This window comes from Nodosilinea sp. P-1105 (genome assembly GCF_012911975.1).
Lineage (GTDB): Bacteria > Cyanobacteriota > Cyanobacteriia > Phormidesmidales > Phormidesmidaceae > Nodosilinea.
Genome location: NZ_SMDQ01000013.1, coordinates 1 through 57671 on the forward strand (window position 1 = coordinate 1; position 57671 = coordinate 57671).

A 57671-nucleotide genomic window follows, 5' to 3' on the forward strand; every position below is an offset into this window, starting at 1 on the left:
CAGCAGGGGAATATCGTCAACCCGTTCTGTGATAACGGTTAGAGGAGTTTCCATAGCCCAAATCTAACCTAATTGGCCGACCTCACTCAAAAATGAGCGAACCGGGAGCTAGTACTCTGCGGTAGAAGTCAGCCAACTATTCCTGAAACCTGACACCTAGCACCTGACACCCCCCCGCAAGGGTTGCTCTATTTATGCTAGCCAGTACTAGTGCATGAGCATGAAAGCGTCTACAGCAGCTTCTCAACCACCGTTGCCGCCAGGGGCTTGCCGAAGTATTCCACCCAGACCTGGGTGCCGGGCTGGGCATAGCTCAGGGGCAGGTAGGCGTAGGCCACACAGCGCCCTAGACTGTGGCCGTAGCCAGCGCTGGTGACGTAGCCCAACACCTTGCCCTCGGCCATCACGGGTTCCTTACCCATCACCACCGCCGCCGGGTCGTCTAGGGTAAGAAAGCAGAGTTTGCGGTTGGCATACTCCTGTCGTTGCAGTAGCGCCTGCTTACCGATGAAATCCCCTTTCTGGGGTTTGACCGCAAACCCCAGGCCCGCCTCGTAGGGGTCGTATTCCGTATGAATATCCGTACCCCACAGCAGAAACCCTTTCTCCAGCCGCAATGATTCAAACGCTCCCAATCCAGCGGCAATCATGCCGTGGGGCTGCCCCGCCGCCCACAGCGTATCCCAGAGCTTCAGGCCCGATTCTGTAGGGGCATAAATTTCCCAACCCGCTTCACCGACATAAGACACCCGCACCGCCAGCACGGGGATGTTGCCGATGTAGAGACGCTGATTGGTGAAGAACTTGAACCTGGGCTTAGACACATCGGCTTGGGTGACCGCCTGCAAGATCTCCGGCGCTTTTGGCCCCCACAGCCCCACGCAGCAGTAGCTCGACGACACATCTGTGAGCCGCACCGAGCCATCGGTGGGCAAATGGGCCGTCATCCAGGCTAAATCATGACCGTGGACAGACCCGCCTGTGACCACCCAATAGATCTCTTTGCCTAAACGGCTCACCGTCAGGTCGCAGATGATGCCGCCATGGTCATCCAGCATGGCGGTGTAGATCACTCGGCCCACAGGCTTGTCGATGTCGTTGGCGCAGAGGTGCTGGAGGTAATCCACCACGCCGGGACCAGTCACTTCAAACTTGGCAAAGGGGGTAAGGTCGTAGAGAGCCGCCTTTTCCCGAGTAGCCAGGTGCTCTGCGGCTTGAATCGGTGACCAGTGTTTGGCTTCCCAGCCCTGGCGCAGGGGAATGACGTATTCATCCAGCAAGGTGACGTTAGCCTTAAACCACTGGGGCCGTTCCCAGCCAGCGCTAAACACACATTGCGCCCCCAGAGCTTGCAGGCGGGGATAAAAGGGGCTGACCCGCAATTCTCGAGAGTGGGTCTGCTGGTCCAGGGGGTGAATAATGTCGTACACCTCGTCGTATTGCTGTGCCCCGGCCTTGAGAATGTAGTCGGTACTTTTGCATACGGCCGGAAACCGGTGAATATCCATTTCGTGAATGTCGAGGCTGGGCACCCCGGTGGTCATCAGTTCTGAGACAATTTTGCCGACGCCGCCCCCGTGGGTGACCCACACCGCCTCTGCCACCCAAAAGCCCTTGGCCTTGGCCGATTCGCCAATTACCGAGCCGCTGTCAGGGGTAAAGGAAAACATGCCGTTGATTTTATAGGTCAACTCAGCCCCTTCGAGGGCGGGGAACAGTTCTTTGGTCGACTCCCAGGCGGGGCCAAAGTGCTCTTCGGTAAAGGGCTTCACCGAAGGCATCACCGGCGCTTCGGCGTAGGGCAGAATGTTGTCAGGGTCCACCAGCAGCGGCTCGTGCTGGTACGAGCCAATTCCCCAACAGTCGCCATGCTGACGAAAGTACATGGCGTGATCCTGGTGGCGTACCATCGGGTAGGTGACCTCTTCGGTAGCGCCTGCCAGCTCTGGAATCGGCCCGGTTTTTACATACTGGTGCTGCACTGGCGTCAGGGGAATCACTTCCCCCACCATGCGGCCAATGCGTGGTCCCCAAATGCCCGCACAAACCAGCACGTTACTGGTCTCAATTCGCCCCTGGTCGGTGACGACCGCCTGCACCTGGCCATCTACCACCTCAATGTCTGTCACGGTGGTGTGGCCATAGAACTGGGCAGCCCCCGCCTCCTGGGCATAGGTGGCCATGGCCTCGGCGGCCCGTAGGGCTTTGGCGATGCCGTCGGTGGGCACGTAGTAGCCCCCCAAAATTTTGCTGTCATCCACTAGGGGCAGCTTGGCCTTGACCTCGGCAGGGGAGAGTAAACAGGCTCCCTCAACCCCCCAGGCCTTGGCCCAGCCCAGCTTGCGCTTGAGCTCTGCCATCCGGGCCTCGGTGTAGGCCACCTCAATGCCGCCGACGGGGTAAAAAGCGGGGCCTTCTGCGGTGCTGAGCTGGCTGTACAGCTCTACGGTGTACTGGGCCAGCTTGGTCATGGTCTTCGACGAGTTGGTCTGAAACACCAGCCCCGGCGCGTGGGAGGTGGAGCCTCCCGTGGCAAATAGCGGGCCTTGCTCGACCACAACAATATCTTTCCAGCCCAGTTTGGCCAGGTGGTAGGTGGTGCTACAGCCGACAATGCCAGCACCGATGACAACGAGGGAGGCGGTGGGGTTCATGGGGAGTGGTGGGGTGGGTGGTGGATGGGGGGATGGGTGGGAGAGTGGATGGGTGGATGGGTGGATGGGTGGATGGGTGGATGGGTGGATGGGTGGATGGGTGGATGGGTGGGAGAGTGGATGAGTGGATGAGTGGATGGGTTAAAGAGGCAGGGATATGAATGGGGATGAGGTTCTAGATGCCAGGGCACCCGCCCACCCGCCTACCCGCCTACCCATCCACTCGCCTACCCTTACCCCTCCACTGCTCTGGCGATCATCTGCTGGAACCGATACACGGTTTGCTCTAGTTCGGGGGAAAAGCAGCCGCCGTCGAAACGGGGGGAGTTGCGACCGATTTGCATGCGCTCGATCATGGCGATGTCTTCGTCGTTGGTGTCTTGCCACAGGTCCATGGGCAGGTGGCGTAGGGGCTGATTTTCGGGGGTCATGGCGGCGTCCCCAACGAAGTAAAAGGTCATGCGTTCATGGGTGCGTTTGGGGCTGAGGGGGTTGGCGACAAACACCAGAAAGTAATCGGGATGAACCCCTAACATTAGGTTTGGGAAAACGGTGACATATTCGGCGACGGTCTGTTTTTGGTGGGCTGCTAGGTTAGGAAAGGTAGGTAGCGATCGCCCCTCAATTTCTCCACTTTTATACAGCAAGCTACCCTGGCCTACGTGGATATTACCGACATCAAAGCCGAAGTGGTCTTCCATGCGGGAACAGGCATTTAGGGCGGGGTGTACCCAGCTGAGGTGGTAGCTTTCGGAAAAGTTTTCCACCGCCAGTTTCCAGTTGGCATTGCACTGCAAGGTGACCTGTCGAGGCTCTCGGCGCAACTGGCTCAGGTCGTAGCTGGCCCAGCGATCGACCACTGGTTTCAGGTAGTCTTGCAGAGGGGGGGCATCGCCAGAAAGATTGACAAACACCAGATCTAACCACTGGTCACAACGAATCGGACTCAGCCCTTTACTGTTCTGATCAAAGCCGTCGTAGCTATGGTTGTAGTAACCGCCAAAATGGGGGGTGCTTTTGAGCTGGCCATCCAGCCTGTAGGCCCAGGCGTGGTAGGGACAGCGCAGGTTTCCCTGCACGTTGCAGGGCTGGGACACCAATTGCAGCCCCCGATGGCTACAGATATTGTGAAAGGCTCGCAGCGTACCAGCGCGATCGCGCACCAGCACAATCGGCATACCCGCCACCTCGGTGGGGTACACATCCCCTGACTGGGGAATATCAGAGGCTAATCCCACACACACCCAGTACTGACTAAAAACGGTTGCCCTCTCCTGCTTTAGGTAGCGGGCACTGGTGTAAGCCTCAGCGGGCAAGCCGGGGTGACGGTAGTCATCCAAACAAATGACAGAAGACTCTCGGTTCATTTCCCGCCGCTGAACAGTCCCAGGGGGGTCCACCAGGGTCAAGTCCGGGGGGGCACTTGTAACATATTCCTGGGTCATACTTGGCCTCAGCACCGACGACATTAAAGGGACAAGGGCAACACGGGAAGAACAATTTTCAGGGCCACCATTCGACCAATAATTGGCCTGAACTTCGAAAACCCCAAAACCTTGCCATATCCCGCCAATCAGACTTTTATTAGATTCACAAAGATAGATTCACAAAGAACTTATAAAAGCATGCTTTTTAGACATGTAATTACAAGTCTAAAGCGAAGCCTACTGCCTTTAAAATCAAAATATTGTTTCCTGGATAACATTCTGTGATTTTCCTATTCAGGAAATCGTAACGTTTTCCTGAATATCTCTCTGGGGAAAAGGTAAATTTTTACTGAGGGACCAGGTTTCTAGCAAAAACTTTTGGAATCCCAAGATTGAAGTTTTAAGACTTGTAGTAACAACTGTATCGCATGGGACAGTTTTATAATTCAGTCCCGCTTACTGTCAGCATCGATAGAGTTTGCTTTGGTGTGGTCGGAATTCATTTGCGAATAGCGTTTATTGGGGGTCAATACCCTTCTTTGAACGCCCTTCAACAGCCCCAGGGTAGTACTGCTTCAGCTGGGCTGAAACCCAATGGCAGACTGTTACAGGCTGTTCCGAACCCTTGACAAGCTTTCTGCCTGTAGTGAAAGGTGAGCTATAGACAAGATGGGATTACTATGACTACACCAGATTCGGGGCGCCCCGGACATGAGGAGCTTCATAATGAGATGCCAGCTCATGCGCCGACGCGCCATATTCGTCGTCGTCCAGGCGATCGCAACATCACGGCCAAAGGCTTTGACTTTCACCCAGAGGTCTTTTTAGTCTCGGGGGGGTTAGTTGTGCTGTTTGTTCTGCTGACCTTGTTGTTTCAGGAACCGGCGGAATCTGCCTTTGGGGCGGTGCAATCTTTGATTACTGGGGCTTTAGGTTGGTTTTTAATTCTCTCAGTCAGTCTATTTCTGATTTTTGGTGTTTACATTGCGTTTAGCAAGCTAGGCAATGTGCGTTTGGGAGGAGCTAACGCTAAGCCAGAGTTTCCTACCTTTGCCTGGGTGGCGATGCTGATTAGTGCGGGCATGGGAACTGGGCTGATGTTTTGGAGCATTGCCGAACCCATCTTCCACCTGCAAGACCCGCCAGTCATGTTAGGCACCATCGAGCCTAATACGGCTAGTGCTGCCCAGCAGGCGATGACCATCACCTTCTTCCACTGGGGGTTACATGCCTGGGGAGTCTATGCTCTGGTGGGGCTTTCCCTGGCCTTCTTTGCGTTCAACTGGGGGTTACCGCTGACCATTCGCTCCGTGTTTTATCCGTTGCTGGGAGAACGCATCTACGGCTGGCCGGGCAATGTGATTGATATTCTGGCGGTCGCCTCTACCCTGTTTGGGTTAGCCACCTCCCTGGGGTTTGGGGTCCAGCAAGCGAACGCTGGACTCAATTTCTTGGTTGGACTGGAGATCAGTACCCCGGTGCAGGTGGGGTTGATTGCCATCATCACGGGCTTTGCCACCGCTTCTGTGGTGTCGGGGTTAGGCAATGGTGTCCGCCGCCTCAGCGAACTGAACATGATTTTGGCGGCGATGCTAATGGTGTTTGTGCTATTGGTGGGACCGACCCTATTTATCATGGGTTCGTTCGTGGAAAGCCTGGGCTACTACGTCGCCTCGCTGCCGGTCATGAGTTTTTGGACAGAATCCTTTTCAGGCACTGAATGGCAAGCTGGCTGGACGGTGTTCTACTGGGGTTGGTGGGTCTCCTGGTCGCCGTTTGTGGGCATCTTTATTGCCCGGGTCTCCCGAGGGCGCACCGTACGAGAATTTATTCTAGGTGTGCTGCTGCTGCCGTCGATGCTGACCTTTTTGTGGATGTCGGTATTTGGGGGCACTGCCTTGAGCATGGAACTCGGAAACCTGAGTGGGGTGATCAGCGGGGCCGTGTCCGACGATGTGGCCACAGCTTTGTTTGTCATGCTGCAACAATTGCCACTGACTGCGATTACCTCCTTCGTCGCGATTGTGCTGGTGGTGGTGTTTTTTGTCACCTCGTCAGATTCCGGTTCGCTGGTGGTGGCCAGTCTGACCTCTGGGGGCAAACTGGAGTCTCCTGCCCCTCAGCGCATCTTTTGGGCGGTACTGGAAGGGGTGGTGGCCGCAGCGTTACTACTAGGCGGTGGCCTATCGGCGTTGCAAACCGCCGCAATCACCACAGGGTTACCTTTTGCAGTGATTCTGTTGATCATGTGCTACAGCGTCTACAAGGGCTTGCAGTATGAACATGGGGTGGTGCATGAAGGTAAAAAGCTGAAAGAGGCCGAAGAAAAGGCGATCGCCAACTAGTAGGCAACTCTTTGGCCCTGGCTCACCTAACTCTGGCAACCCAACATCAGACATCAGGTGTTAGGGTTGCGATCGCCCCGCCCCCCTAGCAAGCTCTATCTCTACTTTTTCGCTAGGAGCGTGTTGTGATGGCCCAGCCATTTGATGTGATTGTGATTGGCGCTGGCGGCGTGGGTAGTGCAGCCGCCTACTATTTATCGAAGGCCGGTAAGCGGGTACTGCTGCTAGAGCAGTTTGAGCTAGATCACCAAAAGGGCAGTTCCTACGGGTATTCCCGGGTGATTCGCTACACCTACGATAATCCCATCTACGTGGACTTGATGCGGGCGGCCTATCCCCTGTGGTTTGCCCTACAAGATGAAGCCGAAGAATCGTTATATGTGAAAACCGGTGGGCTTGACTTTGGCTTCCCCACTACAGATACCTTTCGCCAGATGCAGGCTAGCCTCGATGCCGCCGGGTTGGACTATGAGCACCTGGACAAAGTTGCCATAGCCCAACGGTATCCCCAGTTTGCCCTAGATGACGGCATGGAGGGCTTGTTCCATGCCGATACCGGGTTGCTGCGGGCCTCTCGCTGTGTACTGGCCCATGTGCGGTTGGCCCAAGCCCATGGGGCCACGGTGCTCGACCAAACCCCGGTGCTTAAGGTGCGGCCCTTAGCGAACGGAGTGGAGGTGCACACGGGCCAGGAGGTGTTTTATGGCGATCGCGTGGTGTTGACCGTCGGCAGTTGGGCCAAACACCTGCTGGCGGACCAGGGCATTGACCTACCGCTCACCATCATGCCTTGTCAGTTGGGGTTTTACCAGCCCTCATCCCCGGCAGAGTTTGAGCCAGGTAGGTTTCCCGTCTTCTTTGCCCACATGAATGGGGACTACGGCGAAATGCCCTACGGCATTCCCCATGAAGATCCAGCCATTGGCCTCAAACTGACCACCTTCTACGGTTGGGACACAGTGGAGACTCCCGGCCAGGTCGACTACACCCCCAGTCAAGCCTGGACCGAGCGCATCCGTGGCTTTGCCCAGCAGTACATTCCCGCTGCCGCCGGACCATTGCTCTCCACCCGCCGCTGCCTCTATACCCTGACCCCAGATAAACACTTCGTGGTTGACCAGCATCCCCACTATCCCCAGGTGGTGATTGGCGCCGGGTTTTCTGGCCACGGCTTCAAATTCACTACCCTGATGGGCAAGATGCTAGCCGATCTGGCCGTCGATGGCCGCACCCCCCACGACACCAGCCTGTTTAAGCTATCTCGGTTTCAACCGGTAGCAGCGGCATAAATCAGCGGTTCTGCCGTTCACCTTGCACCGTAGACCCTGTTGACCCGCCACTTCTGGCTTGACAGACCACTAGGGTGGGGTTTAGATTCCCAAAATTGAACGGGCCACATTCAAATAAATCAATACCCCCAGCACATCTACTGCCGTAGTAATGAACGGGGCTGACATTAAGGCTGGGTCAAACTTCAAAAATTTGAACAAAAACGGCAAGGCGGCCCCCGCCACCGAAGCCAGCAGGGAAATCGCCACCAGGCTAACGCCGACGGAAATTGCCACCGGCCAATTGCCCTGCAAGACATAGGCCCATACCGCCACCACAGCCCCTAACATTAACCCCAGCAACAGCCCAGCCAACCCTTCACGCCAGACGATAGTACCCATTTGGGCCGATCGCACCTCGTCGGTATTTAAGCCGCGAATCACCACGGTGGATGACTGGGCTCCGACATTGCCGCCAGCATCAATTAACAGTGGAATAAACGCAGCCAAAACCACCACCTGCTCCAGTAGGGCTTCTTCGCTTTGGATTACGGCGCTGGTGCCAGTGTTGGTCAGCAGCAAAATCAACAGCCATACCACCCGTTTGCGTGCCACAGCAAATAGGTTGGCCTGGAAATAACTGTCACCTCCGCTTTGTACCCCCCCAGCGGTGTAAATGTCTTCAGTCACCTCGGCTTCGATCACATCCATCAGGTCGTCGATGGTGACAATACCCACCAGTCGCTGTTCCCGATCGACAACGGGGAGCGCCAAAAAGTCGTAGCGTTGAATTAATCGGGCCGCCTCTTCCCGGTCAGTGTCTGTGTGTACATAGATCGGGTCACGGGTCATGATGTCTTGTAGGGTGCGCTCCGGCTGAGCCACGACTAGATCCCGCAACGACAGGGTACCAATTAGATGCCTGGAGTTGTCTAGCACATAGAGGGTATAGATCGTCTCTGAGGTATCGGCCAGGTGGCGAATCCGCTCTAGGGCCTGCTCAACGGTGACGGCTTCCCGCAGGGCCACAAACTCGGAGGTCATGATCCGGCCGGTGCTGTCAGCCGGATAGCCCAGCAATTGGGCTGTAGCCTGCCGCTCGGTGGGGCTCAGGCTTTGGTACAGGCGACGCACCACTTTGGCGGGCAGCTCGTCAAACAGTCTGGCCCGGTCGTCGGGGGACATACGATCGACGATATCAAGGACCTCTGGATTTTTCAGATCTGCTAGTAGGGACTGCTGTACCCGGGCAGGCAGATACTCGTAAACTTCGATCGCCTGATCTTTGGGCAATAGTCGAAAGGTAACGGCCTGAAGGGTTTCGGGTAATTGATCAATTAAATCAGCCACATCCGCTGACTGCATGGGCAGGAGCTCGGCTCGCACCGCATCAAAGCGACCAGCTTGTAGCATGGACTGTAACTGTTGCTGGTTAGATGCCAATACCATATAGGTCCTTCATTTGTGGCCCGGTAGCTAGAATAGCCCAGATTTAGCCAGGGGCTTCATTGGCTAAGACTTGACCAAGCCGATTTTGATAGCCGTTAACGGTCCAGGGGCTACGGTATACGGTTCAAGGCAAGCCCTAGACCTCACACCTTTTACCTTGCCCCCCCACTAACCTGTCATCTTTGGCTTGGCAGACGACTAGGGTATGTCTTTTGTTGCTATTCCTTTAGTTAGATAAAACTCTTGGTACTTATGGGCTAGGGTGATCTCTTAGGCATATTATCCTTGGGCGTTGTCCTACGACCCACTCTGTCCTACAACCCACTCTATGGAGGACTATTTCTGTGACTCAGCAGCTGTCGGATGCTCAATCCCAAAGCCAGAGGTCATTAGTCTGGCACCAGGCGGCGGTGGATAAGATCTTGCACGAGTTTGGGGTTGACCCCGATGCCGGGCTACCAGCCCAAGAGGTGCAGAGCCGTCTAGAGCATTACGGTCCCAACCAGCTAAAGGCTAAAAAGGGCAAGCACCCGATCATTCTGTTTCTGTTGCAGTTCAATCAGCCCTTGCTCTACATCCTGCTGGTGGCGGGTTTGATTAAGGCACTGTTGGGTCAGTGGGTAAATGCTGGGGTGATCTGGGGCGTTACCGTGATTAACGCCATCATCGGCTTTGTGCAGGAGTCTAAGGCGGAAAACGCGATCGCCGCTTTAGCTTCATCCGTGGAAACCGAAACCATGGTGCGTCGGGATGGCCAACAGGTGCAAGTATCCTCCAAAGACTTGGTGCCGGGGGATATTGTGCTGTTGGCCTCTGGCGACAAGGTACCCGCTGACCTGCGGTTGCTGCGGGGGCGCACCCTACAAGTCAACGAATCGGCCTTGACTGGGGAATCGGTAGCTACCGAAAAGCAGCCGGACCTCGCTTCGTTACCAGCAGACACCCCCCTGGGCGATCGCCATAACATGGCCTACGCCGGTAGCTTTATCACCTTTGGCCAAGGGGAAGGGGTGGTGGTAGAAACTGGCACCAATACCGAAACCGGGCGCATCTCCAAGCTGATGGAGGAAAGCACCAACCTGGTTACGCCCCTAACTCGCAAGTTCGATCGCTTCAGCAAAACGCTGCTCTATGTGATTTTGGCCGTGGCCGCCCTCACCTTTGCGGCGGGGCTGGGCTGGGGCAACTCGCCAATCGAAATGTTTGAAGCCGCCGTGGCCTTGGCGGTGAGCGCCATCCCCGAGGGGTTGCCAGCGGTGGTCACCATTACCCTGGCCATTGGGGTGTCGCGCATGGCCAGCCGTAACGCCATTGTCCGCAAACTACCGGCGGTGGAAACCCTGGGTAGCGCTACGGTGATCTGTTCCGACAAAACCGGCACCCTGACCGAGAACCAGATGACGGTGCAAATTGTCTATGCCGGGGAGCACCACTATGACTTGACGGGGGTAGGCTATACCCCCCACGGCGAACTGCGCGACGGGGAAGATAACCCCGTGCCGATCGAGGCCATGTCGCCTCCCCTGCGCCAGTGCTTGAAGGCGGGGATGCTGTGCAACGATTCAGAACTGGAACACAAGGATAACCGGTGGGGCGTGGTGGGGGACCCCACCGAGGGGGCGTTGCTGGTGGCCGCCCGCAAAGCCGGGTTCGACCGTGCCGAGCTGAACCAGAGCTACCCGCGCATCGATAGCATTCCGTTTGAGTCAGAATTTCAGTACATGGCTACCCTGCACCAGCAGGATACCGCTGGCCAGTGGTTGCTAATGAAGGGGTCGGTGGAGGCGATTGTGGCCCGCTGCGATCGCGTTCTGACCGTTACAGGGGACACCGACCCGATCGACCGCGACCATATTTTCCTCCAGGCCGAGCGCATGGCCTCCCGGGGGCTGCGGGTGCTGGCCTTTGCCGCCCTGGATTTCCATGGCCATCACATTGACCACGAGGATCTGAAATCGGGTCTGGTGTTCCTGGGCTTGCAGGGGATGATCGACCCGCCCCGCTCTGAGGCCATTAAGGCGGTGCAGGCCTGTAAAACAGCTGGCATCGAGGTGAAGATGATCACCGGGGACCACAAGGTGACCGCTGCCGCGATCGCCGAGCGCATGAACCTCAGCTCCACCGACCAGGTGATCGCCTTTACCGGTCAAGAACTGGCCCAAATGGATCAAACTGAGCTGACCAACGAAGTGCAAAACGGCTCGGTGTTTGCCCGGGTGGCCCCCGAGCAAAAGCTGCGCCTGGTGGAAGCCCTGAAGTCGAAGGGGCACATTGTGGCCATGACTGGCGACGGCGTCAACGATGCCCCCGCCCTGAAACAGGCCGACATTGGCATCGCCATGGGCAAGGCCGGTACCGAAGTGGCCAAAGAAGCCGCCGACATGGTGCTCACGGACGATAACTTTGCTTCCATCGAGGCGGCGGTGGAAGAGGGGCGCAACGTCTTTCGCAACCTGATGAAGGCGATCGCCTTTATTCTGCCGGTGAACGGCGGTGAATCCATGACCATCTTGCTGAGTGTGCTGATTGGTCGTGGCGATGTGCTGCCGATTCTGTCGTTGCAAGTGCTGTGGCTGAACATGGTCAACTCCATTGCCATGACTGTGCCGGTGGCGTTTGAGCCCAAGTCCCACAACTTAATGAATCGGCCCCCCCGACTGCCCCACGAGCCGCTGCTCTCCAAGAACCTGCTGAAGCGCATCGGCCTGATTTCTATCTTCAACTGGATTTTGATTTTTGGCATGTTCGAGTGGGTGCGCCAGTCCGCCGGGGATCTGGGATGGATACCCGGCGACCTGGGGGATGAAGACGCCACCGAACACACCCTGGCCCTGGCCCGCACCATGGCAATCCAGGCGCTGGTGGCCGGGCGGATTATCTACCTGCTCAGTATCAGCCAGTTTTGGGCTTCGGTGTCGGCCAAAATTCGCGGCCTGAATGTGCCCCTGGGGGATGCCTCTGCCATTGGCTACGGGATCTTGGTGGCGATCGTCTTCCAGGTGCTGTTTAGCCAGCTGGGGGTGATGAACTTCCTGTTTTCCACCGCTCCCCTGTCGATTACCCAGTGGTTGATTTGCCTGGGGGTATCGCTACCGATGTTTCTGGTGGCCCTACTGGCCAACCGGATCAATCCCCAGAATTAGGGATCAACTCTAAAGTTAACTGGGCGGCGCGGCGGCAGGCCCCGGGCTCGCCGAGTTCCTGGCGCATTTTGGCGTAACCAGCCAACATGGTTTGGCGAGTGGTGGTATTTTCGAGCAAATCCAGGGTGGCGGCGGCGATCGCCGCCGGGGTCGCTTGCCATTGCAAAAACTCGGGCACCACTGGCTGGTTCACCACCAGGTTGACTGGCGACACAAACGGAATATCAAATCGCAGTAGGTAACGGCCAATCCAGGCGGTGATTGGGTTTAGGCGGTAGGCCACCACCTGGGGCACATTCATCAGGGCAATTTCTAGGTTGGCGGTACCTGACTTGGTTATAGCTACATCGGCCGCGGCAATGGCATCGGTACTCTGCCCCGCCAGCACCTGCCCTCGCAAATCATACTGAACCAGTCCCTGTTCAAAGGCGGCCCCCAGGGCAGGGTTAGACACTGGCAACAAAAACTGCACCTCTGGGTGACGAGCCTGCACCTGCTGGGCAGCTTGCAACATCACCGGCATCAGATACGTCACCTCCTGCCGCCGAGACGCCGGTAATAGGGTAATCACCTGGGCATTGGGGTCAAGGCCCAACTGTTGCCGGGCGGCGGCTTTATCGGGGGGGCTGGGGTAGCGATCAACCAGGGGGTGGCCCACCCAGGTGGCCTCAGCCCCATGCTGACGGTAGTAGTCGGCTTCAGCCTTAAAAATAGCGGCCAGGCGATCGCATTGATCGACCAACTGCCGAGTATCGCGGTCAGAAAAAGCCCACACCCACTGCTGCGGAGCAATGTAGTACACCACTGGCACCTGGGGATGCTTTGCCTTTAGATACTGCCCCATGGCCAGATTAGGCCCCATGTAGTCAATCAGCACGGCCACATCGGGCGGATTAGCCTTGAGATGCCGTTTCGCCTGTCGTTGCAATCGCAGAATCGGCAGCAGGTAGGGCAGGGCCTCAAAAATTCCCACCGAGCCAATGGCAGTGGTGTTACCCAGCAGGGTGACCCCGGCCTGGGCCATCTGGTTTCCCCCCAGGGCAACAATCTCCAGCGGCATTTGCTGCTCGGTGGCCACCGCCATCAGGGCTGTGACCAGCAACGCCCCCTGCAAATCCCCAGATACTTCCCCTGTGCTAATAAAGACCCGCTTGGCCCCATTCCCAGACTGCGTCATCAATTTTCCTACGGCCTATTCTGAGCGATCGCTGCGGCTGCGCTTACGACCTGGGGTCAACCCCCGGCGATCGGGTTCTAAAGCCGCCTGTAAAAACTGGCTAAAGTGACGCACCAAGTCATTGTGCTCCCACTGGCTTAGCTTAGCCACGGCATCACTGATGGATTCTCCAGAGCGGTAGACCAATCGGTAAGCCTGCTTCAGTTCTCGGTAAGCTTGCCCCTGGTCAAGGGCGGTCAGACCAGCCCGCTGCAGGCCAATTTGGTTGAGTCCCCGCACCTCAGCCGGATTACCGTTGACCAGGGTGTAGGGGGGCACATCTCGGTCAATCCGGGTGAGGCCACCAATCATCGCCAACCGACCAATGTGCACAAACTGGTGCACCCCAATCAGCCCGCTAATGCGTGCCCCCGACTCCACATGCACATGGCCCGCTAAGGCCACAGAATTGGCGATAATCACTTGATTTTCCACCACGCAATTATGGGCCACGTGGGAGTAGGCCATTAGCATGTTGTTGTGGCCGATCAGGGTGGCGGCCCCGGCGGTGGTGGCCCGATTAATGGTGACGTACTCGCGAATCAGATTGTGATCACCAATGTTGACCTGGCTCATCGAACCGTCATCCTTCAAGTCTTGAGACTCTAGGCCAATGGCGGCCCCAGGGAAGATGCGGTTGTTAGCCCCAATCGTCGTGTGGCCATCAATCACCACATGGGAACCGATTTCAGTGCCAGGGCCAATGGTGACTTGACGGCCAATCACGGCATAGGGCCCCACCTTAACCGTGGGGTGGAGTGTAGCCCCAGGGTCAATCACAGCCGTCGGGTGAATCAGGGTAGTTGTCAACGCCTTGCCTCCGGAAGCCAGAGCTTGAGATACACATGTGTCCATCAGCTAGACCGGCCCGCAGCCGACTCTACCACAGAGAACATCAATTCTCCTTCACAGGCCAGTTGGCCATCTACCTCAGCCCTGGCGTGCATTTTGCCAAACCGTAGCCGCTTGATGGCCAGCAACTCGACGGTCATGACCAGGCAATCGCCGGGGACCACAGGGCGACGAAACCGCACCTTGTCGATACCGGCAAACACGCACAGGCCATTCACCCCAGGAATCTGGCTGAGCACGACGCCACCCACCTGGGCCATCGCTTCTACAATCAGCACCCCGGGCATAATCGGTTGCCCTGGAAAGTGTCCTTGAAACTGGGGCTCATTCAGGGTGATATTTTTAATGCCCACCGCCCGTTTTTCAGGCACATAGTCAATAATTCGATCGACTAGGGCAAAGGGATAGCGATGGGGCAGGATGTCATAGATTTCTGAAGCAGAATATTCCCGCTTGATGGCTGGGTTGATGCCATCGGTCGAGTTGATGCCTGCAGTGTCAGTGGACACTGTGTTTACGGTGTCAGTGGACACAGTGCTGCGATCGCTCACCGTTGAAGGCGTATGGCTAGATGAAGTTACGTCAATCACAATAGCTAAGCGGTCTCCCTATCCTTGGCGTTATGCCCCTTGATTTTGCCACTAGATGTCATCTTCGGAAAATCTCAAGACTGGCTGCATCGCCCGAGCCAGATCTCCGTGCAGCTTGTGGCTGGCCTTATAGGCCACAATATGGGCCTGGGGTAAGCGGCCCAATAAACTCAAGTCACCGATCAAATCTAGCAGCTTATGGCGCACTGGCTCATTATCAAATCGCAGGGGCGGGTTAACCCAGCCCTGATGGCTACAGACCAGGGCATTGTCTAAGCTACCCCCTTGAATTAAACCACGAGCCTTGAGGGCTTCGATCTGGTGGGCCAAACCGAAGGTGCGAGCTGGGGCGATCGCGGTGGCAAAGCCCTCGTCACCAAATGGATCGGCACCGGGGGTCCAGCTAAACCACTGATTACCAATGGCAGCCACATCAAAGTCAATCCCATAGGTGAGGCGTAGCTCAGGGGCCGGAAAAGCGGCCACAAAGGCATCCTGGTGCTGGACCGACACCGGCTGCCGAAGGATGGGGACCGGCGGTTTTGGGGCCTGATCAACCCAGCCAGCGGCCTGAATCGCCTCCACCCAGTTCAAGGCCGAGCCATCTAGCAGGGGAACTTCTGGGCCATCGATGTCAATGCGAGCGTTATCAATCCCTAATCCCACCAGAGCCGCCAGCACATGCTCAACGGTGCGCACCGTCGCCTGCCCCTGGCGTAATTCGGTGGAAAGCACCGTCTGATCAACGGTGTCGAGGGTAGCGGCGATCGCTGGTTGCCCAGGCAAATCTGTACGCACAAAATAACGCCCTTGGTTGGCGGCGGCTGGCTGCAGGGTCAGGGTCGTTATTACCCCAGAATGGAGCCCTACCCCCTGCCGCTGCACCGTGGTAGCCAGGGTCCGCTGTCCTCTGATTGATCCATTAGACTGAGTGGCTAACTGACCACCAGCCGCTGACGTGATCATTAGAATCGCTCCCCAATGCCAAAGTGTAATCGTCCTTGCCCTTGATCGCCAAAGCCGTAGTCAATCCGCAGCGGACCTAAGGGGGTTTGGATTCTCACCCCGGCCCCATAGCCAAAGCCACTACCGGGTTTACCTCGAGATGGACCAGGGGAGCCGGGCACTGCGTTGCCGCTACCCAGGTCTGTGCCCGCATCCACAAATAGGGCCCCGCCCAAGAAGGCGAACACGGGAAAGCGATACTCAGCCGTGAACTGGGCATAACTACGCCCGCCGCCCACTTCCCCTTCATCATAGCCACGGATGGAGTTAGTTCCCCCCAGGGCAAAGGCTTCATAGGGGGGAACATCTCCCAGGATAGTCCCCACTTGCACATTCATGGCTAAGGCTTGGGGACCTTCTGCAATATTCAGCAGACTCAGGGGGATGTAATGACTGTAGCTGCCCCGCAGCCGATTCATAAAGATACTGCCCCGCCCCAAGGGGATTGACTGCTCGGCATTGAGCCGCAGAATACTGCCGCTGGTCGGGTTAAACGGGTCGTTACGGCGATCCAGGCTGGCACTGATGGGAACAGTCCAGAGGTCGTCTACCCCAGTACCACTGACGGTGAGGGGATTGCCCTGGGCGTCGGTGGCATTGACGTTGCCGTCAGCGTCACGGGAGGACACATTTTGGAACTGGGTACCCACAGCCACGGTCCAACCATTGGCTAAGGGGCGGCTAAAGGTAATGCCCGAGCCAATCCGCCGAACGCGGACGCGATCGCCATTCTCCAGGTTGATCGGGTTAGGGCCACCGTCAAAGTTTAGGTTAATCGCCCGACGGGCAAAGGCATTGGCCGTGTAGGAAGTGCGGAAGGGGTCACCGGCAATCCAGGGATCGGTAAAGGAAATGTCAAACAGCAGATCGCGAGTGCTGAGCTGGGCTTCGGCAGTAAATTTCTGGTTGTTGCCGCCAAAGTTGTCCTGACGGAAGCTGACGGTACCAAAAATATCTCCGGTAAAGTTAAAGCCCAGACCAGCGGCGACCGAGCCGGTGTTGCGTTCAGTCACATTGACGATCACATTCACCTTGCGGGGATCCTCTTGGGAGGGCTCTAGCCCAGGGCTGACATCGTCAAAGATTTGCAGGCCAAACACCCGACCAAAGTCCCGTTCAATTTGGGCTTGGTTAAACACATCCCCCGGCTGGGTCTGAAATTCCCGGGTAATGATAAAGTCGCGGGTTCTGCCTTGTACTGGGTTGCCCTCTTCGTCGACGGTTTGCCCCTCTTCGTTGACAAAGCGCACCTGAATTGACTCAATTACCCCTTCGGCCACCTCCAGGGTGACTACCCCCTGGTCAGACACCCGGGGGGCGGCAATCACCTGGGCTAGCACGTAGCCATTGCGCTGATACCATTCGTTCAGCTCCACAATACCTTCTTGAAAATCAATCAGGTTAATAATTTCGCCCTTTTGATCAGCAAAGATCCGATCCACTTCCGCCTCGGGCAACACCTCATTACCCACCACCCGCACATCGGTGAGCACCGGGTTCGGCTGCACCACAAAGGTCACCCGTACCCCTAAATCGGTGTCTTCGGGCACCACATCCACATCGGCAAAAAAGCCCGTGGCAAACACATTGTTGATGTCTTGCTGCAGTTGGGTGCGGGTGGTGGTGCGCCCAGGCCGAGTTTCAACCACGTTGTACACCAGGTTTTCCAACTCTGGGTCTAGCTCTCCCTGACTCGGGGCCACCAGTACTTCGGCCACCAGTACCCGGGGCTCTTCAGGTTCTTCTTCGACCACTGGCTCGTCATCAGGTTCGTCGGCATCGACGGCGTCTGGCAGATCTAGGGATGGATCGGCGTCTGGATCGGGCTCTGGGGTGTCGGTGGTGGGTTGGCCGGGGGGCTGGCTGCGCCGCTCGACGGCCCCTTCAATGATCCGCTCTGCTTCTTCGGGGGTAATCTGGCGGGGTCCCTGACCGAGTTGGATGGGGTCAGCGTTGACGGTGGGGGCGGGGTTATGTGCTTCTGCTGCCGCAGGGTCGGCGATCACAGGCCCAGCGCCCTCCTCCCCTTGGGGAGTAGCCAGATCCACTGAGTTCGGCTCCCCTGAGTGGGTATCCCCGGAGTCAGCATGGTGGGTGCCATGACTGGCGCTGGCGGGCTGGTACCCATCAATGGCGGCCTGCAGCTCAGCGGCGATCGCGGCACTGTCAACCGCTTGCCCATTGGACAGTTCCAGGGCCGCCGCCCCGGTTTCGGGGGTGGGCTCGTGGGTGACTCGCAAGCTCTCACCAGAGCTCAACTCCTGGCTAGTATTTTCCTGGCTGGCATTAGCTGAGGTAGTCGTAACCTCAAACTCTCCACTGGCAGCGGCCGGCATGGCAGCCCACCCCAGTAGTCCTGACGTGGCCAATATGACTAAACACTGAGGAGATACCCGCATCTACACACACCTACTAATGACATCCACACACCACGGAAATGCCCACCCCTGACGAGATGAGAACAGCGGACAATCCTGCTTGAAGGGTCCAGCCCCCAGTAAACGGACAAATTCTACCGCATTGACGGGGCTAATTCTTAGGGGATTGTGCCAGCACCCGATCTAGCACCCGCTGATAGGCCTGCTCTACCTGGCCCAGGTCTTGGCGAAATCGATCCTTATCCATCACCCGTTGGGTTTCATCGGTGGCCGTTTGATCCCACAGGCGACAGGTGTCTGGGCTAATTTCATCGGCCAATATCACCTGCTGGCTAGGGTCTAAACCAAATTCCAATTTGAAATCTACCAGGGTAATGCCGCAGCCCATAAAAAAGTCCGTTAAGAGTTGATTGATCTTGAGAGCTTGACGGCGCAGGGTAGCGATCTGTTCCTGGCTGGCCAGAGCCATGGCATGTATGCGATCCAGGGTCAAAAGCGGATCCCCGAGGTCATCGTTTTTGTAGTAGAACTCCACCAGGGGGGGATCGAGCCGCTGGCCTAAGGGCAGGTTGGTCTGGCGACACAGGCTACCCGCCGCCAGGTTACGGACCACCACCTCCAGGGGGATAATGGTCAGGGCTTTGACTCGCATTTCGCGATCGCTGATGGTGTCAATCCAGTGGGTGGGGATGGCGGCGGCGGCTAAGCGCTGAAACAATTCGGTCGAAATAGCGCAGTTGATCTTGCCCTTATCGACAATCTGCCCTCGTTTTTGGGCATTAAAGGCCGTGGCATCATCCTTAAAGTAGGTCAGCAAAACCTCTGGATCATCGGTGGCATAAATGATTTTGGCTTTGCCTTCGTACAGCTTTTCCCCAAAAGACATGGTCGAGAGCCGATAAAGAGCTTCAACATAGTAGCGTGGGTTTTGCCCGGTTGAGTGGTTTAGGTATCAGGTGTCAGGTATCAGGTGCCAGGTATCCGGTGTCAGAATTCCCTCTTGGTAGGGGTAGGGGTGGGTAGTCAGGGGGCAGGCAGGTTGGCCGACTATGCTGCAGAATGCCTGCTTACCGTCATCTGATTGGCTTACTTGGTGGTCATAATGTGTACCCCATCCCAGTCGGCTGGAGGGGGTTGCTGCAAATACTGCTGGGCTCGCTGCATATGCACGGCAACGGCTTTATCCTCAGGGCGCATCTGCTTGGCCTGCTGAAATAGATCCAGTGCTTGCTCAAATCGCATGGCGGTGTAGGCGTTACGGGCATTGGCATAGAGATTCAAAAACGCCTGGGTATCAGCATCCAGGGGCTGATCGCGCCGATCGATCAGTTCATAGAGGTTGACGGGCTGACGTTTACCCTTAACCTGGGTGCGGTCCAGTTCGCGCACCCAAATTCTGTCGCGACACAGGGAGTACGTGTACTCGCTGATCACAATGTCACAGCCATATTCCTTCGTCACCCCCTCCAGCCGAGAGCTGAGGTTCACTCCATCACCAATCACGGTGTATTCCATTTTGCGTTGGGAGCCAATATTGCCCGATACCACTTCCCCTGAACTGATGCCAATGCCAATGCGGATTTCCGGCTGGTTAAGCTCAATCCGTTCAGCGTTGTACTGGACCAGTCGCCGTCGCATGTCCAGGGCACTCTGGACGGCGGCCCAGGCATGGTTGCTCAGGGGTAGGGGCGCTCCAAAGACGGCCATTAGGGCATCCCCAATGAACTTATCCAGGGTGCCCTCAAAGTTAAACACCGCCTCCACCATGGTCTCAAAGTAGGTGTTGAGCATTTCCACCACTTTGTCCGCTTCCAGGTTTTCGGTCAGGGTGGTGTAGCCGCGAATGTCAGAAAACAGTACGGTCACATCTTTGCGTTCCCCTTTCATCAGCAGGTCATCCCCCAGGGCCATCACCTGTTCAGCCACCCCAGGGGTCATGTAGCGGTAGAGGGTACTCTTCATCCGCTTTTCCTGGCTAATGTCTTCTAACACCAGCAGCCCCCCCAGGACGCCCCCCTCTGGGTCGGTAAGGGGATTTACCGTTAAATTGAGGCTCCGCTCTAGGCGCTGCACCTGGTCGGGGGAGAGTACCTCCCCATCCGGATAACCCCAAAGCCGGTAGCTACCCGACTGCGGCGGACTCGCCAGGGCCAGCTGGTCCCCTACATCTGTCGGACTAAGGGCTGCTGGCACAATCCCCAACCGCAGGGTCTGCTCGGGCACATAGTGTTTCGCCCCGTGGGTCAGGCTGTCTTCCAGCCTAAAGCGCAAGGATTCGATGGGAATCACCTGCCAGACGGGGCGGTGGAGCAGCGCTTTCTGCCAGCGATCGCGGTCTCCCCGACTCTGTTCCCCCTCCATGGGGCAGCCCAGCAACTCGAGAGCGGCGTCATTGATGGTGACAATCCGGCCCTCCATGTCGGTGGACACCACGGCATCGGACAGACTTTGCAAGATGTCTTTTTGATATTGCTTTTCCACCAAGACACTTTCAAATAGCTGGGCATTTTCCAGGGCCACCCCCGCTTGGATGTTAAACGCCCGCATAAAGGCTTCATCTGAGCCGGTAAAGGTGCCTTGGGCCTTGTTGATCAACTGGGTCACAGCAATGAGTTTGCCCCCAGAGTCAAACACTGGCATACAGAGGATGGTGCGGGTACGATAGCCAGTGCGCTTATCGGCATCGGGGCTGAAGCGGGGGTCTTCGTAAGCGTCAGGAATGTTAAGGCATTCGCCCGTGGTGGCGACATGACCGACAATGCCTGCTGTATTGGGAATTCGTAGTTCCACCAAAGACCGACCGTCCGCCGACTTAACCTTAGACCACAGATCGCCACTGTCATCGTCAATCAGCCAGAGGGTGCTGCGGTCCGCCTGCATCAGCTGTCGGGCCTCTTCCATTACCGACTGTAGAGTTTTTTCCAGGTCCAAACTCTGCTCTAGGGATGAGATCGCCTTCAGCAGGGCGGCTACCCCTTTCTGATTACGGGCCGCCACATAAAAGGAATTACAGCTTTCTAGAATCACCCCCAGGGAGGTGGCAAACTCTTTGAAGCGCTGCTCGTCTTTGGCATCGAAGGGCATTTGATTGAGCTTGTTGAGCAGCTGTACCACCGCCACGATGTTGTTGGTTTTTTTGCTGAGTACCGGCATGCAGAGAATGTTGCGGGTGCGGTAGCCGGTTTTTTGGTCGTAGGTGTGATCAAAGCGCTCATCGGCGTAGGCGTCAGGGATGTTTAAGGGCAGCACGTTAGTGGCCACATAACCAGAGATGCCCTTGTTCATAGGAACTCGAATTTCCAGAGAGCGCTCCCCATCCCCCTGGGCCACCTTGGACCACAGTTCTTGCTTGTCGTGGTCCACCATGAAAATAGTGGTGCGTTCCGCTTGCAGAATTTGGCCAATTTTGAGGGTAAACGCCTCCAGAATTTGCTCCAGCATGATCTCCAACGATTCATTGTTGATCATGTCGATCGCCCGCAAAAAATGCTCAAATTCTGCGGTAATTTGATCTAGCAGCTCAATGAACTGGGGAGTTGGCAGGTCTCGCACCCGGTGAGTTAACGAACTACTCTGATGCACCAGGGACAGGGCGGTAATTATGCTGGGGTCGGTCTGGGGCGCCATAAAAATCCCATATCAAGCGTGGCCAAAACGAGTCGGGGCGATCGCGAAGGTCTGGTCAAGGGGTAATACCTAGATTAGGCCGCTATTCACTGAAATACCTATTACTGTACTCGTATCCAGGCGAAATATTACGGTAGGTTAACCCCATTCCCGGCGAAATACTATTACCCGGACGGGGTAGATGCCAGTACCACTGGCTAGCCCTAGTGGTCTATCAAGTTCAAGACGACGGGCTGAAAGGGTTCACAAAAACCGCCATGATCAGATTGACTAATTACTAGCTTACCCAGGATTCAGTTCGCCGTTACCGTAAAGACGGATTAACTATCGTCCACCCCATGACCCTTTCTGGCCAGTTGTGATGAAGACGTTTTTTACCCCAGACGCTGACCTACAGCACCACCTCGACCAAGTTCTAGAACAGCTTTGGGCTGATTTCCCTACCCTCAGTCAGACCCAGTTAGCGTTGACCTGGGTGGTCTACGACCCGCCCTATGTGACCAATACGGGTGGGGCCTTAAGTGCAACAGAATTTTGGCAGCACCAACCCCGGGGGGTCGCCTATCGGGGGCTAGAGCTGATTTACCCCGCCAGTGTGGTTAAGTTGTTTTACCTGGTGGCAGCCCAGGAGTGGCTGCAACAGGGTATGATCCCCGCCTCAGCAGAGCTAGACCGGGCCTTGCGAGATATGATTGTCGATTCGAGCAATGATGCCACTGCCTTGGTGGTGGATGAGCTGACCGGTACCACCAGTGGTCCTGAGCTGCCTGCAGGCCCCTTTGCCACCTGGCAATACCAGCGCAATATCGTCAATCGCTTTTTCCAGGCGATGGGCTGGCCGGAGTTAGAGGGAGTGAATCTTAACCAAAAAACTTGGGGAGATGGCCCCTATGGTCGGGAGCGAGCGTTTGTGGGAGAACTCTACGAAAACCGTAACCGCCTATCCACTAATGCGGTAGCTCGGTTAGTGCACGCGATCGCTGGGGGGGTGGCCGTCTCCGCCGCGCGATCGCAAACCATGCTCGCCCTGATGAAGCGGGACCCCGCCCTGGCCTCAGCCTCAACCGATGAAAACCAGGTCTCTGGATTTTTAGGGGCAGGATTGCCGCCCCAAACAGCCCTGTACTCTAAAGCTGGATTTACCAGCAAAGTACGCCACGATGCCGCTTACATCGAGTTGCCTAGCGGTCAACCGATGGTGCTGGTGGCCTTTACGGAGGGAGCTGAGCATAGCCAGAACCGTCACATTTTGCCGCGCCTCAGTCAATTGGTCACCCATGCGCTAGGGGCCTGAATCCTTCTGGCTGGACAGACCATTAGTACTCTGAGGCTCCTGACACCTGGGTGACCCACCCCTGCCCCTCCCAGGAGGGGATGCCGATACCTGACACCCTCAGCAACGGTGGTCATATTTCTGCCAAGCAGTACTAGTGAGCACCCTTGCTCTTATAGATGAATCAATTCGTGTCAATGTGATCAATATGAACCTGCTCCTTTTAATAGAGGTGCTAAAATTCGAGGCAACTTATAAAGTGTGAGTGTGACGTATTGGGGCTTGTGGCCAGGAATAGCAATCTTGCTGTGATCACGTCTTGAATGATGGACGTAACTGGCCAGGGCTCCTTGCTGAGGTTACCTAAGGGGGCAATGCCCCACAACTGCCACAAACCTGAGGAGTGAACAAAACCATGGTTTCCGCCAAGTACTTTTCGTTAATCGCTGGCCTAGCGGCCCTAGCCGCCGTTGGTACCGCTCTGCCCGCCCAAGCCGACGCTCTAGGCTCCCAAAGCTTTGAGGATAGCCTAGTTCCTGATCTGGCCAACCTGGACCTAGAGCTTGATCTACTGACCAGCTCTGAGGTCGTGACCAGTTCTGAGGTAGACAACACCGTTGTCGATACCTCAGCGGCTACCCTGATGCAGCCCACAGAGGCTAATGACGACCTCACCTTTTCTAGTTTTGATGGCAGCCTGATCGATTTAGCCCTAGAGTCCAGCACCATCAACTCTGAGGCTCTGGGGAATGACTCCCCAGAACTCGCCCAAATCACCCCGGTCAGCCCTGGCCCGATTCCCTCGGCCTATCTGGGGGTAGGCGGCAACCTGGGTTTTGTCTCTAATGACAGTGCCGTGGGAGACTGGGGCTTTGCGGTCATCAGCAAGTTTGATCTGGGACCTCGGTTTTCTGTGCGACCCAGCTTCCTGGTGTCTGAGCGGGATACCTCGTTTACGATTCCCCTGACGTTCAACTTTAACCAGTATCAAGTGGGTGGTTTCCGCTTCCAACCCTATGTGGGGGTCGGGGCTGATGTGGGTAGTAGCACCGCATTGCTGATTAATGCTGGGGCTGACTATCCCCTCTCCCCCCAATTCACCCTCAACACCAATGCTAATTTCCGAGTCACCAGCGGCTTTGGTTTTGGTCTGGCGGTGGGTGTCGGCTACACCATTCCTTGGTTCACTGACTAAGGTCACCTGGGAAGATGGAAGGTGTCAGGTGACAGGTAACAGGTAACAGGAAGGGTTGACCCGACCGATTGACAGCAGGGCTCACGGCTTCAGGGTGATAACTCTGGCCGTGGGCCCTGCTTGTTTGTGCTGATTTCTGCCGGTCTTTATCTTCTGTTGGACTGCGTTTGGGCATGCTAACGGTCGTAGACAGAGGGATGTCGATGGCCGTTGATACTACTTTGCCCTGGGATCGGGTACTCCAAGAATTTCAGCGAATTTGGGGCTATACCGATTTTCGTCCACCCCAGGATGCCATTGTTAGAGCCTTACTCGACCATCGGGATCTGCTGGTGGTGCTGCCCACTGGCGGCGGCAAATCTATCTGCTTTCAGTTACCGGCGTTGCTGCAAACCGGTGTGACCTTGGTCGTGTCTCCCCTGGTGGCACTGATGGAGAATCAGGTGCAGGAACTACGACAGAAAGCATTACCGGCAGCGGCCCTTCACAGCCAGCTACCCCCTCCAGAGCGACGTCGGGTGTTGCAAGCCCTGGAACGTCAGCAATTACGGCTGCTGTATTTATCTCCTGAAACCTTGCTGAGTCCGCCGGTATGGGAGCGCCTGTGTCAGCCGGATCTGCGCCTGAATGGCCTGATTCTGGACGAGGCCCACTGTTTGGTGCAGTGGGGGGAAACCTTCCGCCCGGCCTACCGCCGGTTGGGGGCAGTGCGCCCGACGTTGCTGGCGCATCGACCAGCGGGGAGTACGCTGCCCATAGCGGCCTTCACCGCTACCGCAGACCCTGGTGCTCAGAGAATATTGCGAAATGTCTTGCAGCTCGAATCGCCGCAGGTGGTACGGCTGAACCCCCATCGCCCCAATTTAGACCTGCGGGTCAAAGCGGTCATTGGCACTGGGCAACGGAAGCGAATCTTAGACCGTTATCTGGCAGCCCATCCTAACCAGGCGGGGTTGGTATACGTACGCACTCGCCAGGATAGTGAGGCCCTGGCCCACCAGCTGGGGCAGCGATATCGGGTGGCCCCCTATCACGCTGGGTTGAGTAGTCGCGATCGCCGCCAGATTGAATCGGAATGGATGAGCGATCGACTCCAGTTTGTGGTCTGCACCTCGGCCTTTGGCATGGGGGTGAATAAGCCCAATACCCGCTGGGTGGTGCACTATCAAGCCCCGTGCACGATCACCGAGTATGTGCAGGAGGTAGGCCGGGCTGGGCGTGATGGCAAGCCCGCCGAGGCCTTGACCCTGGTGAGTGAGCCCACAGGTTGGCTTGATCCCAGCGATCGCCAACGGGTCAAATTTTTTCAAGCCCAGACCCAGACCCTACAGCAGCAAGCCCAGCAACTGGTCAAGGTCATTCCCAAGACCGGCGACGTGGGCCAGATCAGTCAGCGATTTCCCCAGGGGGCGATCGCCTTGTCCTGGCTGCACAGCACTGGCCAGCTCGTCTGGCTAGACCCGTTTCACTATCAACTCAGGTCAGATGCCCAGAACAGGCCATCATTACCACTCGAAGCAAAGGGAGGCATACAGCAGTTTCTACACAGCGATCGCTGTCGCTGGCAAGGATTGCTGGTCGCCTTTGGGTTCCGCGCCGAAGCTCAGGCCCTGGGTAATTGCGGCCATTGTGACAATTGTTATCATAAAGTAAAGTGATGTAAACCAAATTCAAGTCCAGATCTGGAGCTCTGTCTGTGGGACAACTCCATATCCCAAACTTGCCCTGGTGTAACCATGCTTAAAGATACTTCTCTGTGTTCTACCAGGCAAGTTAACGTTGTCAATTTTTTCTATTAAAAATAAAATTAGCAATGTGTCTGGCGTTTGCGATTGGGGAATCAGTTTGATTCGGTTTGTATTCACTACTATCCATATCGATTAATTGTGAGGTAGGGCACCTTAGCCCAAATTGTGAACTTCTTTTCGTTATTACCCCTGGCGGTTGCCGTTAGCTTAGACAGCTTTGGCGTTGGCGTGGCTTACGGCGTGCGACGCATTCACGTCCCCTTTTGGTCACTGGCCATGATCACCCTCTGCACAGCCCTGACCTTGCTGTTGTCAGTGTTTACAGGGGAAGTGATTGTTACCCTGATTTCCCCAGAGGCCCCTGAAGCCCTGGGGGGAGGCTTGTTAGTGGGGATTGGCTTGCTGGCGGTGCTGAACCAAATTAAGTCTCAAATGCCCCCCCGGGAAAAGCCCTATGCCCCTGATTTGTCCCCTCAGGCTGACCAGGGGTCCCCCGATCACTCAGACTTCAACCCGTTGAAGATCATTCCTCGCATTTTAGCCAGCCCCGATGCGGCTGATTTCGATCAGTCCCATACTATTTCTCTACATGAGGCCTTTTTTCTGGGGCTAGCGGTTTCCCTCGACTCCTTTGTGGCTGGTATTGGCATTCGCCTACTGGGCTATTCCCCCTGGCTGATTATTCTGACGATGGCGTTAATGAGCAGTGCCTTTATCTACGTGGGGATTCGCCTGGGCATGATGATTGCTGGGCATCGCTGGTTTCGTCAGCTGCCCTACTTCCCAGGCACTCTGTTGATTGTGATCGGCCTGCATCGGCTGTTTTAATGGCGAATCTTCCTATGCAGCCGCCCCGCTTTAGGTCATGCTAGATACCGAAACGCAGTGACTTATGGAGGATTGCAACCATGGCAGAAATGGATCCTGTCAAACTTATGAAGCAAGAGGTGGGGCGTCAAGCGGCGGCACGGGTACAGTCAAACACCGTCGTTGGCTTGGGCACCGGGTCCACCACCGCCTTTGCCATCCAGTTCATTGGCGAGCGCCTGGCCAAAGGGGAAATTAGCAACATTAAAGGCATACCCACCTCGTTTCAAGCGTCGGTATTGGCTAAGCAGTACAACATTCCCCTCACCACCCTGGATGAAGCTGACGACATCGCCCTGGCGATTGATGGGGCCGACGAAGTTGACCCTCAGATGAACCTGATTAAAGGGGGCGGCGCAGCCCACACCCGGGAGAAAATCGTCGACTCCCTGGCGAAAGAGTTTATTGTAGTGGTGGATAGCTCCAAGCTGGTGGATAAACTAGGCACTACCTTTGCCCTGCCGGTGGAAGTGATGCCTCTGGCGGTGACCCCAGTCACCAAAGCCCTGGAAGCGCTGGGGGGTACACCTGACCTGCGCATGGGGATCAAGAAAGACGGCCCAGTAATTACCGATCAGGGCAACATGATTTTGGACGTGAAGTTCGATGCTATTGATGATCCGGCTGGCCTTGAAAAGACGATTAACAACATCCCCGGTGTCTTAGACAACGGGCTATTTGTGGGGGCGGCCACCGAAGTGCTGATTGGCGAGGTAAAAGACGGCCAGGCCACCGTGCGTAAGCTCTAAACAGCGAATCAATCGGCCCAAGCTTCCAGGGAGCTTGGGCCGATTGACTACAGGGTTTTTTATTGTTGAAAAGGACTATTGCCTGTGTGGACTTTGGCCCCCCAAACCCCCAAACTTAGGGGCTCAGCCATCGCGTTCGAGCCGCCGAGCCCAGAGTGTTACCAGGCTGGCGATCCTAGAATAGGGCTGTCTTTGTCATATAACAGCAGCGAACTATGTCTGACCTGCATCAGTGCCTTCTGAAGATGATTCAACGGCTGCCCAGCGACTTTGAGCCCTATGGCCGTCGTAGTCGCGATGATGACTGGGGTCCCGATTGTTCTTGTGGCTGCAAGTATTTCTTGCCGTTGGGGGGTCAACTGGGCATGGATTGGGGCGTGTGTGCTAACTCTGCCAGCCCCAGAGCAGGTTTGCTGACCTTTGAACATCAGGGATGTAAAGCCTTTGAAGCCGATGAGTCTGAGGATTAAACAGTTCTGTAGGGTGGGCTCTGCCCACCATCATCCAGGGAACCCTTAAAGAGAAATCAGTTCCGTAGCTCGGTAGGGTGGACTCTGCCCACCATCCACGGGAAACCTAGAAACAAATCAGACCTATCTATAACCAGGTATGCCCACCTATCGACGCATCTTTACCCCTGGGTGAGCAGTTCTGTAGGGTGGGCTTTGCCCACCATTAATCAGGAAAATTTAAAAAGACATCAGACCCATCTTTCTAGGCATGCCCACCTATCGACGCATCTTCACCCCTGGGGGAGCAGTCTTTCTGACCCTGGTAACGTTCAAGCGTCAACCCATTTTCGCGGAACCCAACCATGTGCAGCTGTTACGGAAGGCTGTTTCTACCATGAAAGCTGAGATGCCTTTTGACGTTACAGCAGCAGTGATTTTGCCCGATCACATACATTTTGTTTGGAATTTGCCCCAGGAAGATGGCAATTATTCCAGACGAGTAGGGCGATTGAAGATTCTTTTTACGCAATTTCTTCGAGGCAAAAATTCGCTGCCGCAAGATGTTGGCCCATCGCGCCAAAAGCACCGCGAGAGTGATGTTTGGAAACGACGGTTTTGGGAATACACCCTTAGAGATGAGGAAGATTGGGCGCAACACCTAAATTACTTGCACTACAACCCGGTAAAGCATGGCCTAGCACGTTGCCCTCATCAGTGGGAGTATTCAAGCTTTCGGCGGTTTGTGGGCGAGGGATTTTATGGAATGGATTGGGGATGCCAATGTGGCGGCAAAGCGATAGAGATGAATAGGTTTGAGCAAGATTTAGAGGTTGGGGCATAACTTTGAGAGCAGTTTCATAGAATGGTGGGCAGAGCCCTACGGCTGAGGCTGAAAAAATATTTTTTATATTATATCTTATCCTTCATGAAATCTTCCCAGTATTGAATACAAGCACGAAGTTCATTGACAAAAAAATAGATTTTATCAGGAGTTTTTATTATAAGATGCGACTCAAGAGGCATAGTCATGCCAACAAATCCGTGTTGCAAGCTGGTATGGTTAATCATTTTTCCGTCTGAATTAAAATGCTTAGAGCCATTAGCTATCTCAGAAACGATAAGAAATGATGGACATTCTTTATAAAGATAATTCTTGAATTCGTTGCATTTCTTGATTCCAAGATTCACTTTTATCTCACAAGAGCTCTGTGCCCACATCCACTCATGGAAGTGCCAAACAAAAACAGCGCAGATTATCGCGCTCTTGCTCGAAAGAATATTTTTCTTGAAGTCTTCAAATGATTGAAGAACCAATTGATTAAAGTAGTGCTCCGCCGTGCGAATTTCAAAACTCTTATAGGCTTCTTTGCTCATGATTCTGGATTTAAGTGAACGATTCAAGTTTCAATTAATTGCGTCAAGATCTGAAGGACATCTGATTTTACACCCGTTCTAAAAAGCCTTTCCAAACATCTTATTAAGCTTTTTGTGGCTTTGAAGAGTTACATCGAAGCTTTTAAACGCTAAGCATTTTCATCAACTTTACCTGAAAAGAAGCCATCTTTTTTGAACAAGCCTGTTACCAACTCCATAGTTCTGCAAGGAGGAACGATCAGCTCAGAATCGCCAGGATACAACTGCTCAGAAATTGAAATTTGCTGAAGAACAATATTGTAAAAGATATAGATATGAGTCTCATATAGACACCTTGCTACTCCCGCATGGAAGATGGGTTGAAATGCTACTCCACGGAAACTGTTTTTGTCTATTGAACTGAAAAGATCAAGATATCCAATTTTTGCTATGTGAGCTATATCATTCATGTCACCGTATTGTTTACGTAGATCTGTCGAAAGATGTTTAACCTTGGGAGTGCTACCATCTTTCTCTTGTCCTTTTTCTATTTCAGCAATTCGAGCTAATATTTCTAGTTCTTGCTTTACTAAAGCACTGGCTTTAATGTATTGCCCTTCAGATATAGCTTTTTCTGTGTATGTTTCTCCTTGATAAAAAATGGCTACTTGCTGTAAAATTTGCCCTATTTTTTGGTTTGTAATCCCAGGAATACCTTTCCTCTCAATCATCAAATATGAAAGCGCAGAGATCAGCATCATTCGAGCCTCTCTCAGATCTTTCCCATAAGAATTATGAGATTTTTTCCTGATCTCTTGAGCTTGCAAGTCCCATGCTGAGCAAATCTTTTCTCCACCTGATATCGCAATTTCTTTCAGTATATTTGGATCCCAATCACCTACGATCACCTGCTTCTGCTTCTGATTTTGCCTTCGCACCTTAAATTTCTTTCCCCCGAATCCTCTCGATTTCATGCCTGCTAACTCACATTTAAGGCTTTTTCACCAACATCGCTCATCTAATCGTCGCTAATTTCTGCCAATTGTTTGCCTCTGCTAGCAAGTTAATGGCGGTACCAAAGCTACACCCTAGACTTCCTACTTTAGAATTAAGCTAAGTCGCTTTCGCAAGCTTCGTCCGTAACCCAACTACCGTTAACCCAGCAACTTTCTGGGTTGCTTTGTCATAGCGAAGCACAACCCCATCGCTAATGCTTATCAAGCAACAGCAGCTTTGGGTTTAGGCAGGGGAAGTCCATCTTCCTCTAGCAGAAGCTGTAAGACCTCCTGGCCATTGCGAGCAGCTTCTTCATAACTGTTGCCATGGGTACGATAGATCTGTTCAGGAAAATCGGGCAGATGCACTAGGAAGCAATCATCTTCCTCTGACCAGACAATTACCATCTCATAACGAAGGGTGCTCATTATCTCTCATCCCCTTGCTGCATCACTACTCTAATCGCTTCGGCTACTTCCCTTTCCTGGTAGGGTTTAGCATCATTCCCATCCTTGCCAGATAAAGTGACTCGACCCATATATTGGGGGTGCAACCACTTGGTATGGCTCCCCTTGCCTGATTTTTCATAGAAGCCAGCTTTTTTAAGCATAGCTTTCAGCTCTCGAATTTTCTTCGGCAACTTCAGTCCCCATGGTTACTCAAGTCCAGAATCTCCTTGCTGCAAGCGATGCGGTGCTAAGTAGCCTTCGCCAACTTGGCCCACAAGCCAACCACCGTTAGCCCAACGACTTCCTGGATTGCTGCATCATAGCGAAGTACAACCCCATCGCCAATATCAACTCCAACGGCTGGACAAGGTTTACCAAGCGATAGATACAAGACATCCGCATTGTCATCGTAGTCCCAGTTGGCCTGGTTAGATGCTTGTAAAATTTTCAGCGTGTCCATGGATCAACCGGTTTTGGCTGTGCTTAGGTTGGTCTATGCAGCAAAGCAGCCTGCTTTTGGGATTCGGCATAGATTTTGAGAGCTGCTGCCATATGTTGTTCTGCGCCTTCTCCTTGAGCTTGAAACCAGTTCAAGGTTTCGGCATCAATGGGAACAGTGACTTGAGAAACCGCTGATTGAGGCATGCGTAGCTTTGCTTTTGCAAAAAAAGCGTCATCCAGCGGTGGAATGTCTGACGTGTCAATGTCGTCATCGGTCATGGCGTCAATTCTGGCCCAGTCGGTCTTGGATGTATTGTTCATAGCGCTTTCGTTCATGCGAGAGTGCCTTTCTTAGAGAAATGACGCGAATCGTATTTGCCGCTGGCTCGGTGAATATGACCACGACCACGCGGCCATCCAACAAACCAATGCCTACCCTTCGGTCTTCACCATAATCATCGCGCTCATCTAGATCAATCAACAACGGCAAGTCAAAGATTCGATACGTGTCTGCGAAATCGAAGCCGTGCTTGCCGATGTTGGTTGCATTCTTTCGATCATTCCACTCAAACTGCATGGGCTAGGGTAGCTCAGTGGTGCCCATTAGGTAGCGATCGCACTCCCGAGCCGCCCCCCGGCCCTCGTTGATCGCCCACACCACCAGACTCTGACCCCGACGACAATCCCCGGCGGCAAACACCCCGGGAATCGAGGTGGTGTACTGCTCATGCTCGGCCTTGACGTTGCTGCGGCCATCGGTCTCAAGCCCCAGGGCGTCGATCAAGGGCTGCTCTGGCCCCAGAAACCCCATGGCCAGTAGAACCAGCTGGGCCGGAATCACCTTCTCCGTACCGGGCACATTCTGCGGCACAAACCGCCCGTTCTCATCTTTGCCCCACTGAATCTGCACCGTGTGGATGGCCTTAACGTTCCCCTGCTCATCCCCCTCAAATTGAGTGGCGGTGGTCAGGTAAGCCCGGGGGTCATCGCCAAACATGGCGGCGGCTTCTTCCTGGCCATAGTCCATTTTGTAGACCTTGGGCCACTCGGGCCAGGGATTAGCCGCAGAGCGGTTTTCCGGCGGCTGGGGCATGATTTCCAACTGGGTGACACTGTTGCAGCCGTGGCGAATGGAGGTGCCGACGCAGTCCGTGCCGGTGTCGCCGCCGCCGATGATCACCACATCTTTGCCCGCCGCCGAGATGTAGTCATTGCCGGGGTAGCCATCCAGCAGCGCCTGGGTGTTGGCGGTCAGAAATTCCATGGCAAAGTGGATGCCCTTCAGCTCGCGCCCAGCGATTGGCAGGTCCCGGGGACGGGTGGAGCCGGTACAGAGCACCACCGAATCAAACTCCTTGAGCAGGTTTTCCGCCGAGATATCTTTGCCCACTTCGGTATTGCAGACAAAAGTGACGCCCTCGGCTTCCAGCACGTCGAGGCGACGCTGCACCACCTGCTGCTTATCCAGCTTCATATTGGGGATGCCATACATCAGCAGACCACCCGGGCGATCGGCCCGTTCGTACACGGTGACCCAGTGGCCCGCCGAGTTGAGCTGGGCGGCGGCGGACAGCCCAGCGGGGCCAGAGCCGATCACGGCGACTTTCTTACCGGTGCGCTGTTTCGGCGGGTTGGGGGTAATCCAGCCCGACTCCCAGCCCTTTTCAGCGATGGAATACTCGATGTTTTTAATCGTCACCGGTGGGCTGGTGATGCCCAGTACACAGGAGCCCTCGCAGGGGGCCGGGCAAACCCGCCCCGTGAATTCTGGGAAGTTGTTGGTCTTATGTAATCGCTCCAGGGCTTCTTGCCACAGACCTCGATAGACCAGGTCGTTCCACTCGGGGATTAGGTTGTTGATCGGGCAGCCACTGGCCATGCCGCTGATGGTGATGCCGGTGTGGCAAAAGGGGGTGCCGCAGTCCATGCAGCGGGCGCCCTGGGTGCGCAGGTTGTCCTCCGGCATGGGTAGGTGGAACTCGTCCCAGTTGCGAATGCGATCGGCGGGAGCGACTTCTTGGGCCACTTCCCGCAGGTATTCCATAAAGCCAGTCGGTTTTCCCATGGTGATTGTCCTGAATGTGATTGATTTTGCTATTGGTAAAAAATTGGCTTGCCGTAGGTTGGGTGAAGCGCCAGCGAAACCCAACATTGTAGAAACTTGGCGTTGGGTTCCACGACCTTCCACCCAACCTACAATATATTCAATGTAGTTATCCCTCCCGCCCAATCATAAAAATCATCACCTTATACGAACCTGAAGTCGAAAAATGGAACCGCAATTTTACAAAAAGGAGGTCGGTTAATAATGAAAACTGAATGGCAAGAGATCCTAGTTGAGAAGCAGGTTACTTATACCTTGAACTTAAATGGTCAAATCATCCTGATCAAAAATGTGCCTGCTCGTGTTAATGAAGAAATTGGAAAACAGTTTTTCTCCCCATTGACGGTAGAGCGCTTGCAGCAAACAATTCTAGAGGGAGCAAAGCCCGATCATTTTGTTCAGGTTCCTGTCTATAACTACTCAGACAGTGCAGCATAATTCGAGGCATGATTTAGTAAGATATTAGTGTCTAGAACAAAACGGTTACTCGTCATTCAGAATGGATTCTAGGATTTCAGGTGTTAGCCCTTCAGATTGAGCATAGTTACTCATCGAATCCATGATCTCTTCTAGCGATCGCTTGGGCCGAGTCAAGTCCCCCAGTTGTAAGCTCAACAGAGCTTCGATTTTGCGCCTTTCCTCATCAGATGCAGCTTCAAATCGTTCGGCGGCTTCTGCGCTAACTCGAATCTGAATGGTCTTTGTTTCCATAGATGTGCAGGACTAAGTGGGATTATCATTGAGTTTACGGTGATGGTGGGCAATGCCCACCCTACGGTTAATCTAACTCCCCCCAATGCGGGCGACGTCGCGGGCGTTTTCTTCGAAGGCGGCGGTGAGAGCATCGTCGCCAGTCAGCCCATCGGCCAGGGCTTTTTGGATGTGTTGCAGCACCCGCTTGTAATCCCGGGGCATCACCTTCACAAACTTGGGCACGGTGTTCTCCCAGTCTTCTAGCACCGTCAACCCGCGTTTGCTCTGGGTGTAGTCCACGTGGCGCTGAATCAGCGCTTGCAGGTCGCGGATTTCCTCCGGTTCCTCCAGGCGCTCCAGGTCTACCATTTCGCGGTTACAGCGGCTGGGGAAGTCACCGGCTTCATCGAGCACGTAGGCGACGCCGCCGCTCATGCCCGCCGCAAAGTTACGCCCCGTTAACCCCAACACAACCGCCTTGCCGCCGGTCATGTATTCGCAGGCGTGGTCGCCAACCCCTTCTACCACAGCGGTGACACCGGAGTTGCGGACACAGAAGCGTTCCCCGGCTAGGCCGCGAATGTAGGCTTCGCCGCTGGTGGCGCCATAGAAGGCCACATTGCCGATGATGATGTTCTCAGCGGGGACAAAGGTGGATTGTTTCGGCGGGTAGAGGATCAGCTTGCCGCCACTCAGGCCCTTGCCCAGGTAGTCGTTGGCTTCCCCTTCCAGTTCCAGGGTGACCCCCTTGGGGACAAAGGCGCCAAAGCTCTGTCCGGCGCTGCCCTGGAAGTGCAGGTGTACGGTGTCGTCGGGTAGACCTTCCCAGTAGCGCTTGGTGATTTCGTTGCCCAGAATGGTACCCACTACCCGATTGATATTTTGGATCGGCAAGGTGGCGCTGACCTTTTCCCCCCGTTCAATGGCAGGGGCGCACAGCTCCAGCAGGGTGGTCATATCCAGGGATTCCTCCAGACCGTGGTCCTGGGCCATCTGGCAGTAGCGTCCTACCTCGGGGCCAACCTGGGGCTGGTGCAGGATGGGGGAGAGGTCGAGCCCCTTGGCCTTCCAGTGGTCGATGGCGGCCTTGGGCTCTAGCACATCGGTACGACCCACCATTTCATCCAGGGTGCGGAAGCCCAGCTGGGCCATCAGTTCCCGCATTTCCTGGGCAATGAACCGCATGAAGTTGACCACATGGTCGGGATCCCCCATGAAGTGCTTCCGCAGGGAGGGGTCTTGGGTGGCGACCCCCACCGGGCAGGTGTTCAGGTGGCAGACCCGCATCATAATGCAGCCCATGGAGACCAGGGGTGCGGTGGAAAAGCCGAATTCTTCGGCCCCCAGCAGGGCACCAATCACCACGTCGCGGCCGGTCTTCATTTGGCCATCGGTTTCCACCACTACCCGGCTACGCAGGTTGTTCATCACCAAGGTTTGGTGGGTTTCCGCCAGACCCAGCTCCCAGGGCAGACCGGCGTGCTTGATCGAGGTTTGGGGCGAGGCCCCGGTGCCCCCATCGAACCCGGCGATCAAAATCACATCAGCATGGGCCTTGGCCACCCCGGCGGCGATGGTGCCCACCCCCACCTCGGACACCAGCTTGACGTTGACGCGGGCGTCGCGGTTGGCGTTTTTCAGGTCATGGATCAGCTCCGCCAGGTCTTCGATGGAGTAGATGTCGTGGTGGGGCGGCGGCGAAATTAGGCCGACCCCAGGGGTAGAGTGGCGCACCTTGGCAATCCAGGGATAGACCTTGCGGCCGGGTAGTTGGCCCCCTTCGCCGGGCTTGGCCCCCTGGGCCATTTTGATTTGCAGTTCTTTGGCCTGGGAAAGGTAGAGGCTGGTGACGCCGAAGCGGCCGGAGGCCACCTGCTTGATGGCGCTGTTTTTAGAGTCGCCTTTCTCGTTGGTCCAGGTGTAGCGTTCGGGGTCTTCGCCCCCTTCCCCGGTATTGGACTTACCGCCGATGCGATTCATGGCGATCGCCAGTGCCTCGTGGGCCTCCTTCGAAATTGACCCATAGCTCATGGCTCCGGTTTTAAACCGGCGGGTAATCGCCTCAATCGGCTCCACCTCGTCCAGGGGAACAGGGGTGCGGGGCTTAAACTGCAACAGATCCCGCAGGCGAAACAGCTGCTGCTCTTGCTGGTTCACCAGGTTGGCGTACTGTTTGTAGGCCTCGTAGTCGCCCGTGCGCACCGCCTTTTGCAGGGAGTGAATCACCTCGGGGCTGAGTAGGTGGGCTTCCCCTTCCTTACGCCACTGATAGTCACCGCCCACATCCAGGGTGACGGGGCCGCTGGGGCGATCGGGGAAGGCATGGCGATGGCGCTTCAGGGCCTCTGCAGCCAACACATCAAGGCCAACCCCCTGAATGCGGGAGGCGGTCCAGGTGAAGTATTGATCGATCACCGCCTGGTTCAGGCCCAGGGCTTCGAAGATCTGGGCGCCCCGGTAGCTTTGGATGGTGGAAATGCCAATCTTGGAGGCAATTTTGATCACCCCCTTGGTGACCGCCTTGATAAAGTTCTGGCAGGCTTTCTCCAGATCCATGGGCGGCAGAAGTTGATCCTCAATCATGCCCTCGATGGTGTCGAACACCAGGTAGGGGTTGATGGCGCCACAGCCGTAACCGATCAGGGTAGCGAAGTGGTGCACTTCCCGGGGTTCGCCCGATTCAAGCACTAGGCCTACCCGGGTGCGGGTGCCATTGCGAATCAGGTGGTGGTGCAGGCCACCGACGGCGAGTAGGGCCGGGATAGGGGCATGGTCGGGGTCGATGGTGCGATCGCTGAGGACGATCAGGTTTTTCCCCTGGGCAATGGCCTGATCCGCTGCTTCACAAATTCCGTCTAGGGCCGTTTTCAGTCCTGCCTCCCCCTGGGCGGCCTCAAACACCATGGGCAGGGTCACCGAAGAGAACCCCTGGGAACCGGCCTGCGTCAGCTTTGCTAATTCGCCGTTGGTGATGATCGGCGTTTCCAGGCTAATCAGCCGACAGCTCTCTGGCTGTGGCTTGAGCAAGTTGCGCTCGCTGCCGATGGTGGTGGTGGCCGAGGTGATGATTGACTCACGAATAGAGTCGATGGGTGGGTTGGTGACCTGGGCAAACAACTGGTGGAAGTAGTCATACAGCAGCCGGGGCTTGTTGGATAGCACCGGCAGGGGAGTATCGGTGCCCATGGCCCCGATCGCCTCGACGCCATTCTCAGCCATGGGCTTTAGTAGCAGGCGTAGCTCCTCGAAGCTGTAGCCGAAGGCAGTCTGGAGGATGGAAAGTGAGGTGGTGGGGTGGTGGGGTGGTGGGGTGGTGCCGCTCTCCCCATCTCCCCATCTCCCCATCTCCCCACTCTCCAAATCAGTCAACTTCACCAGGTGCCGATCCAACCATTCCCGGTAGGGTTGCTCGGTGGCGATTTGCTGCTTGATCTCCTCATCGGCGACGATGCGGCCTTCCTCCATATTCACCAGGAACATGCGGCCCGGCTCTAGGCGGCCTTTGTAGGCCACGTTTTCGGGAGGGATGGGCAGGACTCCGGCTTCGGAGGCCATGATTACCAGGTCGTCTTTGGTCACTGTGTAGCGGGAGGGCCGCAGACCATTGCGGTCTAGGACCGCCCCCATCATGGTGCCATCGGTAAAGGCGATCGCAGCTGGCCCATCCCAGGGTTCCATCAGACAGGCGTGGTACTCGTAGAAGGCCTTTTTCTCGGGGCTCATGGACTCGTGGGCTGTCCAGGGCTCAGGCACCATCATCATCACCGCATGGGGCAGGGAGCGGCCCGCCAGGGTCATCAGCTCTAGGGTGTTGTCGAAAATGCCAGAGTCGCTGCCGTCTTTATTAATCAACGGCTTGGCCCGCTGTAGGCTCTCCCCGAACAGCTCCGACTCAAACATCGACTGACGGGCGTACATCCAGTTGATGTTGCCCCGTAGGGTGTTGATTTCGCCATTGTGGGCCACATAGCGGTAGGGGTGCGATCGCTCCCAGCTAGGGAAGGTATTGGTACTAAAGCGAGAGTGCACCAGGGCCAGGGCGCTTGCCATATCCGGGTCGGCCAGATCGGGGAAATACAGCCCCACCTGCTCCGGGGTGAGCATGCCCTTGTAGACCAGGGTGCGGCAGGAAAGACTGGTGGCATACCAGTAGGGATCGACCCCAGTAGGGCGAATGGCAGAGTGCGATCGCTTGCGAATTACGTACAGCTGGCGCTCAAAGGCCTGATCATCAGCAACATCCCTAGACCGCTGGATAAACACCTGCTCCATAAACGGTTCGCTGGCCTGAGCCGTTGCCCCCAACGAGGCATTATCCGTGGGCACATCCCGCCAGCCCAGCACCTGCTGTCCCTCTTCTACCACAATCCGTTCAAATACCCGGCGACTCTTGGCCCGCTCTACTGGGTCAGGGGAGGCAAAGAAAAACCCCACCCCATAGTGCTCTGGGGCTGGCAGGGTAATACCCTCGGCGGCGGCCACCTTAGCCATGAATCGATGGGGCATTTGCAGCAAGATGCCTGCCCCGTCGCCCGTATTGGCTTCAGCCCCCACTGCCCCCCGGTGGGAGAGATTCAGCAGAATGGTTAACCCCTGCTCCACAATGCTGTGGGACTGGGCGCCTTTCATGTGAACAATGAAGCCAACGCCACAGGCATCATGCTCAAACTGTGGATCGTAGAGACCTTGGGGTTGGGGTAAGTGGGTTTGGGTCATGAATTCACCGGGCATTGATTTTTGAATTTTGAATGATGATGACGGAACGTAGACAGGCAGGCAAGGTAGCCAGAGACAGGACCTGATCGTGCCTAAGTATTTTGCAATGGAAGATGAAGGAGCCACCGCTCTCTTAAGGAAATAATCAGATCATCAACTTCAAACTTTGCGAAATATCACAAAGTTTATGGGATTTTGATTTTATACCTGTCTGTTGTTTAGGTTACAACTACAAGAAAAGATACATTTATGGCTGTTAATCTTGGTTTGAATGAACATCTCGCCAGAAATAGCAAGGTCAACGTTAGAACTTGCTATATCCATAGCGGAACCTGCATACACCATAGGTCCCCATGCCGTATGCAGTCATATACAAGAGCTACCTCCAAAGCGACTGCTAAGTCACTTTGGAGACACAACTAATCATCCCTAAATCACTCTTGTTTCTGAAGTTGAAAAAAGTTGTAAAATTTATAAGTTTGATCTGACGAATCAGAGAGATAGGTGTTTGAAGGGGTAGACTTACACACACGATATCCTAAGTCTTGGAAAAAATCATGTGGATTATCTAAACCAAAAATAAAGGGTTCTCCTAATTTATCCATGCCTTCTAAAAACTTGATGATGTCATTTTGCTTCGTACGTCGCTCAACAATAATATTGTCCACAATATCAACCCACAATTTACTATGTAAATTACCCATCAAATTCTGGATCGAACGCAAAATTTTGCAGTTTGATGCTTCATCAAAGTACATTGACGCACCTTCTAAGATGAAGAGAGTTTCTTGATTCACCTTAAACTCACTCTCAAGCAATTGGACACTTAAATCGTCCAACTCTAGATTAAGCTCAACTGGTATCCGATCAACCAGAGGTAAGTTGTCAAAGCTAGCAATTATTTTTTCCCGCTCTACGAGCATGTGAGGCAAATCGATTTCAAAAACTCGTATATTACGATTCTTGAAAAGGCGAAAAGGTCGAAAGTCAAAACCTACTCCAACAAAGACGACCTGACTAAGGGTTTTCCACTGTTCAATCAAGTCATCAATATCTTTCGTTCTTGCCGCGATCATAGGCTGAAGCTGAGGCAGGTTCTTTGTAAATCGTTCAGCCAGCAACTTGCCATGGACACTTGCTGCTACAGAGGAATAGGGATCGTGATAGAGAGGATTTTTACGAGCTATTTCCATCCCCCGGAGTGCAGCAATTAGCCTAGCAGATGCCTTAATGCTGTGGCTAAAAATAGCATTCAATTTTGATTCTGATGATTGTGGTCGTAGCTTTTTTGATTGCCTAAGAAAGTAGGTCATAGTGCCAACAGCAATCTGCCCATCATCGCCTTCAAGTTGAATTTCAACTCTTTCGACAACTATTTTACCTTCTTCATAGCGGCGACGAATCAAGTCAACCCGTGATGCGGGAATTTGCGCAGTAACAGTCAGATCACCAGCGCTAGGGACCTTGTAATTCATATCAATGCTGACCAGCCAAAGGGCAATCGGGTTATCAGTTGAGTTTGGATGAACTCCAGTAATAGGGATTCCCCGAATCAATGATGCTAACGCTAATCCACCCGTATAATCAGCCGCTAGGGCAATCAGTGCAGCTTGGTGTGTACCATGTTGATTGGTTGATTCATAGTTCAAAGGTAGAACTGTCTTGGCATAGCCTTCGTCCACATCAATAACCTGCCAGTTCACATAGCCCAGGACTGGTACAGCTTCACGCAAAAGTGTTGTCATCAACTTGGGGTTCATGCGATTTTGATAATCTTCATCCCAAGAAATCATCGAACTCATGATTCAGTTAACTTATTTAGAAACATATCAGACTAAATCTAGTCCTAAAACCAGGTCCAAGTCTAGGCCTAGATTTCTGTCTGTGGGAAAATCCCAAATCTAGAGCTGGACTTGATATAGCTAAGAACCAATAATCGTTTTAAAAAAATAGGTGCTAAATTCAAAACTTTTAAAGTTTGTTTTAAATCTAAACCAGATCCAAGTCCAGACCTGGAGTTCTGCCTGTGGGAAAACTCCAGATCCCGAGCTGGACTTGGTATAGCACCTAAGTTCTATTAAAAAAACAACACTTAAAAAGTATTGCGCTCAACCAATGCCGACTTGTTCATTGCGCAAGCCAACAATTCGAGTTCTATTTCTCTTTTGTCTTGCATCCCACTCTATCCGAGCCATAAGATAAGCAAAACAAGTTCCTTTAGATATAGAGATTGTAGTTTTAACTGATGTTGATCCAGTACCATCTAAGCTGGCCTGAATATCATCTTGCCCACCGGATATACTGAGATTTGAACTAGTACTAAGTTGATTAGACAACGAAGCCTCCATAACCACAAAAATTTGATGTACGATTCGGGCTGAATTTCCCCAGTCAATCAGCGATCGCAGTTTTTGAGGTGAGTTATTCGCGGCCTGCATCATCCTATTGTTTAAAACACTTAGCTTCACCAATTTCAATTCTCCCGATCGCATACGATCAAAGGCTACACCACCGGAAAGCTTAACGGGCACACCTTTAATAATGGCATCAATTGAAGTGTTAAAGTCACCTTTTGAAGTTCTGCTAAAGTCAATATCTAGCTCTGCACCCTGAATTACGTCAATTCTGCGAGGAGGAATTCTATCTTCCACATCAAGATAGTTTCGCTTACCAATGGGAGTTCGCTTTCTGCCAATACTGCCAATAACAACATCTTCGGCGTGAGCCCTAAAGTATGAAACCCGATTAACGATAAGACGATTTTTTCTGACTACAGCCACCATGTCTAATATCCTCTTTAGATGAAGTTCTATCGCAGCTCCTTATGTCAGCAATTAGTTATAGTTAAAAAACTAACAGATAACCAAATATTGCTGTGTCTAAGACTTGCTGCTCATAGGGCTATTTAACAGCTGAAATACTTATTAAGCAATTGATTTTTGCGATCTTAAGTAGAAATTTTAGAGACTTTATGAGCTACTCACGTAAAGTCTATAAATTTTCTAAAGTGTGAATTCAAGCATCAGAAACTAGAAGCCAGCTTCCTCCTGAGATCTAACGCAGGTCCCTTACCTTAATGCAGGGTATGAGTTATGGCAGTTTTGCCCATCAACCAGGGTTACGAAGCATTCAGGCACTTGAGAAATGCGTCTTACGATCTGCGGGAATTGGTTCAGTTCAGGGCGCGAATAGCCTGAATGGTTGCCTGTGTGAGGTGATTTCCCGACATTATCCGTGATTTTCCGTAAAATGACTATTTTTTGATGAAGCTTTCCATAAGCTCACTCATGTTGCCCTTTAGATCCATAGAAGCCGACCCATGTCCCATTCTCGTCCACGACGTCGAAAGGTAGCTATTCTCACCCCAACCGGTTTTCAGAAGCTCCAGGAAGCAACGTCCCAGCTAGACTGCTGGAACCCCTGTACTAAGTCTTGCACCTTAGAGAAACTAAGCGAATACACAGGTCTATCGACCCACACCTTGAGTAAAGTTCATGCCAGGCAAGCTGGGGTCGACTTAAGAACCTTAACCCGGTACTTTAACGCTTTTAATCTGACCCTGGATGCCAATGACTACTGCTTGTTCCCCGTGACGGACATTTCTCTTTTAGAGAATGGACCATCAAAGCAGATGAAATTTTCTCTATCCACCGCCTCCCAAACAAAAATCTTGCCTCACTCAAACCCCATTGTCAGCTGGGGAATGGCACCAGATGTGTCAGAGTTTTGTGGGCGTACTGCAGAATTGGCCACGTTGAAGCAATGGGTATTAGACCAGCGTTGTCGAGTTGTTGCCCTGTTTGGTATTGGCGGTGTTGGCAAAACCTGGCTAGCAACCCGGCTAAGCGAACAACTCCAGCAGGACTTTGCAACGGTGGTTTGGCGCAGCCTGAGACCGATCGCCCGTACGGATGCCCTGATCCCATTCTCAATCTTTCTCGACGACCTGCTCGAACATCTACTTCCTCAACCCCAATCAACCGTTCCAGAAACCGTTATCGGCAAAATCAGACAACTTATGGACGTGCTGCGATCGCGTCCCTGCTTGCTAGTACTGGATAATATTGAGTCTATTCTGCCCGACTCTCGCTCTAGTTCAGCAGCAGAACCCTATCTTGAAAACGAGCCTTTGACTGATTGCGGCGCTGATGCGTATGAAGCCTACGTCGAATTCCTCAGACAGTTGGGACAAGGGCGGCATCAGAGTTGCATTATTTTAACGAGTCGAGTGCAGCCCAGGTGGTTACAGTTTCATGCTGGGGCTAGTGGCAAGACCCAGGCCCTAAACGTTCCAGGGCTGACCCCAGACGATATTCAACACCTACTGAAGACCAGAGGCCATTTTCAAGGGACTCAGGCAGACTGGCAGCAGTTAGTCAGCTACTACGATGGCAATCCTTTGATATTAGGGTTTGTAGGAGACATGATTCAGCGTTTTTTTGGTGGCAGCATAACCGCCTTCTTGAATCAAGAAGTACGCTTTTTTGCCAGGGTGAACGAATTATTAGATCAACAGTTGCGGATACTGCCAACCTCACTTCAGACGGTTATGGATGTGTTGGCAACCCAAGATGCCCCGTTGCCGCTATCAGATTTGCGATCGCATCTAAATTATCTTCCCAGCGCCAGGTTGATAGAAACCATCACCTCATTGCAATCAAGGGCACTAGTTAGTACGGATGACTCTGAACTACTCTTGAAACCATTGATGAAAAACTATATTAAAACTCAAAGCCGTTCTACCACACCAGTCCCATATTCTTGCTCACGTTAATCCTCAAGTTTGGGCCACCAGCCAGAGTCCCAGGTGCGGGAATCAAACGGGGGATAAGACGACGATGCTGAGGATACGTTAACTTAAGTAAAGGGAAGCCCTTGGTCTTCCCAGGGCGATCGCCCCCATTTGTTCCATAGACTTGTGGGAATTTATCCATGAAACGACGCAGGTTACTGGAAGCGGGTACTGCCGTGATTGGCAGCGCCTGGGTGTTCAGCACCCTCACCAATCAGACTGACCCTAGTGAACAAGAGATTATGACCACTACCAACGAACAATTTACCGTCAACAAAACTGAGCAAGAATGGCGTGAAGCATTAACCCCAGAGCAGTTTCGGGTGCTGCGCCAACATGGCACTGAGCGGGCTGGTACCAGTCCCCTGGACAAAGTTTATGAAGCCGGGGTCTATAAGTGTGCCGGTTGCGGTACTCCCCTGTTCACCGCCGACACCAAGTTCAACAGCGGTACCGGCTGGCCTAGCTTTTATGCTCCCATCGAGGGGGCGATCGCAACTAAAACCGATCGAACCTTCTTCATGACCCGCACCGAAGTGCACTGCGCCACCTGTGGCGGCCACCTGGGCCATGTTTTCCCTGATGGTCCTAAACCCACTGGTCAGCGTTACTGCATGAATGGGGTAGCCCTAGAGTTTGTCCCCGCCGAAACTTAGGGTGCCGGGTATCGGGTGCCGGGTTTAAACCTTGACCTAAAACCTGACACCTGACACCCATCGCTAATACCCATAACTCCAGCGAGCCCGATAGCCCCGCACATCAATGTGGGTAAATACCGAAGAACTGGCCAGTCCTCCCCGACTACCCCACCAAGGGTTTAAGCGAGCATAAACATCAAAGTTGCTGACCCCAGGGATTACAAAGTCAACGGCATCTCCTGTTAGGTGGCGCGATCGCGAGGCGCCACCCACGGCTCGATTAGTCGCAGGGTCACGGTACCAAGAATTGATCCGAATTGGCCGATTGCCATACATGCTACGAATTTCCTGCATCACCTCCGCCACTTTGAGAATGTTGTAAATCACATTGGCATTGGCTGGTCGTCGATAACGACCGTTATTGCGATTTACATGTAGAGCCTCTGCCCAAGTAAAATTGAGCCCAGTTTTAATCGGATTGTTAGAAAAGTAAGTGCCGGTAAACCCAGGGAAGGTTAGAGCAACACCCCGATCAATCGGAGTCGCGGCCTGGCTGACTGTAGCTGGTGCGGCTGGGGTACTGTCCTCAGGTCGGTTGCCAATTTCAGTGCCAGAAATTTGGATATCGGGCACAAAAGCGTACCAAGTGGTTAGATTTTTAGGCCCTAAAAATGCCCCCTGTAACGCCACCCGAACGTGATTTTTCTCGGGCTGCGCATAGGAGTTAAGCAGAAAAACTGTCCCCTTTTTAACCAAAACCTTATCAGCATCTGGCAACTGGCTCGATTGAACCGGTTCAACCTTAAAGATTGTGTCCCCTACCACCTCTAATGTTTGACGGTTTCCATCGACCTTAACGTCAGGGTTAAAGACATACCAGGTGCGTTTCTGGTCCTCCCCTAGGGTGGCGTCGGCCAGTTCAACCTCTAGATGATCGCCAGCAGCAGGGGTGAAAGATAGCAACGTATGCTGGGTGCCATTTTTTACCGGCACTTTTTGATCATCTGCAAGCTGCGACGACATCTTCGGCTCAGCCTTGAACAGGGTATCGTTAACAGTGGTTAGCTTGACCCCGGTCAAGACTTCAATGTCAGGGGCAAAGACAAACCAACTACGATTGGTTTTGTCGCCCAGGGTGGCATTTAAAAGTTCGATTCGCCAATGATTTTTGCCGACATCGACGTAATACTGAATGTCCAAGACCGTGCCATTGGTCACCAGCACTTTTTCCGCATCACTCAGTTGGTCAGATAGCTTGGGCTGAAGTTTAAAGTAAGTCGTGGTTGCAACCTTAACCTTTAGCCCTTCCCGTTCGTCGGCATTCTCATCACTGTCAACAGCAGGGGGCTCCGGATCCTCCTGGTGATCGGTGGGAGCAACCACAGGAGCGGCCTCTTCCTGTTTGGTTTCCGGTGATGCCGACCCTGAACTTCCACCAAACTGCTGTGGTTCCGGTGCTTCAAGCCCCACTGAGACCGTCATGGCCCTGGGAAAATCGGAACGCATGAACCACTGACGCATCCCTTCTACGTTAAGCACCTGCTCTTGGGGATTGGTGCTAGACGGTCGTTTTTGAATACGGGAAATCCAGGTGTTACCCCGCATTAGGTAAAAGGCTTCGTCTGTTTCCTTAACCCAGGTGCCCATGGCTATGCCTCACGTTAACGAATGAACGAGCGACCCAGTTGCTCCAGAAAAGCCGCCCTAGCTATGAATATAGAATCGAATCGGTAATATGACGCAGGTTTGTTGGCTTGATCGCAAATTTTGTAGCACTCGTGCTGCTTAGCCGAAGTGTGACAACCGTTTCAGAGGGTCTCAGGTGGCAGGTGACAGGTGACTGGGGTTAGGAATGGCAGCCCTGTCAAGTTTTAGGGGGCTATCCTTCAGATTGGCCCCGAGCCAAGGACTAGAAGTCCAAGGCTCAAAGCCGAAATCCTCTGAAGAGGATTATGGGCCATCTGGCGCAGTCTGCTTTAGCAGACTTTCGCTATGAGCCAGGGAGTTCACTCCCTAGTGGTTGTGGCTTATGCTTGTTCCCAGTTTTCCCAGGGGAATAGGGGGGCTACTGCGCCGCAGTTGATCTGGTCACCAGCACTTGCAAGTCCCCCTGCCCCACTTCTAGAAATCCCAGGGCTGCCAGGTCATCCTGCGAGGGCTGCCCCAGATGCTGCCAACTGCGATAGATAAACGGCACCGCCCGACTGCCAATCAGTAGGGCAATGCCCAGGCTAATCGCCCCATCTACCCATCCACAGTGGAAAATGGCCACGGCCAATGCGCCGACAATCACCCCAATCGAGCTGATCAAGTCCGCCAGGGTATGCAAAAAAGCCCCATGCAGATTGATGTCGTTTTGTCGGTCGGCATGAAGCAGCCAGACCCCCAAGCCATTCACCCCTAGCCCCAACAGGGCTGTTACGACCATGGGTTGGCTAACCAAGGTCATGGGTGGAGCTGTCAGGTGGTGCCAGGCTTCCCAGGCTAGCATCACCGCAATCAGCAGCAGAATTACACCGTTGACCAAGGCGGCCAGTCGATCATAATGGCCCCAGCGACGGCCTCGACGCAGCAGAGACAGTCGAGTTAGCCAACTACCGCTTAAGGCCAAGGCGATCGCCCCAGCATCGGTCAACATATGGCCAGCGTCAGATTGCAAAGCCAGACTATGGCTGTGATGCCCCACCAGCCACTCCACCAGGGCAAACCCCAGCACTAGGGCCAAAAATAACCCCAACCGTTGCCGGGTCTGGGGATTCAGTACCGGGTTACATAGGGGAGATGGGCAAGAACTCAGTGGAGAAACCATAAACTCATGGAATAGGACAGGTTGGGCCTAAAGTACTTGGTATTTTGGCATGGTTTTTAGCAGATGCACGCCTGAATAGACAGTTTGCGGATAGGCTGGGGAATAAAGGCAGAAGGCAGAAAGCAGAAGGCAGAAAGCAGAAGGCAGAAGCAGAAAGGGGATCCTGCTCTAAGGAACGTGGATCTTTTAAGGTGCAATGCTTGTAGGTCAGGCAAGATGCCTGACCGTGGACAGCCGGGACGGCTATCCCACGTTATTTTTCGCAATCCTAAGCTTTCGTAGTGTGGGCAATGCCCACCACTCGGTAGAAAGTTTCCTAGATGTGATCTTAATGTACCCAGGTTTTGCTAACACCCTAAACAGACGTGGGCGATGGTTCCCCTAAAACTATTGCTAATTCGCCATGGCCAGTCCCAGGGCAATGTGGATGGACGCCTGGAAGGGTGGCACTCAACCCCCCTGACGATCCTGGGACAGCAGCAGGCTATCGCCCTGGGGCAGCGGCTAGCCAAAATAGACTGGGATCCTACTCACATGTATTGCAGCCCGCTGCTCCGGGCAACAGCGACCCTAGCCGGCCTGCTGACTGGTTTTGCGGGTCAGTCGCAGGTGATGCCAGTGCCTCTACCCAACCGCATTCCGCTGCGCCAGGGCTCTGTGCCGATCCAATTACGAGAAGACCTGAAAGAGCTGAATCAGGGTATCTTTAATGGCCTCACCTGGGCTGAAGCCCAAACCATAGCTCCCGATCTTTGCCACCACCTGGAAACCTGTCTGGACTGGCACCCCATTCCCCAGGCGGAAACCCCAGTACAGGGAGCCAGGCGAGCCCAACAATTTGTTGATCACCTGTTAGGCCAACATCGCAACGGCGATCGCGTTTGGGTGATCAGCCACCATGGCCTTCTGCAGCAGATGATTGCGGCTCTGATGGGCTGCGATCGCCCCTGGGGGTTAGCCATAGACCACACGGCGCTGTTTGAGTTCTGGCTGGACCGCGACCGTTGGTACGATCCTGGCGCCAACCGGTTTAACACAGCCCTGTGGCAAATTAAACGTTGGAATGACAGCCACCATCTGAGTCAGCTGGACTAAAACGGCATCTGCACCTGGGTTTCCAGCACATAATCCGTAGAGGGTAGGGGGGTGCCGCCGACGGAGGCGGGCTCCACCTGTAGAGCCTGGCGCACCACACAGCTCACTAACTCATCCAGGGCTGAGTTACCACTACTTTGCACCACCGTTGTATAGGAAATTTCTCCGCTAGCCTCCACCCGAATACGTAAATTCACCTGACCAGAGGTTAGGGCTGAGCTGTCCCCAGCGGCCTGACACCCCGCAGGTAGCGGGTCTAGGGAAATCCTGGTCGTCCCAGTCAGGCGAGGTGGCGAATCAGGAATATCCCTCGCCTGTTGTTCTTGAACAATTCTTAGGGCTTGCAGTTGGCCCCCGGTTTCGCTGGCCCCACCACCAGGGGCAGACGGCCGGGGCGGAGCAGGGGACGGCGTTGTTGGCGGAGACGAGACCGGCGGCGGCGAGTCTACCGGAGGACGGGGGGCAGGGGCCTCTGATGTGGCCCCTGTAGGGGGTGCCGGAGAAGGCTCAGCCGGGAGCGTCGGAGTTACTGGAGGACGGGGGGCCACCTCTGGGGCTGGGGTCGCAGGGGGCGGATCCACCGGAGCCGGAGTCGCAGGGGAAGAGGAGGCTGGTGGCGATGGGGCGGTTGGCAGTGAGGATGCCACCTCTGGCGGCGGTTCCACTGGATTTGGAGGGGCGGGGTCTGCGGCAGACTCAGGGGGCGGGGTCACCGCCGGTTCTGATTCGGCACCTGAGGTATTCCTGGGGGTCAGATCTGGAGGTATTGGATCCACCTCCCCTGAATAGGCTGCCGGTTCTGAATCAGGGGCCAGGGTTAACAGCTGGATGGGGGGCGAGGTAGCCAACTCATCGACTGCGGATCGCGTTTCCAACACTGGGCGTAGTAAGGCCAGGGCTGTGCCATGGACCAACAGAGAGGCGATCGCCGCCAGGGGCCAAAGCAGTTTTGGATCGCGGTACTGGCTAACGGTGGTCAGAAAGGAAATATGCATACCCTGGTGCAGAAAGGCAGAAGGCAATAGAGTTATGCTTGTGTACAGTGCCCATTCCTCAACAGCTGATGGGCACTGGCAAGGCCCTTTGCCCATCCTACATCAAGGGAAAATCTTTCCTAGCGATCACCTAAGTCGGCGAACCAGCCCTGACACCTTTAGCAACGGTAGCCATAGTTTTGCCAGGCAGTACTCAGTGCTACGGAACGATAGACTGAAAGGGCGATCGCGTTAGTACCCTTCATATCCTAATGAATTGCTAAGCAGGCGTGGGCAGAATTAACCCCAGAACTGGGCACAACTCTTAGCAGACAGGGTATAGTTTCTTCAAGGACATGTATCGTGCTGACTGATGGCTTCCTTCGAACCTCGTCTATCCTTTCCATTGGCAGCCGATTCCCTTGGCGCCAGCCTGGCTACCGAACCCAGCTCGAATCCCCTAATTCGGCCGGCTGCGCCACAGGATGTGACGCAGCTAACTCACCTGCTAGCTACTAGCTTTTATGCGGACTGTGGCTGGAAGCGGTTGATCTTTCCGGTGCTAAAGCTTGGCATTCAGGAGGATCTGAAGCAGCGGTTGACCTACACCAAACCTAACTATGCTTGCCTGGCGGCCTATAGTGCCGCCGAGGGAGTAGTCGCTGGCACCGTAGAGATCTCCCAGCGCCAGTCTTGGCCGTGGCAAGGATTACCCAGCTCCTATGGGTATCTGTCTAACTTAGCTGTGGATCGTACCTTTCGCCGCCAGGGCATTGCCAAAGCCCTGCTGGCCCACTGCGATCGCCTTGCTCAACATTGGTCAGTGGCGGACTTGTATCTGCATGTGATGGAAGATAACCTGCAAGCCCGTCGCCTCTATCAATTTGCTGGGTTTCGCTTGTGCCGGGTTGAGGAAAGTCCAGCCACTTGGTTCGGACTGCAGGCCCGTCGGATGTTACTGCATAAGGCGATCGCCCTCTAACTGTTATCGCACCATAACAAATTCAAAAAGTTTTCCTGAAAATCAGCAGACTTTATGAAAACCTTAAAGTCATAGCGAGTAAATTCATTCGTTCTTTAGCAGCTCCTCAAGCTTTCGCGGGAAAGTTATAGGGACCTACTGTTTTAGAATAGAGGTTCAAAAAACCCTCTAAACTTAGCTTAGAGCTTTGGATAAACTCTAACGTTGACGGGACGGTGACGAACCAATGTTGTCATTGTGAATGAGCAGGGATGAGCCCATATTTTGAGCAAAACTTGGTAGGCCAATGGCATGGCAGTTCCCTAATCCCCCATGGCAGCTATTCAGCTCGTCCAGGCCATCCTAACTATCCTCACCAAGGTATTTCCCTGGAACCCTCTCTGCTATCTGGGGGAGCGTCAGGTCTTGATGATGACGACATTCTGGCCAAGACTCGGGGCAATGAGCTGTGGGTGGTCAACAGTCGTCGCCGCAATGGCCTGATTATTCACAAAGAGTTTTATACCGAATTTGCCGGTCCTGGTGCTGCCATTGGCGGTGGCCTCGATCAGGACTGTCGTGGGGTGATTTCCTTAGGAAATCTGTCGTTGATTTCGCCTAGCTCGGCCGAAGCACAGCAAAAGGCTCTGCGAATTCGGTTGCAGTGGATCCGCTTAACCCAAAATTTCACAGATAAGCCGGTGCCCATTGACCGAGCCCGCATGATCTTAGAGCAGTTTAAAAGCTACTTTGACCAGACCATAGTTGATCAGGTCCCCGATGAGGCCTTTGCCCTACTGGTTGGCGTATTGCCCTATACGGTTCGCCACGCTAGGGCTCTGGTATGAGCATCACGGTCGAGCTCTAGTGGCCAGTCAATCTGATACTGACGGGATTTTTGACCTGGGGTTCACGGTATACGACTGGCCGTGAGCCGTAAGCCCTTTTATCAGCCGATCATTTTTAATTTGACAGACCACTAATTTGGTACCTGACGCAAATGGGCCAGCGTACGTTGGTTTTCGGCTGGGCTGCCCACCGTAATCCTGAGGCCACCGCCAGTGTGACGAATTAATGTACCCTGGGCTTTCAATGCTTGGAAATAGTGGGCTAGAGCCGCTTCCATGGGCATCTGGGACGGGTGGGGGCGAGCGTAAATAAAGTTGGCCACACTCGGCCACACCCGCAATGCCGTCTGCTGCGTAATGCCCTGCATTAACCCGTCCCGCTGGGCCTGGATTTCGGGAATCACCGCCAGCAGTTCCTGGCGGTGGGCCAGCGCCAGGGAAGCGGCGGCCTGGGTGGTGCTGGGCAGGTTATAGGGCAACCGTACTTTTTCGAGGGCCGCAATTAACTCCGGGTTGGCCACGGCATAGCCAACCCGATAGGCAGCGAGGCGAAAGGCTTTTGAAAAGGTGCGCAGTACCACCCAGTTGGGGCGGCTTAGCCCATCAGTCACGGTGGTCTGCTGGCTGAACTCGAAATACGCTTCGTCCACCACCACCAAAATGTGGTCGGGCAGCTGCCGTAGCCAAGCCAGCTCGGCCTCGGTCAGGCCATTACCGGTGGGGGAATTGGGGTGCACCATAAACACCGCTCGCACTGGCACTCCCTGGGGATGCTCAATCGCCTGCTGAGCCGCATCCAAATCTGTGGCAAAGCTGTCATCGTGTCGCCCCACAGTGACCACCGGGATGCCCAAGGTACGGGCTAAGATGCCGTACATAGAAAATGTGGGATTGGCGACCAGTACTGCCCCTTCGCCTCCAACACAGGTGGCAATCAATAAGGAGCGAATCAATTCATCAGACCCATTGCCCACAGATATGTGATCGGCGGTTAACCCATGGGTAATGGCTTCACTGACATAGGCGGCGATCGCGTCCTTCAGGGCTCCATGACCACCATCAGGGTAGCGGTTAGCCGCAATATCCTGCTGGGCCATCCAGGCCAGTTTCTCCTTTAGCGCCTGGGGTAAATCGTAAGGGCACTCGTTGGTGTCCAGAGGATCTAAATAGGCTGGGGTGATCGCATCAGCAGCCCCAGGGTGAGGGGTATAGGCCGCCAGTTGAACCACATCAGACCGCAGGAAAGGCAAGGGCATGGGGGGAGGGGGGAAGGGGTTGACTTGATTATTATTGCAGAGGGAGGGGGGGAGTGATGGGTGGATGGGTGGATGGGTGGATTTTGGATTTTGGATTTTGGATTTTGGATTCTCCTTTTTCGTTTTTCGTTCTTCAACAACCCTGAAGACAGGTACGGAAGTCTGCCCTGGGTAAAATCGGCAACCCCGTTACAATAGTTTACGGGAATGTAATTTGGTTTAATGACTGTGACTGTCCGTCTGCCCCTAACCTCCTCTGAGCGTGCTATGGCTGATAATTTGACCCAAAATTCGACTCAGCCGTCCGGCCATGCCGTAGATGCCGCTGCAATTACGGTGACGGGGGAGGTGCTGACGGAGCCAGCGACCGCATCTTCCCATGCCGCTGTCAGCCAGGCCACGACGGGATTGCCCCAAAAACCCCAAGACCCTTTTGAAGAGTTTGCCTACGACCCAGAGGCGATCGCCACCTACTATGGTCGGCGTCCCTTTCTGGTGGCGACCCGGTTTGTGGCCATTTTGCTGCCCTTGATCAGCTTCTATGTGCGGCTGTGGCTAGACCGGCAACGGGGTAGAAGTGCCCAAAACGAGCAACTGCGAGCAGTGCAACTGCGAGAGATGCTGACTAACCTGGGACCAGCCTATATCAAAATTGGTCAGGCCCTGTCGACCCGGCCAGATCTGGTGCCTCCTTTATTTTTAGACGAACTGACCCAACTGCAAGATCAGCTTCCCCCCTTCGCCAACGACATTGCCTTTCGCTTCATTGAAGAAGAGTTGGGTGCCCCACCCCACGAGGTTTACGCCGAGTTATCGGCCGATCCGGTAGCTGCCGCCTCCCTGGGCCAGGTCTATAAGGGCAAACTTAAAACCGGTGAAGCGGTGGCCGTGAAAGTGCAACGGCCTGGCCTAGCCAAGCGCATTACCCTCGATCTATTTATTCTGCGCCAGTTAGCCAAGTTTGCCACTTACCGCATCGACCAAATTCGCAGCGACCTGGTCGCCATCATGGACGAATTTGGTGAGCGCATCTTTGAAGAGATGGACTACACCCACGAGGGGCAAAACGCTCAACGCTTTGCAAAACTCTATGGTCACATTCCAGATATTTATGTGCCCCATATTTATCCCCAGTACACGGCCCGCCGGGTACTGACCATGGAGTGGATTGAGGGCACTAAGCTGACTAACATTGACTCCCTCGACCGCCAGGGGATTGACGCCACCCACCTGATCGATGTGGGGGTGCAGTGTTCCCTACGCCAGCTGCTAGAGCACGGCTTTTTCCACGCCGACCCCCACCCCGGTAACCTGTTGGCCATGGCCGATGGCAAGTTGGCTTATCTAGACTTTGGCATGATGAGCGAGGTCAAGCCCTACCAGCGCTACGGTTTGATTGAAGCGGTAGTGCATATGGTAAATCGCGACTTTGAGGGGCTGGCCAATGACTATATCAAGCTTGAGTTTCTCACCCCCGATACTGATCTCAGCCCGATTATCCCGGCTCTGGCGGAGGTCTTCAACAATGCCCTGGGGGCCAGCGTGGCGGAATTGAACTTCAAAAGTATCACGGACGAATTTTCGGCCTTGATGTATGAGTATCCTTTCCGGGTACCCGCCTACTATGCCCTGATCATTCGCTCCCTGGTGACCCTAGAGGGCATTGCCATCAACGTAGACCCTGAGTTTAAGGTGCTGAGCAAAGCCTATCCCTATGTGGCTAAGCGCCTACTCACCGATTCCTCTCCCCAATTGCGATCATCCTTACAGGATTTATTGTTTAAGGACGGCAGCTTTCGCTGGAACCGGCTAGAAAATCTGCTGCGCAACGCTAAGGATAGCGATGACTACGATATGGATCAGGTGCTAGACCAAACCCTGGAGTTTTTGTTTTCGGAACGAGGGTCGTTTTTGCGCGATCGCATCGTCACCGAACTGGTCAATGGCTTAGACCACCTGGGCCAAACCACCCTGCAGAACCTGACCACCTCCGTACAACGACGATTGGGCCTAAAGCCAGCGGCACCCGCGACAGAGACGGCAACCAATGGCAACGATGACCTGGCCCACTTAATGCGGATTCTGGACATTCTCAAAGACACCCAGGGGTTTGACCCCGCCCAGGTGGCGACTCGCATTCCGGCGATTTTATTTAAGCCTGAAACCCAAGCCATGGGGCAGCAGGTGATGTCGGGGTTAGCCCAGCGAGGCCTGGCCCGGCTAATTCGCAACCTACTGATCGCCGAAGCAGCCCCTAACCTAAATGGTGGTAGCCCCCAGTTGACCCCGGCCCCATCTAAGGCCATAACTTGAGCTGGTAGTTTAGGCCCACCAATATCAAGTCTGTGATCGGCCGTTGCCGCTATACAATGCCGCTATACAATGAGAAGCGCTAGACCGCCGATCAGTCTCAAGGGTTGAGCCAATCTAGCTCTCGATGACCTTGGGGGGCAAACAGCGGCTGGCAGCAAACGGTTGGGAGAAAACGCCTTGTATCAGTGCCCCAAAGAAGGCAATGTCGACCTTCAAGATAGTCAGTTGGCCCCAGGATTAGCCGCCCATGCTTGCCCCAGTTGTGGTGGCAATTGGATTCCACCAGAAGCCTATGTGACCTGGCAACAGCCGCAGGTTGACCCAGATCAACCCATCCAGGTGTCACTGTTGCCCCTGTCCTTGCAGACACCGTTTCAACCCGCTCCCCTTGATAACCGAGCTGCCCTCTGCCCCGACTGTCGCAGCTATTTAGTGCGGGGGCGAATCACGATTCAGCAAGGGGCCTTTTATGTGGAGCGCTGCCCTAACTGTAAAGGGATCTGGTGCGATGCCGGGGAATGGGAAATTTTGCAGCAGTTGGGGTTAGATACCCATATTGACTATATCTTTTCTGCCGATTGGCAAGCCCAGGTGCGAGAGCTAGAACACACAGAACGGGAAAAACAAGCCACCCTCGATAAATTAGGCCCAGAGATTGCCCATCGCATCTTTGAATTGGCTGATCTGCTGGAGCAGCACCCCAATGGTGATTTTGGGGTCGCTTATTTAATGCGTCGATTTGAACAGTAGACAATGGCCAACCCCCTGGATACAGTCGCGCCGCTCCTGGCGGTAGAAAACTTTTCAGTCCTCTATACAGGCCAAGCTATTCCGGCCGTGGAGCAGGTGTCCCTGACCTTAGAGCCTGGGGAAAAGCTGGGTCTAGTGGGGGAGTCCGGCTGCGGCAAATCAACCCTAGGGCGGGCGATGCTGCGGCTGCTGCCGCCGTCAACCACCCTACAGGGGCGGGTGTGGTTTAACGGTGCGTCAGTGCTCGACTTTAGTCCCCGACGGCTGCGCCAGTTTCGGGGGGAGGCGGTGGCCCTGGTCTTTCAAGACCCCATGACCCGACTGAATCCGCTAATGACCATCGGGGAGCACTGCATCGAGACCCTGCGAGCCCACCGGCCTGGGCTATCTCGGGCGGTGGCTAAGGAACGGGCAGTGGCCGTACTGGAAACGGTCAATATTCCTGCCAGTCGTTTGACGCAGTATCCCCATGAATTTAGTGGTGGCATGCGCCAGCGGGTGGCGATCGCCCTGGCGATGATTTTAGAGCCCCAGCTGATTGTGGCAGATGAACCCACCACCAGTCTGGATGTGACGGTGTCAGCCCAAATTTTAGATGAACTCACCCGCCTGTGCGACCAGTTGGGCACAACCCTGGTGCTGATCTCCCATGACCTGCCGTTGGTGGCCGAGTACTGCGATCGCGTTGCCGTGATGTACCAAGGGCATATTGTAGAGACGGGGCCGGCCACCGCCGTATTACAGAACCCTGTGGATGTTTACACCCAATCATTGGTCGCCTCTGCTCGGCAAATGCAGCGGGCCACAGGGTTAGCCCACAGCGGGGCGATGGATACCCCAATTCTGAGGTTGCGGAATGTACAGCAGCACTACACCCTGGACACCAACCTGGTGGCTCGCTGGCTGGGGGGACAGACTGCCAGTCTAATTAAAGCCGTCGATGGGGTAGACCTTGCCATTTACCCAGGTGAGGTGGTGGGGCTGGTGGGAGAGTCGGGCTGCGGCAAAAGCACCCTGTCCCGCACAATTTTGCAGTTGGTTAAGCCTACTGCTGGCACAGTTGAATTTAACGGCACTGACCTGTCCCGCCTGTCCCGGCAGCAGATGCGCCCCCTGCGGCGGCACTTGCAGTTGGTGTTTCAAGACCCCCTCGCCTGCCTCAACCCAATGATGACGGTGGGCAAAAGTATTGCCGACCCCCTACTGATTCACGGTCTAGCCACCGTCACCGAGGCCGAAAAGCAAGCCCATGCCATGCTGGCCCGCGTCAGCCTCACCCCCAGTCAGGACTTTTTCCATCGTTTTCCTCGGGACTTGTCGGGGGGACAGCAGCAGCGGGTGGCGATCGCCCGGGCGTTGATTACCACCCCGCAGCTAGTGATCTGCGACGAGCCCGTCAGCATGCTGGATGCCACGGTGCAAACCCAGGTACTAGAGCTCATGCTGGCCCTAAAACAAGAATTCGACCTGACCTACCTGTTCATTACCCACGATCTGTGGGTGGCCCGGTTTATGTGCGATCGCATTGCGGTGATGGAAAAGGGCAAAATTGTTGAACTGGCCCCTACCCAAACCTTGTTTGAGTCCCCCCAACACCCTTACAGCCAGACATTGCTGCAGGCGGCACCGGTGCTAGCCCATTTCTCTTAGGCTGACAATTTGTAACGTCACATCATCGACACATGGACAACACATCGCTGTCGTAATCGCCCCATAGTCTATCCACCCAGGGCAAGAATCGTTAACATAGCGATCATTGCCTTACCGTGAACATGCCCTATCGGGATCACGGCTGATGATATAAGAGGACCCTGTATGAAACCCTCAACCCTTTTACGAGGCGTTTTGGCTGCAACTCTGGTGATTGCTGCCCCTGCGGCCGCAGTTGCCCAACAACCTGAGACAGCACCCCAGCCTGAGATGGCTCCCCAGCCTACTCCTGAACCTCAGGTGGAGTTGTCTCCTGCCCAGATAGATAGCTTCGTGAATGCCTACCAAGCCATTCAAATGATTCAGCAAGAGGTGCAAGCTGATCTGGTGGCCGCAGTGGAAGCTGAAGGGCTGTCGGTGGATGACTACAACGCGATCGCCGAGTCGCAGCAGTCCCCTGAAGCGGCCGCTGAAATCCCCGCCGAGCAAACTGAGCAATTTGCTGCTGCCGTCGAGCAGGTATCGACTATCCGGGCCAGCGCTCGGGATGATATGGAAGCGGCCATTCAGGCTCAAGACCTGACCATAGAGGAAT

General features: G+C 54.5%; 46 protein-coding genes (1 of these 46 running past the window's edge). 20 read left to right on the plus strand and 26 right to left on the minus strand.

Going from position 1 to position 57671, the window contains the following annotated elements; all coding sequences use genetic code 11:
* Nucleotides 1–230: 230 nt before the first annotated feature.
* Together E1H13_RS08015 and E1H13_RS08020 are read right to left on the minus strand one after the other, a co-directional pair.
* Nucleotides 231–2654 (minus strand): FAD-dependent oxidoreductase, encoded by a 2424-nt coding sequence (locus E1H13_RS08015; RefSeq protein ID WP_169612889.1) that lies wholly within the window; start codon nucleotides 2652–2654, stop codon nucleotides 231–233.
* Nucleotides 2655–2887: 233 nt separating this feature from the next.
* Nucleotides 2888–4099, minus strand: coding sequence for an aromatic ring-hydroxylating dioxygenase subunit alpha (locus tag E1H13_RS08020; RefSeq protein WP_169612890.1), 1212 nt, complete (start codon nucleotides 4097–4099; stop codon nucleotides 2888–2890).
* Between the two features lie 713 nt (nucleotides 4100–4812).
* Between E1H13_RS08020 and E1H13_RS08025 the strand changes: the two genes are divergently transcribed.
* A complete protein-coding gene (locus E1H13_RS08025; RefSeq protein WP_169612891.1) occupies nucleotides 4813–6426 on the plus strand; it encodes a BCCT family transporter in 1614 nt (537 codons plus the stop codon).
* 128 nt (nucleotides 6427–6554) lie between these two features.
* On the plus strand, nucleotides 6555–7715 hold the full coding sequence (gene solA / locus E1H13_RS08030; protein ID WP_169612892.1) for an N-methyl-L-tryptophan oxidase: 1161 nt from the start codon (nucleotides 6555–6557) through the stop codon (nucleotides 7713–7715).
* An 81-nt stretch (nucleotides 7716–7796) separates the two neighbouring features.
* Here the strand turns inward: solA and mgtE are convergent, their stop codons facing one another.
* On the minus strand, nucleotides 7797–9143 hold the full coding sequence (mgtE, locus tag E1H13_RS08035) for a magnesium transporter (RefSeq protein WP_169612893.1): 1347 nt from the start codon (nucleotides 9141–9143) through the stop codon (nucleotides 7797–7799).
* 344 nt (nucleotides 9144–9487) lie between these two features.
* On the opposite strand from mgtE, the gene E1H13_RS08040 reads away from it, so the two are divergent.
* Entirely contained in the window at nucleotides 9488–12286 is a 2799-nt protein-coding gene (locus tag E1H13_RS08040; RefSeq protein WP_347404137.1) for a cation-transporting P-type ATPase, read from the plus strand.
* Here E1H13_RS08040 and lpxB read toward each other — a convergent pair.
* From lpxB to E1H13_RS08075, 7 genes are all read right to left on the minus strand, one after another.
* Entirely contained in the window at nucleotides 12270–13463 is a 1194-nt protein-coding gene (lpxB, locus tag E1H13_RS08045; protein WP_169612894.1) for a lipid-A-disaccharide synthase, read from the minus strand. The genes E1H13_RS08040 and lpxB overlap by 17 nt on opposite strands.
* 15 nt (nucleotides 13464–13478) lie before the next feature.
* A complete protein-coding gene (gene lpxA / locus E1H13_RS08050; RefSeq protein WP_169612895.1) occupies nucleotides 13479–14357 on the minus strand; it encodes an acyl-ACP--UDP-N-acetylglucosamine O-acyltransferase in 879 nt (292 codons plus the stop codon).
* Nucleotides 14357–14824 (minus strand): 3-hydroxyacyl-ACP dehydratase FabZ, encoded by a 468-nt coding sequence (fabZ, locus tag E1H13_RS08055; protein WP_347404138.1) that lies wholly within the window; start codon nucleotides 14822–14824, stop codon nucleotides 14357–14359. The genes lpxA and fabZ overlap by 1 nt, the downstream gene beginning before the upstream one ends.
* Nucleotides 14825–14995: 171 nt before the next feature.
* On the minus strand, nucleotides 14996–15910 hold the full coding sequence (gene lpxC / locus E1H13_RS08060) for a UDP-3-O-acyl-N-acetylglucosamine deacetylase (protein ID WP_169612896.1): 915 nt from the start codon (nucleotides 15908–15910) through the stop codon (nucleotides 14996–14998).
* The gene (locus E1H13_RS08065) at nucleotides 15910–18348 is read right to left on the minus strand and encodes a BamA/TamA family outer membrane protein (protein WP_169612897.1); all 2439 of its coding nucleotides are present in this window, start codon (nucleotides 18346–18348) and stop codon (nucleotides 15910–15912) included. The genes lpxC and E1H13_RS08065 overlap by 1 nt, the downstream gene beginning before the upstream one ends.
* 130 nt (nucleotides 18349–18478) lie before the next feature.
* Entirely contained in the window at nucleotides 18479–19213 is a 735-nt protein-coding gene (gene purC / locus E1H13_RS08070; protein ID WP_169612898.1) for a phosphoribosylaminoimidazolesuccinocarboxamide synthase, read from the minus strand.
* Nucleotides 19214–19413: 200 nt separating this feature from the next.
* On the minus strand, nucleotides 19414–21954 hold the full coding sequence (locus E1H13_RS08075) for a GAF domain-containing protein (protein ID WP_169612899.1): 2541 nt from the start codon (nucleotides 21952–21954) through the stop codon (nucleotides 19414–19416).
* A gap of 361 nt (nucleotides 21955–22315) precedes the next feature.
* On the opposite strand from E1H13_RS08075, the gene E1H13_RS08080 reads away from it, so the two are divergent.
* The 7 genes from E1H13_RS08080 (at nucleotide 22316) to E1H13_RS08110 (ending at nucleotide 29079) form a co-directional block, all read left to right on the plus strand.
* Entirely contained in the window at nucleotides 22316–23248 is a 933-nt protein-coding gene (locus E1H13_RS08080) for a serine hydrolase (protein ID WP_169612900.1), read from the plus strand.
* A 394-nt stretch (nucleotides 23249–23642) separates the two neighbouring features.
* Complete coding sequence (locus E1H13_RS08085) at nucleotides 23643–24422, plus strand: hypothetical protein (RefSeq protein WP_169612901.1); 780 nt, start codon at nucleotides 23643–23645, stop codon at nucleotides 24420–24422.
* Nucleotides 24423–24625: 203 nt separating this feature from the next.
* Entirely contained in the window at nucleotides 24626–26080 is a 1455-nt protein-coding gene (locus tag E1H13_RS08090) for a RecQ family ATP-dependent DNA helicase (RefSeq protein ID WP_169612902.1), read from the plus strand.
* 255 nt (nucleotides 26081–26335) lie between these two features.
* Complete coding sequence (ytaF, locus tag E1H13_RS08095; RefSeq protein ID WP_169612903.1) at nucleotides 26336–26998, plus strand: sporulation membrane protein YtaF; 663 nt, start codon at nucleotides 26336–26338, stop codon at nucleotides 26996–26998.
* An 80-nt stretch (nucleotides 26999–27078) separates the two neighbouring features.
* The gene (rpiA, locus tag E1H13_RS08100) at nucleotides 27079–27786 is read left to right on the plus strand and encodes a ribose-5-phosphate isomerase RpiA (RefSeq protein WP_169612904.1); all 708 of its coding nucleotides are present in this window, start codon (nucleotides 27079–27081) and stop codon (nucleotides 27784–27786) included.
* A gap of 215 nt (nucleotides 27787–28001) precedes the next feature.
* Nucleotides 28002–28256, plus strand: coding sequence for a DUF3027 domain-containing protein (locus E1H13_RS08105; RefSeq protein ID WP_169612905.1), 255 nt, complete (start codon nucleotides 28002–28004; stop codon nucleotides 28254–28256).
* 250 nt (nucleotides 28257–28506) lie between these two features.
* Nucleotides 28507–29079, plus strand: coding sequence for a transposase (locus tag E1H13_RS08110; RefSeq protein WP_169612906.1), 573 nt, complete (start codon nucleotides 28507–28509; stop codon nucleotides 29077–29079).
* 68 nt (nucleotides 29080–29147) lie between these two features.
* Here E1H13_RS08110 and E1H13_RS08115 read toward each other — a convergent pair whose 3' ends face one another.
* The 8 genes from E1H13_RS08115 to E1H13_RS08150 all read right to left on the minus strand — a co-directional run bounded on the left by E1H13_RS08115 (nucleotide 29148) and on the right by E1H13_RS08150 (nucleotide 33542).
* Complete coding sequence (locus tag E1H13_RS08115; RefSeq protein ID WP_169612907.1) at nucleotides 29148–29612, minus strand: hypothetical protein; 465 nt, start codon at nucleotides 29610–29612, stop codon at nucleotides 29148–29150.
* A gap of 149 nt (nucleotides 29613–29761) precedes the next feature.
* Nucleotides 29762–30565 (minus strand): hypothetical protein, encoded by an 804-nt coding sequence (locus E1H13_RS08120; protein ID WP_169612908.1) that lies wholly within the window; start codon nucleotides 30563–30565, stop codon nucleotides 29762–29764.
* 243 nt (nucleotides 30566–30808) lie between these two features.
* A complete protein-coding gene (locus tag E1H13_RS08125) occupies nucleotides 30809–31015 on the minus strand; it encodes a type II toxin-antitoxin system HicB family antitoxin (RefSeq protein WP_169612909.1) in 207 nt (68 codons plus the stop codon).
* Nucleotides 31015–31227 carry a type II toxin-antitoxin system HicA family toxin gene (locus E1H13_RS08130; protein ID WP_169612910.1) on the minus strand — a complete coding sequence of 71 codons (213 nt, stop codon included), beginning with the start codon at nucleotides 31225–31227 and terminating at the stop codon, nucleotides 31015–31017. Before E1H13_RS08130 ends, E1H13_RS08125 begins: the two co-directional genes overlap by 1 nt.
* Nucleotides 31228–31283: 56 nt before the next feature.
* Entirely contained in the window at nucleotides 31284–31496 is a 213-nt protein-coding gene (locus E1H13_RS08135) for a DUF2283 domain-containing protein (protein ID WP_169612911.1), read from the minus strand.
* A gap of 23 nt (nucleotides 31497–31519) precedes the next feature.
* A complete protein-coding gene (locus tag E1H13_RS08140) occupies nucleotides 31520–31798 on the minus strand; it encodes a BrnA antitoxin family protein (protein ID WP_206070220.1) in 279 nt (92 codons plus the stop codon).
* Nucleotides 31761–32054 carry a BrnT family toxin gene (locus E1H13_RS08145; RefSeq protein WP_169612913.1) on the minus strand — a complete coding sequence of 98 codons (294 nt, stop codon included), beginning with the start codon at nucleotides 32052–32054 and terminating at the stop codon, nucleotides 31761–31763. The genes E1H13_RS08140 and E1H13_RS08145 overlap by 38 nt, the downstream gene beginning before the upstream one ends.
* Nucleotides 32055–32057: 3 nt before the next feature.
* On the minus strand, nucleotides 32058–33542 hold the full coding sequence (locus tag E1H13_RS08150; protein WP_169612914.1) for a glutamate synthase subunit beta: 1485 nt from the start codon (nucleotides 33540–33542) through the stop codon (nucleotides 32058–32060).
* A 243-nt stretch (nucleotides 33543–33785) separates the two neighbouring features.
* Here E1H13_RS08150 and E1H13_RS08155 point away from each other — a divergent pair, with 243 nt between their 5' ends.
* Nucleotides 33786–34019 (plus strand): hypothetical protein, encoded by a 234-nt coding sequence (locus tag E1H13_RS08155; protein ID WP_169612915.1) that lies wholly within the window; start codon nucleotides 33786–33788, stop codon nucleotides 34017–34019.
* Nucleotides 34020–34064: 45 nt separating this feature from the next.
* Here E1H13_RS08155 and E1H13_RS08160 read toward each other — a convergent pair whose 3' ends face one another.
* From E1H13_RS08160 to E1H13_RS08175, 4 genes are all read right to left on the minus strand, one after another.
* Nucleotides 34065–34292 carry a hypothetical protein gene (locus E1H13_RS08160; protein ID WP_169612916.1) on the minus strand — a complete coding sequence of 76 codons (228 nt, stop codon included), beginning with the start codon at nucleotides 34290–34292 and terminating at the stop codon, nucleotides 34065–34067.
* Nucleotides 34293–34364: 72 nt separating this feature from the next.
* Nucleotides 34365–38990 (minus strand): glutamate synthase large subunit, encoded by a 4626-nt coding sequence (gltB, locus tag E1H13_RS08165; RefSeq protein ID WP_169612917.1) that lies wholly within the window; start codon nucleotides 38988–38990, stop codon nucleotides 34365–34367.
* A gap of 434 nt (nucleotides 38991–39424) precedes the next feature.
* On the minus strand, nucleotides 39425–40792 hold the full coding sequence (locus E1H13_RS08170) for an SAM-dependent methyltransferase (RefSeq protein ID WP_169612918.1): 1368 nt from the start codon (nucleotides 40790–40792) through the stop codon (nucleotides 39425–39427).
* A 306-nt stretch (nucleotides 40793–41098) separates the two neighbouring features.
* Nucleotides 41099–41773, minus strand: a complete 675-nt coding sequence (locus E1H13_RS08175; RefSeq protein ID WP_169612919.1) for a hypothetical protein — start codon at nucleotides 41771–41773, stop codon at nucleotides 41099–41101.
* Between the two features lie 698 nt (nucleotides 41774–42471).
* On the opposite strand from E1H13_RS08175, the gene E1H13_RS08180 reads away from it, so the two are divergent.
* On the plus strand, nucleotides 42472–43764 hold the full coding sequence (locus tag E1H13_RS08180) for an ATP-binding protein (protein WP_169612920.1): 1293 nt from the start codon (nucleotides 42472–42474) through the stop codon (nucleotides 43762–43764).
* A gap of 158 nt (nucleotides 43765–43922) precedes the next feature.
* A complete protein-coding gene (gene msrB / locus E1H13_RS08185) occupies nucleotides 43923–44438 on the plus strand; it encodes a peptide-methionine (R)-S-oxide reductase MsrB (protein WP_206070222.1) in 516 nt (171 codons plus the stop codon).
* 63 nt (nucleotides 44439–44501) lie between these two features.
* On the opposite strand, the gene E1H13_RS08190 is transcribed toward msrB, so the two are convergent.
* Nucleotides 44502–46067 (minus strand): D-Ala-D-Ala carboxypeptidase family metallohydrolase, encoded by a 1566-nt coding sequence (locus E1H13_RS08190; RefSeq protein ID WP_169612921.1) that lies wholly within the window; start codon nucleotides 46065–46067, stop codon nucleotides 44502–44504.
* Between the two features lie 418 nt (nucleotides 46068–46485).
* The gene (locus E1H13_RS08195; protein ID WP_169612922.1) at nucleotides 46486–47229 is read right to left on the minus strand and encodes a cation diffusion facilitator family transporter; all 744 of its coding nucleotides are present in this window, start codon (nucleotides 47227–47229) and stop codon (nucleotides 46486–46488) included.
* A gap of 372 nt (nucleotides 47230–47601) precedes the next feature.
* On the opposite strand from E1H13_RS08195, the gene E1H13_RS08200 reads away from it, so the two are divergent.
* On the plus strand, nucleotides 47602–48324 hold the full coding sequence (locus tag E1H13_RS08200) for a histidine phosphatase family protein (protein ID WP_169612923.1): 723 nt from the start codon (nucleotides 47602–47604) through the stop codon (nucleotides 48322–48324).
* On the opposite strand, the gene E1H13_RS08205 is transcribed toward E1H13_RS08200, so the two are convergent.
* Nucleotides 48321–49319 carry an energy transducer TonB gene (locus E1H13_RS08205; protein ID WP_206070224.1) on the minus strand — a complete coding sequence of 333 codons (999 nt, stop codon included), beginning with the start codon at nucleotides 49317–49319 and terminating at the stop codon, nucleotides 48321–48323. The genes E1H13_RS08200 and E1H13_RS08205 overlap by 4 nt on opposite strands.
* A gap of 352 nt (nucleotides 49320–49671) precedes the next feature.
* Here E1H13_RS08205 and E1H13_RS08210 point away from each other — a divergent pair, with 352 nt between their 5' ends.
* Together E1H13_RS08210 and E1H13_RS08215 are read left to right on the plus strand one after the other, a co-directional pair.
* Complete coding sequence (locus E1H13_RS08210) at nucleotides 49672–50280, plus strand: GNAT family N-acetyltransferase (protein ID WP_206070226.1); 609 nt, start codon at nucleotides 49672–49674, stop codon at nucleotides 50278–50280.
* 251 nt (nucleotides 50281–50531) lie between these two features.
* Nucleotides 50532–51107, plus strand: coding sequence for a hypothetical protein (locus E1H13_RS08215; RefSeq protein ID WP_240966537.1), 576 nt, complete (start codon nucleotides 50532–50534; stop codon nucleotides 51105–51107).
* 131 nt (nucleotides 51108–51238) lie between these two features.
* On the opposite strand, the gene E1H13_RS08220 is transcribed toward E1H13_RS08215, so the two are convergent.
* A complete protein-coding gene (locus tag E1H13_RS08220) occupies nucleotides 51239–52363 on the minus strand; it encodes a histidinol-phosphate transaminase (RefSeq protein ID WP_169612926.1) in 1125 nt (374 codons plus the stop codon).
* A 267-nt stretch (nucleotides 52364–52630) separates the two neighbouring features.
* On the opposite strand from E1H13_RS08220, the gene E1H13_RS08225 reads away from it, so the two are divergent.
* From E1H13_RS08225 to E1H13_RS08240, 4 genes are all read left to right on the plus strand, one after another.
* Complete coding sequence (locus E1H13_RS08225) at nucleotides 52631–54676, plus strand: AarF/ABC1/UbiB kinase family protein (RefSeq protein ID WP_169612927.1); 2046 nt, start codon at nucleotides 52631–52633, stop codon at nucleotides 54674–54676.
* A gap of 177 nt (nucleotides 54677–54853) precedes the next feature.
* Nucleotides 54854–55426, plus strand: coding sequence for a zf-TFIIB domain-containing protein (locus tag E1H13_RS08230; protein WP_169612928.1), 573 nt, complete (start codon nucleotides 54854–54856; stop codon nucleotides 55424–55426).
* Between the two features lie 3 nt (nucleotides 55427–55429).
* Nucleotides 55430–57076, plus strand: coding sequence for an ABC transporter ATP-binding protein (locus E1H13_RS08235; protein WP_169612929.1), 1647 nt, complete (start codon nucleotides 55430–55432; stop codon nucleotides 57074–57076).
* A 165-nt stretch (nucleotides 57077–57241) separates the two neighbouring features.
* Nucleotides 57242–57671, plus strand: the 5' portion of a protein-coding gene (locus tag E1H13_RS08240) for a DUF4168 domain-containing protein (protein WP_169612930.1). The gene runs 77 nt beyond the window's last position; the window shows 430 of its 507 coding nt (coding positions 1–430); the start codon lies at nucleotides 57242–57244; its stop codon lies off the right edge, out of view.

Excerpts from the sequence above, each read along its gene's own strand:
- E1H13_RS08015 (WP_169612889.1), bottom strand. The coding sequence starts at position 2,654 with ATGAACCCCACCGCCTCCCTCGTTGTCATCGGTGCTGGCATTGTCGGC.
- E1H13_RS08020 (WP_169612890.1), bottom strand. The coding sequence starts at position 4,099 with ATGACCCAGGAATATGTTACAAGTGCCCCCCCGGACTTGACCCTGGTG.
- E1H13_RS08025 (WP_169612891.1), top strand. The coding sequence starts at position 4,813 with ATGCCAGCTCATGCGCCGACGCGCCATATTCGTCGTCGTCCAGGCGAT.
- solA (WP_169612892.1), top strand. The coding sequence starts at position 6,555 with ATGGCCCAGCCATTTGATGTGATTGTGATTGGCGCTGGCGGCGTGGGT.
- mgtE (WP_169612893.1), bottom strand. The coding sequence starts at position 9,143 with ATGGTATTGGCATCTAACCAGCAACAGTTACAGTCCATGCTACAAGCT.
- lpxB (WP_169612894.1), bottom strand. The coding sequence starts at position 13,463 with ATGACGCAGTCTGGGAATGGGGCCAAGCGGGTCTTTATTAGCACAGGG.
- lpxA (WP_169612895.1), bottom strand. The coding sequence starts at position 14,357 with ATGGACACATGTGTATCTCAAGCTCTGGCTTCCGGAGGCAAGGCGTTG.
- lpxC (WP_169612896.1), bottom strand. The coding sequence starts at position 15,910 with ATGATCACGTCAGCGGCTGGTGGTCAGTTAGCCACTCAGTCTAATGGA.
- E1H13_RS08065 (WP_169612897.1), bottom strand. The coding sequence starts at position 18,348 with ATGCGGGTATCTCCTCAGTGTTTAGTCATATTGGCCACGTCAGGACTA.
- purC (WP_169612898.1), bottom strand. The coding sequence starts at position 19,213 with ATGTCTTTTGGGGAAAAGCTGTACGAAGGCAAAGCCAAAATCATTTAT.
- E1H13_RS08075 (WP_169612899.1), bottom strand. The coding sequence starts at position 21,954 with ATGGCGCCCCAGACCGACCCCAGCATAATTACCGCCCTGTCCCTGGTG.
- E1H13_RS08080 (WP_169612900.1), top strand. The coding sequence starts at position 22,316 with ATGAAGACGTTTTTTACCCCAGACGCTGACCTACAGCACCACCTCGAC.
- E1H13_RS08085 (WP_169612901.1), top strand. The coding sequence starts at position 23,643 with ATGGTTTCCGCCAAGTACTTTTCGTTAATCGCTGGCCTAGCGGCCCTA.
- E1H13_RS08090 (WP_169612902.1), top strand. The coding sequence starts at position 24,626 with ATGGCCGTTGATACTACTTTGCCCTGGGATCGGGTACTCCAAGAATTT.
- rpiA (WP_169612904.1), top strand. The coding sequence starts at position 27,079 with ATGGCAGAAATGGATCCTGTCAAACTTATGAAGCAAGAGGTGGGGCGT.
- E1H13_RS08105 (WP_169612905.1), top strand. The coding sequence starts at position 28,002 with ATGTCTGACCTGCATCAGTGCCTTCTGAAGATGATTCAACGGCTGCCC.
- E1H13_RS08110 (WP_169612906.1), top strand. The coding sequence starts at position 28,507 with ATGCCCACCTATCGACGCATCTTCACCCCTGGGGGAGCAGTCTTTCTG.
- E1H13_RS08115 (WP_169612907.1), bottom strand. The coding sequence starts at position 29,612 with ATGAGCAAAGAAGCCTATAAGAGTTTTGAAATTCGCACGGCGGAGCAC.
- E1H13_RS08120 (WP_169612908.1), bottom strand. The coding sequence starts at position 30,565 with ATGAAATCGAGAGGATTCGGGGGAAAGAAATTTAAGGTGCGAAGGCAA.
- E1H13_RS08125 (WP_169612909.1), bottom strand. The coding sequence starts at position 31,015 with ATGAGCACCCTTCGTTATGAGATGGTAATTGTCTGGTCAGAGGAAGAT.
- E1H13_RS08135 (WP_169612911.1), bottom strand. The coding sequence starts at position 31,496 with ATGGACACGCTGAAAATTTTACAAGCATCTAACCAGGCCAACTGGGAC.
- E1H13_RS08140 (WP_206070220.1), bottom strand. The coding sequence starts at position 31,798 with ATGAACAATACATCCAAGACCGACTGGGCCAGAATTGACGCCATGACC.
- E1H13_RS08145 (WP_169612913.1), bottom strand. The coding sequence starts at position 32,054 with ATGCAGTTTGAGTGGAATGATCGAAAGAATGCAACCAACATCGGCAAG.
- E1H13_RS08150 (WP_169612914.1), bottom strand. The coding sequence starts at position 33,542 with ATGGGAAAACCGACTGGCTTTATGGAATACCTGCGGGAAGTGGCCCAA.
- E1H13_RS08155 (WP_169612915.1), top strand. The coding sequence starts at position 33,786 with ATGAAAACTGAATGGCAAGAGATCCTAGTTGAGAAGCAGGTTACTTAT.
- E1H13_RS08160 (WP_169612916.1), bottom strand. The coding sequence starts at position 34,292 with ATGGAAACAAAGACCATTCAGATTCGAGTTAGCGCAGAAGCCGCCGAA.
- gltB (WP_169612917.1), bottom strand. The coding sequence starts at position 38,990 with ATGACCCAAACCCACTTACCCCAACCCCAAGGTCTCTACGATCCACAG.
- E1H13_RS08170 (WP_169612918.1), bottom strand. The coding sequence starts at position 40,792 with ATGAGTTCGATGATTTCTTGGGATGAAGATTATCAAAATCGCATGAAC.
- E1H13_RS08175 (WP_169612919.1), bottom strand. The coding sequence starts at position 41,773 with ATGGTGGCTGTAGTCAGAAAAAATCGTCTTATCGTTAATCGGGTTTCA.
- msrB (WP_206070222.1), top strand. The coding sequence starts at position 43,923 with ATGAAACGACGCAGGTTACTGGAAGCGGGTACTGCCGTGATTGGCAGC.
- E1H13_RS08190 (WP_169612921.1), bottom strand. The coding sequence starts at position 46,067 with ATGGGCACCTGGGTTAAGGAAACAGACGAAGCCTTTTACCTAATGCGG.
- E1H13_RS08195 (WP_169612922.1), bottom strand. The coding sequence starts at position 47,229 with ATGGTTTCTCCACTGAGTTCTTGCCCATCTCCCCTATGTAACCCGGTA.
- E1H13_RS08200 (WP_169612923.1), top strand. The coding sequence starts at position 47,602 with ATGGTTCCCCTAAAACTATTGCTAATTCGCCATGGCCAGTCCCAGGGC.
- E1H13_RS08205 (WP_206070224.1), bottom strand. The coding sequence starts at position 49,319 with ATGCATATTTCCTTTCTGACCACCGTTAGCCAGTACCGCGATCCAAAA.
- E1H13_RS08210 (WP_206070226.1), top strand. The coding sequence starts at position 49,672 with ATGGCTTCCTTCGAACCTCGTCTATCCTTTCCATTGGCAGCCGATTCC.
- E1H13_RS08215 (WP_240966537.1), top strand. The coding sequence starts at position 50,532 with ATGAGCCCATATTTTGAGCAAAACTTGGTAGGCCAATGGCATGGCAGT.
- E1H13_RS08220 (WP_169612926.1), bottom strand. The coding sequence starts at position 52,363 with ATGCCCTTGCCTTTCCTGCGGTCTGATGTGGTTCAACTGGCGGCCTAT.
- E1H13_RS08225 (WP_169612927.1), top strand. The coding sequence starts at position 52,631 with ATGGCTGATAATTTGACCCAAAATTCGACTCAGCCGTCCGGCCATGCC.
- E1H13_RS08235 (WP_169612929.1), top strand. The coding sequence starts at position 55,430 with ATGGCCAACCCCCTGGATACAGTCGCGCCGCTCCTGGCGGTAGAAAAC.